The organism is Salarchaeum sp. III (assembly GCF_036418315.1).
In the GTDB taxonomy this organism is placed as follows: Archaea; Halobacteriota; Halobacteria; order Halobacteriales; family Halobacteriaceae; genus Salarchaeum.
The window spans coordinates 1-55611 of sequence record NZ_JAZHPG010000027.1 but is presented as its reverse complement, the minus strand read 5'-3'; the positions used below and the strand labels follow the sequence as shown (position 1 = coordinate 55611).

At 67.8% G+C, this 55611-nt stretch carries 58 protein-coding genes, 1 tRNA gene and 2 pseudogenes (1 of these 61 only partly in view); 19 read left to right on the top strand and 42 right to left on the bottom strand.

From position 1 onward, the window contains the following. The 10 genes from U3A55_RS10920 to U3A55_RS10875 form a co-directional block, all read right to left on the bottom strand. Positions 1 to 362, bottom strand: partial view of a dolichol kinase gene (locus tag U3A55_RS10920; protein WP_330991537.1) — the 5' portion only. 199 nt of this gene lie to the left of the window's left edge; the window shows 362 of its 561 coding nt (coding positions 1–362); its start codon is at positions 360 to 362; the stop codon falls past the left edge of the window. Then, positions 359 to 2083, bottom strand: coding sequence for a glycine--tRNA ligase (glyS, locus tag U3A55_RS10915; RefSeq protein ID WP_330991536.1), 1725 nt, complete (start codon positions 2081 to 2083; stop codon positions 359 to 361). Before glyS ends, U3A55_RS10920 begins: the two co-directional genes overlap by 4 nt. Then, complete coding sequence (locus tag U3A55_RS10910; RefSeq protein WP_330991535.1) at positions 2080 to 2931, bottom strand: CBS domain-containing protein; 852 nt, start codon at positions 2929 to 2931, stop codon at positions 2080 to 2082. The genes glyS and U3A55_RS10910 overlap by 4 nt, the downstream gene beginning before the upstream one ends. Positions 2932 to 2972: 41 nt before the next feature. Beyond that, positions 2973 to 3542 (bottom strand): DUF7529 family protein, encoded by a 570-nt coding sequence (locus U3A55_RS10905; protein WP_330991534.1) that lies wholly within the window; start codon positions 3540 to 3542, stop codon positions 2973 to 2975. Between the two features lie 44 nt (positions 3543 to 3586). Then, a complete protein-coding gene (locus U3A55_RS10900) occupies positions 3587 to 4150 on the bottom strand; it encodes a DUF7555 family protein (protein ID WP_330991533.1) in 564 nt (187 codons plus the stop codon). Between the two features lies 1 nt (position 4151). Continuing rightward, complete coding sequence (locus U3A55_RS10895) at positions 4152 to 5705, bottom strand: ABC transporter ATP-binding protein (protein WP_330991532.1); 1554 nt, start codon at positions 5703 to 5705, stop codon at positions 4152 to 4154. Then, positions 5702 to 6898 (bottom strand): ABC transporter ATP-binding protein, encoded by a 1197-nt coding sequence (locus tag U3A55_RS10890; RefSeq protein WP_330991531.1) that lies wholly within the window; start codon positions 6896 to 6898, stop codon positions 5702 to 5704. The genes U3A55_RS10895 and U3A55_RS10890 overlap by 4 nt, the downstream gene beginning before the upstream one ends. After that, positions 6898 to 8376, bottom strand: coding sequence for an ABC transporter permease (locus U3A55_RS10885; protein ID WP_330991530.1), 1479 nt, complete (start codon positions 8374 to 8376; stop codon positions 6898 to 6900). The genes U3A55_RS10890 and U3A55_RS10885 overlap by 1 nt, the downstream gene beginning before the upstream one ends. A gap of 1 nt (position 8377) precedes the next feature. Further along, positions 8378 to 9475, bottom strand: coding sequence for an ABC transporter permease (locus tag U3A55_RS10880; protein WP_330991529.1), 1098 nt, complete (start codon positions 9473 to 9475; stop codon positions 8378 to 8380). Between the two features lie 154 nt (positions 9476 to 9629). Then, positions 9630 to 11465, bottom strand: a complete 1836-nt coding sequence (locus U3A55_RS10875) for an ABC transporter substrate-binding protein (RefSeq protein WP_330991528.1) — start codon at positions 11463 to 11465, stop codon at positions 9630 to 9632. A gap of 172 nt (positions 11466 to 11637) precedes the next feature. On the opposite strand from U3A55_RS10875, the gene U3A55_RS10870 reads away from it, so the two are divergent. The 3 genes from U3A55_RS10870 (at position 11638) to serA (ending at position 13974) form a co-directional block, all read left to right on the top strand. Next, on the top strand, positions 11638 to 11802 hold the full coding sequence (locus tag U3A55_RS10870) for a DUF7556 family protein (protein ID WP_330991527.1): 165 nt from the start codon (positions 11638 to 11640) through the stop codon (positions 11800 to 11802). A 36-nt stretch (positions 11803 to 11838) separates the two neighbouring features. Beyond that, entirely contained in the window at positions 11839 to 12258 is a 420-nt protein-coding gene (locus tag U3A55_RS10865) for a PPC domain-containing DNA-binding protein (RefSeq protein ID WP_330991526.1), read from the top strand. 132 nt (positions 12259 to 12390) lie between these two features. Continuing rightward, a complete protein-coding gene (gene serA / locus U3A55_RS10860) occupies positions 12391 to 13974 on the top strand; it encodes a phosphoglycerate dehydrogenase (protein ID WP_330991525.1) in 1584 nt (527 codons plus the stop codon). Here serA and U3A55_RS10855 read toward each other — a convergent pair. The 11 genes from U3A55_RS10855 to U3A55_RS10805 all read right to left on the bottom strand — a co-directional run bounded on the left by U3A55_RS10855 (position 13971) and on the right by U3A55_RS10805 (position 25682). After that, on the bottom strand, positions 13971 to 15620 hold the full coding sequence (locus U3A55_RS10855) for a histidine kinase N-terminal 7TM domain-containing protein (protein WP_330991524.1): 1650 nt from the start codon (positions 15618 to 15620) through the stop codon (positions 13971 to 13973). The two genes, serA and U3A55_RS10855, sit on opposite strands and share 4 nt — an antisense overlap. A 49-nt stretch (positions 15621 to 15669) precedes the next feature. After that, entirely contained in the window at positions 15670 to 16917 is a 1248-nt protein-coding gene (thrC, locus tag U3A55_RS10850; protein ID WP_330991523.1) for a threonine synthase, read from the bottom strand. A 47-nt stretch (positions 16918 to 16964) separates the two neighbouring features. Continuing rightward, positions 16965 to 17840, bottom strand: a complete 876-nt coding sequence (gene argF, locus U3A55_RS10845) for an ornithine carbamoyltransferase (RefSeq protein ID WP_330991522.1) — start codon at positions 17838 to 17840, stop codon at positions 16965 to 16967. Continuing rightward, a complete protein-coding gene (locus tag U3A55_RS10840) occupies positions 17828 to 18838 on the bottom strand; it encodes a [LysW]-lysine hydrolase (protein ID WP_330991521.1) in 1011 nt (336 codons plus the stop codon). Before U3A55_RS10840 ends, argF begins: the two co-directional genes overlap by 13 nt. Then, entirely contained in the window at positions 18835 to 19962 is a 1128-nt protein-coding gene (locus tag U3A55_RS10835; protein WP_330991520.1) for an aspartate aminotransferase family protein, read from the bottom strand. The genes U3A55_RS10840 and U3A55_RS10835 overlap by 4 nt, the downstream gene beginning before the upstream one ends. Next, a complete protein-coding gene (locus U3A55_RS10830; RefSeq protein ID WP_330991519.1) occupies positions 19955 to 20785 on the bottom strand; it encodes an acetylglutamate/acetylaminoadipate kinase in 831 nt (276 codons plus the stop codon). Before U3A55_RS10830 ends, U3A55_RS10835 begins: the two co-directional genes overlap by 8 nt. Then, positions 20786 to 21814: an N-acetyl-gamma-glutamyl-phosphate reductase gene (gene argC, locus U3A55_RS10825; protein ID WP_330991518.1), complete on the bottom strand. Its 1029-nt coding sequence runs from the start codon at positions 21812 to 21814 to the stop codon at positions 20786 to 20788. Further along, positions 21811 to 22671 carry a lysine biosynthesis protein LysX gene (lysX, locus tag U3A55_RS10820; protein ID WP_330991517.1) on the bottom strand — a complete coding sequence of 287 codons (861 nt, stop codon included), beginning with the start codon at positions 22669 to 22671 and terminating at the stop codon, positions 21811 to 21813. Before lysX ends, argC begins: the two co-directional genes overlap by 4 nt. 1 nt (position 22672) lies before the next feature. Next, entirely contained in the window at positions 22673 to 22837 is a 165-nt protein-coding gene (gene lysW / locus U3A55_RS10815) for a lysine biosynthesis protein LysW (protein WP_227261249.1), read from the bottom strand. 194 nt (positions 22838 to 23031) lie between these two features. Beyond that, on the bottom strand, positions 23032 to 24477 hold the full coding sequence (gene argH / locus U3A55_RS10810; protein ID WP_330991516.1) for an argininosuccinate lyase: 1446 nt from the start codon (positions 24475 to 24477) through the stop codon (positions 23032 to 23034). After that, positions 24474 to 25682, bottom strand: a complete 1209-nt coding sequence (locus U3A55_RS10805; protein ID WP_330991515.1) for an argininosuccinate synthase — start codon at positions 25680 to 25682, stop codon at positions 24474 to 24476. The genes argH and U3A55_RS10805 overlap by 4 nt, the downstream gene beginning before the upstream one ends. Positions 25683 to 25936: 254 nt before the next feature. On the opposite strand from U3A55_RS10805, the gene U3A55_RS10800 reads away from it, so the two are divergent. After that, a complete protein-coding gene (locus tag U3A55_RS10800; RefSeq protein WP_330991514.1) occupies positions 25937 to 26119 on the top strand; it encodes a DUF7554 family protein in 183 nt (60 codons plus the stop codon). Positions 26120 to 26158: 39 nt separating this feature from the next. Then, complete coding sequence (locus U3A55_RS10795; RefSeq protein ID WP_442978303.1) at positions 26159 to 26683, top strand: 2'-5' RNA ligase family protein; 525 nt, start codon at positions 26159 to 26161, stop codon at positions 26681 to 26683. Here the strand turns inward: U3A55_RS10795 and U3A55_RS10790 are convergent. Then, entirely contained in the window at positions 26680 to 28872 is a 2193-nt protein-coding gene (locus U3A55_RS10790; RefSeq protein ID WP_330991512.1) for an ATP-dependent DNA helicase, read from the bottom strand. The two genes, U3A55_RS10795 and U3A55_RS10790, sit on opposite strands and share 4 nt — an antisense overlap. Before the next feature lies 1 nt (position 28873). Between U3A55_RS10790 and U3A55_RS10785 the strand changes: the two genes are divergently transcribed. Beyond that, on the top strand, positions 28874 to 29251 hold the full coding sequence (locus tag U3A55_RS10785) for a hypothetical protein (RefSeq protein ID WP_330991511.1): 378 nt from the start codon (positions 28874 to 28876) through the stop codon (positions 29249 to 29251). A 4-nt stretch (positions 29252 to 29255) separates the two neighbouring features. Here U3A55_RS10785 and U3A55_RS10780 read toward each other — a convergent pair whose 3' ends face one another. Then, complete coding sequence (locus tag U3A55_RS10780; RefSeq protein WP_330991510.1) at positions 29256 to 30200, bottom strand: cation diffusion facilitator family transporter; 945 nt, start codon at positions 30198 to 30200, stop codon at positions 29256 to 29258. 75 nt (positions 30201 to 30275) lie between these two features. On the opposite strand from U3A55_RS10780, the gene U3A55_RS10775 reads away from it, so the two are divergent. Next, on the top strand, positions 30276 to 30671 hold the full coding sequence (locus tag U3A55_RS10775; RefSeq protein ID WP_330991509.1) for a hypothetical protein: 396 nt from the start codon (positions 30276 to 30278) through the stop codon (positions 30669 to 30671). Continuing rightward, a complete protein-coding gene (locus U3A55_RS10770) occupies positions 30668 to 31183 on the top strand; it encodes a metallophosphoesterase (RefSeq protein ID WP_330991508.1) in 516 nt (171 codons plus the stop codon). The genes U3A55_RS10775 and U3A55_RS10770 overlap by 4 nt, the downstream gene beginning before the upstream one ends. A 113-nt stretch (positions 31184 to 31296) precedes the next feature. Here the strand turns inward: U3A55_RS10770 and U3A55_RS10765 are convergent, their stop codons facing one another. Beyond that, complete coding sequence (locus U3A55_RS10765) at positions 31297 to 31884, bottom strand: ArsR/SmtB family transcription factor (RefSeq protein WP_330991507.1); 588 nt, start codon at positions 31882 to 31884, stop codon at positions 31297 to 31299. Between the two features lie 77 nt (positions 31885 to 31961). Between U3A55_RS10765 and U3A55_RS10760 the strand changes: the two genes are divergently transcribed. After that, the gene (locus tag U3A55_RS10760) at positions 31962 to 32090 is read left to right on the top strand and encodes a DUF7859 family protein (protein ID WP_330991506.1); all 129 of its coding nucleotides are present in this window, start codon (positions 31962 to 31964) and stop codon (positions 32088 to 32090) included. Here the strand turns inward: U3A55_RS10760 and U3A55_RS10755 are convergent. Beyond that, the gene (locus U3A55_RS10755) at positions 32087 to 33103 is read right to left on the bottom strand and encodes a threonine aldolase family protein (protein ID WP_330991505.1); all 1017 of its coding nucleotides are present in this window, start codon (positions 33101 to 33103) and stop codon (positions 32087 to 32089) included. The two genes, U3A55_RS10760 and U3A55_RS10755, sit on opposite strands and share 4 nt — an antisense overlap. Before the next feature lie 84 nt (positions 33104 to 33187). Between U3A55_RS10755 and U3A55_RS10750 the strand changes: the two genes are divergently transcribed. Both U3A55_RS10750 and U3A55_RS10745 read left to right on the top strand, forming a co-directional pair. Then, the gene (locus U3A55_RS10750; protein WP_330991504.1) at positions 33188 to 34285 is read left to right on the top strand and encodes an aminopeptidase; all 1098 of its coding nucleotides are present in this window, start codon (positions 33188 to 33190) and stop codon (positions 34283 to 34285) included. A 227-nt stretch (positions 34286 to 34512) separates the two neighbouring features. Continuing rightward, on the top strand, positions 34513 to 34665 hold the full coding sequence (locus tag U3A55_RS10745) for a hypothetical protein (RefSeq protein ID WP_227261261.1): 153 nt from the start codon (positions 34513 to 34515) through the stop codon (positions 34663 to 34665). A 220-nt stretch (positions 34666 to 34885) separates the two neighbouring features. On the opposite strand, the gene U3A55_RS10740 is transcribed toward U3A55_RS10745, so the two are convergent. Further along, positions 34886 to 34960, bottom strand: a tRNA-Arg gene (locus U3A55_RS10740). A gap of 38 nt (positions 34961 to 34998) precedes the next feature. After that, positions 34999 to 35898: an amino acid kinase family protein gene (locus U3A55_RS10735; RefSeq protein ID WP_330991503.1), complete on the bottom strand. Its 900-nt coding sequence runs from the start codon at positions 35896 to 35898 to the stop codon at positions 34999 to 35001. 81 nt (positions 35899 to 35979) lie between these two features. On the opposite strand from U3A55_RS10735, the gene U3A55_RS10730 reads away from it, so the two are divergent. Further along, positions 35980 to 36510 (top strand): AAA family ATPase, encoded by a 531-nt coding sequence (locus tag U3A55_RS10730; protein WP_330991502.1) that lies wholly within the window; start codon positions 35980 to 35982, stop codon positions 36508 to 36510. Then, positions 36510 to 36914 carry an RNA-binding domain-containing protein gene (locus U3A55_RS10725; protein WP_330991501.1) on the top strand — a complete coding sequence of 135 codons (405 nt, stop codon included), beginning with the start codon at positions 36510 to 36512 and terminating at the stop codon, positions 36912 to 36914. The genes U3A55_RS10730 and U3A55_RS10725 overlap by 1 nt, the downstream gene beginning before the upstream one ends. On the opposite strand, the gene U3A55_RS10720 is transcribed toward U3A55_RS10725, so the two are convergent. From U3A55_RS10720 to U3A55_RS10695, 6 genes are read right to left on the bottom strand one after another with little or no spacing between them, the layout of a single operon-like run. Beyond that, positions 36911 to 37897 carry a hypothetical protein gene (locus tag U3A55_RS10720; protein ID WP_330991500.1) on the bottom strand — a complete coding sequence of 329 codons (987 nt, stop codon included), beginning with the start codon at positions 37895 to 37897 and terminating at the stop codon, positions 36911 to 36913. The genes U3A55_RS10725 and U3A55_RS10720 overlap by 4 nt on opposite strands. A 50-nt stretch (positions 37898 to 37947) precedes the next feature. Continuing rightward, the gene (locus U3A55_RS10715) at positions 37948 to 39018 is read right to left on the bottom strand and encodes a PAS domain-containing sensor histidine kinase (RefSeq protein ID WP_330991499.1); all 1071 of its coding nucleotides are present in this window, start codon (positions 39016 to 39018) and stop codon (positions 37948 to 37950) included. 45 nt (positions 39019 to 39063) lie between these two features. Further along, positions 39064 to 39624: a magnesium transporter gene (locus U3A55_RS10710; RefSeq protein WP_330991498.1), complete on the bottom strand. Its 561-nt coding sequence runs from the start codon at positions 39622 to 39624 to the stop codon at positions 39064 to 39066. Then, positions 39625 to 40203: a magnesium transporter gene (locus U3A55_RS10705; RefSeq protein WP_330991497.1), complete on the bottom strand. Its 579-nt coding sequence runs from the start codon at positions 40201 to 40203 to the stop codon at positions 39625 to 39627. A gap of 42 nt (positions 40204 to 40245) precedes the next feature. Next, positions 40246 to 41418: an MFS transporter gene (locus tag U3A55_RS10700; protein WP_330991496.1), complete on the bottom strand. Its 1173-nt coding sequence runs from the start codon at positions 41416 to 41418 to the stop codon at positions 40246 to 40248. After that, positions 41419 to 42804, bottom strand: coding sequence for a signal recognition particle protein Srp54 (locus U3A55_RS10695; protein WP_330991495.1), 1386 nt, complete (start codon positions 42802 to 42804; stop codon positions 41419 to 41421). Positions 42805 to 42895: 91 nt separating this feature from the next. Between U3A55_RS10695 and U3A55_RS10690 the strand changes: the two genes are divergently transcribed. Then, the gene (locus tag U3A55_RS10690) at positions 42896 to 43345 is read left to right on the top strand and encodes a hypothetical protein (RefSeq protein WP_330991494.1); all 450 of its coding nucleotides are present in this window, start codon (positions 42896 to 42898) and stop codon (positions 43343 to 43345) included. Here U3A55_RS10690 and ftsY read toward each other — a convergent pair. The 6 genes from ftsY to ligA all read right to left on the bottom strand — a co-directional run bounded on the left by ftsY (position 43331) and on the right by ligA (position 48874). Continuing rightward, positions 43331 to 44428, bottom strand: a complete 1098-nt coding sequence (gene ftsY, locus U3A55_RS10685; RefSeq protein WP_330991493.1) for a signal recognition particle-docking protein FtsY — start codon at positions 44426 to 44428, stop codon at positions 43331 to 43333. The genes U3A55_RS10690 and ftsY overlap by 15 nt on opposite strands. Before the next feature lie 3 nt (positions 44429 to 44431). Next, entirely contained in the window at positions 44432 to 44899 is a 468-nt protein-coding gene (gene pfdA, locus U3A55_RS10680) for a prefoldin subunit alpha (RefSeq protein WP_330991492.1), read from the bottom strand. Between the two features lie 428 nt (positions 44900 to 45327). Further along, complete coding sequence (locus U3A55_RS10675) at positions 45328 to 45990, bottom strand: translation initiation factor IF-6 (protein WP_330991491.1); 663 nt, start codon at positions 45988 to 45990, stop codon at positions 45328 to 45330. A gap of 3 nt (positions 45991 to 45993) precedes the next feature. After that, positions 45994 to 46275, bottom strand: a complete 282-nt coding sequence (locus U3A55_RS10670; protein WP_330991490.1) for a 50S ribosomal protein L31e — start codon at positions 46273 to 46275, stop codon at positions 45994 to 45996. Continuing rightward, positions 46275 to 46427 (bottom strand): 50S ribosomal protein L39e, encoded by a 153-nt coding sequence (locus U3A55_RS10665; RefSeq protein ID WP_145845054.1) that lies wholly within the window; start codon positions 46425 to 46427, stop codon positions 46275 to 46277. Before U3A55_RS10665 ends, U3A55_RS10670 begins: the two co-directional genes overlap by 1 nt. Positions 46428 to 46720: 293 nt before the next feature. Beyond that, positions 46721 to 48874 carry an NAD-dependent DNA ligase LigA gene (gene ligA, locus U3A55_RS10660; protein WP_330991489.1) on the bottom strand — a complete coding sequence of 718 codons (2154 nt, stop codon included), beginning with the start codon at positions 48872 to 48874 and terminating at the stop codon, positions 46721 to 46723. Positions 48875 to 48980: 106 nt separating this feature from the next. On the opposite strand from ligA, the gene U3A55_RS10655 reads away from it, so the two are divergent. After that, positions 48981 to 50153, top strand: coding sequence for a pyridoxal-phosphate-dependent aminotransferase family protein (locus U3A55_RS10655; protein ID WP_330991488.1), 1173 nt, complete (start codon positions 48981 to 48983; stop codon positions 50151 to 50153). A gap of 21 nt (positions 50154 to 50174) precedes the next feature. Here U3A55_RS10655 and U3A55_RS10650 read toward each other — a convergent pair whose 3' ends face one another. Next, positions 50175 to 51332, bottom strand: coding sequence for an MFS transporter (locus U3A55_RS10650; RefSeq protein ID WP_330991487.1), 1158 nt, complete (start codon positions 51330 to 51332; stop codon positions 50175 to 50177). Between the two features lie 63 nt (positions 51333 to 51395). Then, entirely contained in the window at positions 51396 to 51944 is a 549-nt protein-coding gene (locus tag U3A55_RS10645) for a DUF7344 domain-containing protein (RefSeq protein ID WP_330991486.1), read from the bottom strand. A 167-nt stretch (positions 51945 to 52111) separates the two neighbouring features. On the opposite strand from U3A55_RS10645, the gene U3A55_RS10640 reads away from it, so the two are divergent. From U3A55_RS10640 to U3A55_RS15275, 4 genes and pseudogenes are all read left to right on the top strand, one after another. After that, entirely contained in the window at positions 52112 to 53389 is a 1278-nt protein-coding gene (locus U3A55_RS10640) for an O-acetylhomoserine aminocarboxypropyltransferase/cysteine synthase family protein (protein WP_330991485.1), read from the top strand. After that, positions 53386 to 54543 (top strand): homoserine O-acetyltransferase MetX, encoded by a 1158-nt coding sequence (gene metX / locus U3A55_RS10635; protein WP_330991484.1) that lies wholly within the window; start codon positions 53386 to 53388, stop codon positions 54541 to 54543. The genes U3A55_RS10640 and metX overlap by 4 nt, the downstream gene beginning before the upstream one ends. A gap of 306 nt (positions 54544 to 54849) precedes the next feature. Continuing rightward, on the top strand, positions 54850 to 55209 hold the full coding sequence (locus U3A55_RS10630) for a MarR family transcriptional regulator (protein ID WP_330991483.1): 360 nt from the start codon (positions 54850 to 54852) through the stop codon (positions 55207 to 55209). After that, a pseudogene (locus U3A55_RS15275) lies at positions 55206 to 55340 on the top strand (PemK-like protein); the annotation flags it as partial. The gene U3A55_RS10630 and the pseudogene U3A55_RS15275, both read left to right, overlap by 4 nt. 134 nt (positions 55341 to 55474) lie before the next feature. On the opposite strand, the pseudogene U3A55_RS15270 reads toward U3A55_RS15275, so the two are convergent. Beyond that, a pseudogene (locus tag U3A55_RS15270) lies at positions 55475 to 55611 on the bottom strand (RNA-guided endonuclease TnpB family protein); the annotation flags it as partial.

The window sequence follows — 55611 nt, the reverse complement described above, 5'->3', positions numbered from 1 at the left end:
ACCCACGACTGCTTCATCCCGAGGTCGCCGCTCGACAGGATTCCAGAGACGGGGTCGCCGAGCGTCAGCATGAACATCGCGGGCACCGCGACGAACGGGTCGAACGCGAGCGCGACGAGCGCCATCGCCACCGCGCCGAGCGCGTACCCCGCGGGGTTCTCCTGCTCGTACTCCCGCGTGAGTTTCGAGAAGACCCGCCAGTGGTCGATGACGCCCGCGAGCCGAAGCGCCTCCGCCGCGGCGACGACGACGCACGCGAGAACGAGGAATCCTTGAATATAGGCCCACGGCGCGCCGAGCAGCCAGGCGAGGGGGACGACTGACGTGCTCGCGTGGACGGCGCGCCGCGGGAGTTCGCTCACAGGTCGGAGAAGTCGACGCGGCCCGCGCGGAGGTCGGCGAGCACGCCGGGGAGGTCGTCGATGTCGACGCGCGCCTGGTCGGTCGAGTCACGGTCTCGCAGCGTCGCGTCGCCGTCCTCGAGGCTTTCGTAGTCGACGGTGACGCAGAACGGCGTGCCGACCTCGTCCTGCCGGCGGTACCGGCGGCCGATGTTCCCGGAGTCGTCGTACGTCACGGAAAAGCCGGCTTCGCGGAGGTCTCGCGCGAGGTCGCGCGCCTCCTCGCCGAGGCCGTCCTTGTCCATCAGGGGGAAGACACCGACGAACGTCGGCGCCACCTCGGGGTCGAGTCGGAGCACGTCGCGCTCCTCGCCGTCGACTTCGTCGGTGTCGAGGGCGTGCGCAAGGACGGTGTAGACGACGCGTCCGACGCCGAACGCCGGTTCGACGACGTGCGGCGTGATGTGCCGACCGGCCTCCGTCACTTCCTCCACCGCAAAGCCGGTCTTCTCGACGGGGACCTCGTACGTCTCGCCGTCCACTTCAACCGCAACGATGTCGTCGTCGAACGCCGCGCGGTCGCGTTCTGCTTTCGCTTCGAGCGCGTCCGCCACGTCGCCCGCCGCGCCGCCGAACTCGGGGCCGAGGTAGGACATGTCGGGGTCGACGGTCGCGCGCTCGACGGTCTTCGGCTCGTCGAACTGCTTGAACACCGTGAAGTTCTCTCCGGAGTGCTTCGCGTGCTTCGAGAGGTCGTAGTCCGTCCGGGACGCGAGCCCCTCGATTTCGATCCAGTCGCCGTCCACCTCGGACTCGGCGTCCCAGCAGTCGCTCGCGTAGTGCGAGAGTTCGCCCGGGAGGTGCTGGCGGAACCGGAACCGGTCCATGTCCACGCCGACGCGGTCGAACCATCGCTGACTCACGCCGAGCCAGTACGCTGTCCACTCGTCGCCCACGATATCCTCCTCGACGGCCTCACGCGGCGTCTTCTGGACGTACTCGCCGTCCTCTGCCTGCTGCTCCGAGACGGGGTAGAGGGTGAGCGAGATGTCGCTCACGGAATCGAGGTCGGGACTGTCGGACTCGGGGTCGAAGAAGTACTCCAACTCCGCCATCGTGAACTCACGCGTCCGGAGAAGGGCGTTCCGCGGGCTGATTTCGTTCCGGTAGCCCGTCCCGACCTGCGCCGCGCCGAACGGCAACTGTTCGCGCGCGTACTCCTTCAGCCGCGGGAACTCCACGAACATCCCCTGCGCGGTCTCCGGGCGCATGTAGCCCGTCTGGCCGTCACCCGGCCCGATCTGGGTCTTGAACATGAGGTTGAAGTTCTCCACGTCCTCGCCCGCGAGCGGCGTGCTGCAGTTCGGACAGACGAGGTCGTGGTCGCGGATGAGGCCCTCGACCTCGGGAATCGGGAGGCTTTCGGCGTCCTCGATGCCCGTGTTGTCCTCGATGAGGTGGTCGGCGCGATGGCTCTCCCCGCACTCGGGGCACTCGACGAGCATGTCGTCGAACGTCTCGATGTGGCCGGACGCCTCGAACACGGGTTTGGGCGTGACGGTCGGCGCGTCTATCTCCATGTTCCCCTCGCGGGTGACGAAGCGGTCGCGCCACGCGTCCTCGACGTTCCGCTTCAGGCTCGCGCCCTCCGGGCCGTACGTGTAGAAGCCGGCGACGCCGCCGTACGCCTCGTTCGCCTGGAAGAAGAACCCACGGCGGCGGGCGAGCTCGTCCAGATTCATAGCGCGGAGAGCAGGTCGATGTCGCGGACGATGCCGGTGAGGTCGTCGCCGCTCACGAGCGGGAGCTGTTCCACGTCGTGCGTGAGCAGCAACTGCGCGACCTCCCGCGCGGTCTTCGTGCTCGACACCGTCACGGGGTCGGCCGTCATGAACTCCCGAACGGGTTCACCGGGAATCTCGACGTTCCGCGTCGGGAAGTAGCGGTTCCCGACCGCCTTGATGCCCTCCCACATCCAGTCGTCGTCCTGTCCGGCGATGGAGTCCCCGATGTCGTCCTCGCCCTCGACGACGCGCGCCACGTCGATGACGTCGACCTCGGTGATGATACCCGCCATCTCCGCGTCGTCACCGAGCACGACCGCGTACGGCACGTTCGCGTACGCGATTTCGCGCTCGGCCACGGGGAGCGGCGTCCCCGCGTACACGGTGTTCACGTCGCGGCGCGCGAGCCCGCCGACCTCGCTGTCGCCGTCCACGTCGCCGTCCGCGATGGCGCGCACCACGTCCGTGATGGTGACAATCCCCTCGAGTTCGCCGTCCTCGCTGACGACAGGAACGCGGCGCGCGCCCTCCGCGACCATCAGGCGCGCGGCCTCCACGAGCGACGCGTCCGCTGCCGTCGTCGGCACGTCCTGCATCAGCAGCGCGAGCTGGTCCTCGTCCGGCTGCTCGATGAGGTCCTCCCGCGAGACGAGTCCGCGGTAGCGTTCGCCCGCGTCAGTCTCCTTGACGACAGGGACAGAAGAGAACTCGCGCTCCTGCAGATACGTGAGCACGTCCTCGCGAGTACCCGGAAGCTCGACCGTCACGAGCTCCGAGCGTGGTGTCATCGCGTCAGCGACGTTCATGTGGACGGCCTACGATGCCCGCCCATTTGTAGGCTACGCCCTCAGTTCTCGGCGACGACGCGGTCCGCCTCCGGGAAGAACTTCTCGTAGCCGTCGTGCTCGAACGACCCGAGGTGGGTCGTATCGAGGCGCTGGACGTGCGTGTACAGCCCGCCCTGTTCGACCGCGGCCTCGACGAGCGGCTGCGCGTAGTGCCGGAGGAAGTTCCCCGCGATGAAGATAGCCGTCTCGGTTTCGGGGTCGCGGAGTTCCGTCACGAGGAACACGCGACCGTCGACCTCGGCGCGGTACACGTCGTAGACGGGGAAGCCGTCCTCCCGGAACGCGTCCTCGAACGCCGCCGCGTCGTTGTCCGGAACGACGTGGAAGATGCCGTACTGCACGTCCTCGTCGTCGGGGTCGTCGTTCGAGTCGAGGCCCTTCGTCGCGGTGTCGCCCGCGCGCAGCGTCACCGTCGTCCACCCCTCCGCTTCGAGGTCGTCCGCGAGCGCCTCCATGTCCGCGAGGGTCTGCGCCCACGCGTCCCGCTTCGCGTCCGGGTTATCCGTTATCTGCTCGCGTCGCTCCGCGAGCTCGTCTTTATCCGGCGTATCTGCTCCCTGATTGACCATACCGTGAAGTCGGCGATTCGGACGGAAGAACGTTCCGCTGGCCGTTAGACGCCGAACGAAACCTCGAGAACGAACGATACGGCGAGCAGACAGAGCGCGGTCGCGCCGGCGGTCACGCCGACCCCCGGCCGGTCAGCCGGCTGAAGCGGGACGAGCGAGGCGGGCGGCAGCCGCGCCGCCAGTCGGGCGACTGTCCCGCCGCGCTCTTCCTCGCCGAAGTCGTCCGGCCCGCGCCCGTTCGCGTCGACGCGGCTGCGGCGACCGCCGCCCGTGAACGGGTTCAGCACGTTCGCCGCGTCCGTCGCCTTCTCACGGTCGCTGCGCTCGTCGTCCTCGTCGACTGGGTCGGCGGTCTGCTGGACGCGGGCGCTCGTCGCCTCGTCGCTCTCCGTCTCCCGCTTCCACGCCGCCGTCGGCCGGAGTTTGATGGCGGCGTACCCGAGGAGGAGCCAGCCGGCGACGAACTGGCCGAACTTCACGCCGGACGCGCCCGCCTCGTACAGCGCGCTCACGGCCGCCAACGCGACTGACACGCCGATTGTACCGATGGCTGCGTACGTCACGATGTACGCCGCTTTGCCGACCCAGTGCCGGCGTGCCCCAGTCATGCTAGTCGAGTACGTGCGTTTCGAGGTATTCCGCCGGGTCCTCGTAGTCGTTCTGGTGTCGGTGACACCGGCTCTGCCGGCCGGTCTCCGACACCTCGTGGTTCCCCGGGCGTTCGCGCTCGCAGACGCTCCCGAACTCCTCGCGGAGCGCCGCGCGCGCCGCCTCGCTCTCGCCCGCCCGAATCTGCTCGACCGCCGCCCCGATGTGGGTCTCGACCTCGCTCGGGATGTCGAGGGCGCCGAACACCTCGTCGACGAGGTCGTCGATGTCCTCGTAGGGGTCGGAGAGGCCCGCGAGTTCGAACACCTGCTGGGTCACGGACGTATCCCGGCTCTCGCGCTGCCGGAGGACGTCGCGGAACGTCTCGATAGCCTCCCACACGTCGTTGTCGATGTCTTCGTACTTCTCCGGGCGAATCTTCATCGGGCACCGCGTGCTGAACGCACACCCGCTCGGCGGGTCGCGCGGACTCGGCGGCGTCCCCCGCAGCGTGATGCGTTGCTTGTCCGCGGTCGGGTCCGGCTCGGGAATCGCCGATAGCAGCGAGTGCGTGTACGGGTTCGCCGGGTCGTCGAACACCTCGTTGGCGGGCCCGAGTTCCATCACGTTCCCGAGGTACATCACGGCGACGCGGTCACAGATGTGCTCGACGACCGCGAGGTCGTGCGCGATGAACAGGTACGTGAGGTCGAACTCGTCCTGGAGGTCGTCGAGGAGGTTCAGGATTTTCGCCTGTACGGACGCGTCGAGCGCCGACACCGGCTCGTCGAGGATGATGAAGTCGGGTTCGAGTGCGAGGGCGCGGGCGATGCCGATGCGTTGTTTCTGGCCGCCCGAGAACTGGTGGGGGTAGCGGTAGTAGTGCTCCGGCTGCAGTCCCACCGTATCGAGTAGTTCGCGGACGCGCGCCCGCCGAAGCCGGCGCTTCGTCGTGTTCACGCGAGCCCGCACCCGGTCGCTCTCGACGGTGACGTCGACGCGCTCGGGTTCGAGCGGAATCTCCTCCCGGATGTCGACCGCGGTTGCGCCGTCCTCGACGGTGACCGTGATGTCGGGGCGGTCGTGCGCGTCGCGGTCGAACGCCGTCACGGTGTCGCCCGCGACCTCCCGGCCGTCGGCGCCCGTGAGCGCGACGGAGAGGTACGGCCAGTCGTGCACGTCCAGCGGCTCCTGAACGATTTCGCCGACGGTCATCCGCTCGTTCAGGCTGCTGTCCGGGTCCTGGAACACCATCTGGACGTTCCGCCGCCACTGCTTCAGGGCCTTCCCGGAGAGCGCGGTGGCGTCCGTCCCGTTGTACGACACCTCGCCCGCGGTCGCCTGCTCTAGACGGATGAGCGTGCGGCCGAGCGTCGTCTTCCCGCACCCGGACTCGCCCACGAGGCCGAGGGTCTCCCCGCGCTTGATGTCGAAGGAGACGCCGTCCACGGCCTTCACGGGCTTGTTATCGAACACGCCGTCGCCGCCGTAGTACGTCTTCAGGTCGCGGACGCGGACGAGCGTGTCCTCTTCGGGGGTCGATTCCGTCGTCGGGTTCGAATCTATCGTGCTCATCGTTCGACCTCCGCGCCGGTAGCGTGCGACCGGTGGCGCTCGACGGCCGCCTCCCGTGTCTCGTCCTCCGGATAGAGCAGGCAGGCGGCCTCGTGGTCCTCGTTCTCGTCGTTTACGTCCACGAGGACGGGGTGGACGTGGTCGCACTCGTCGAACGCCTTCGGACACCGGGGCGCGAACCGGCAGTACGTCGCGGGTTCGTTCGGCGTCTCGACGTCGCCTTCGATGATGCTGAGGCGGTCGCCGCCCGTGTTCCGCGAGGGAATGCTGTCCAGCAATCCCTGCGTGTAGGGATGCTTCGGGTTCCCGAACAGTTCCTCGGCGCTCGCGCGCTCCACGAGTTCGCCCGCGTACATCACGTTCACGCGGTCGCAGATTTCGGCGACGACGCCCATGTCGTGCGTGATGAACATGATGGAGAGGTCGCGCTCCTCCTGCAACTCCTTCAGGAGTTCCAGAATCTGCGCCTGAATCGTCACGTCGAGCGCCGTGGTCGGTTCGTCGCAGATGAGGAGTTCGGGGTCGCAGGCGAGCGCCGTCGCGATGACCGCGCGCTGGCGCATCCCCCCGCTGAACTGGTGGGGGTACTCGTCCACGCGCCGGGGCGCGTCCGGAATCCCGACGGCTTCGAGGAGTTCGATGGCCTCCCGGGTCGCCTCCCGGCCGCGCAGGCCCTGATGGAGTCGAAGCGCCTCCTTGATCTGGTTTCCGACCGTGTAGACGGGGTTCAGGCTCGTGAGCGGGTCCTGGAACACCATCGAGATGGCGCTCCCGCGGAGCCGCTGCCGGGCGTTCTCGGGCGTGTTCGCGATGTTCACGTAGCCCGCGGTGATCGTGCCGTCGGCGTCGCGGTCCTCCACGACGACGAAGTCGCCGTCGCTGACGGTGTCGCCCTCGGTGCGGTCCGCAGTGGCGCGGCTGTAGCGGTCCGCGAACTGCCGGACGGTGTCGATACCGCGGTACTTGATGTGGCCGTCCGTTATCTTCCCGGGACTCTCGACGAGGCCCATGATGGAGCGCGCGGTGACCGACTTCCCGCTCCCGGACTCGCCGACGATACCGACGGTCTCGCCGTACCCGATGTCGAAGGAGACGCCGTCCGCCGCGCGAATCGTCTCCTTCTCCGTGAAGAACGCCGTGTGGAGGTCCTCGACGGACAGAATCGCGTCCGTGCCGGGACGTGCGCGCGGCATCACGCACCACCTCCGGTCGCGCCGACCTCGTCGGCGCCTGCGCCTTCACTCTGCGGGTCGATGGCGTCACGGATGCCGTCGCCGAGCGCGTTGAACCCGACGACGACGGTCGTGATAGCCAGTCCCGGCAGCACGGAGATGTGCCAGGAGTCCGAGATGATGTAGTTCTGGCCGACCGAGACCGCGCGCCCCCACTCGGGCGTCGGCGGCTGCACGCCGATACCGATGTAGGAGAGGCCGGCGGTCGCGATCATGTACCCGCCCATGCTCATCGACGCGTAGATGAGGAGGTAGCCGACGATGTAGGGCGCGACGTGCTTGCGCATCAGCACGTCCGCGCGCTCGCCGAACGACTCGGCGGCGTCGACCCACTCGTTCTCCACGGTCTGGAAGGCGGGGCCGCGCACCGCACGCCAGAGTCCCGTCCACCCCCACGCGCCGAAGATGAGCGCGAGCACGAACGCGCCGCTATAGATTTCAGCTATCCACGTGTCGCCGAGCGCGACGCTGAGCATGATGAGCACCAGGAGTTGCGGCATCGACTGGAACGAGTCGCTCACGAGCACGGTCGCGAGGTCGAACACGCCCTTGTAGTACGCGGACATCAGCGCGAGCGACACCGCGATGCTGCCCGCGATACCGATGGCGACCAGGCCGATGAACAGGCTCACCCTGGCGCCGTACGCCATGAACGTGAACAAGTCCTTCCCGGATATCAGTGTCCCGAACGGATGGAACCGGTCGTACTTGTCGTAGGAGCCGATACCGAAGTTCTGGCTGTCACCCGAGGACTTCGAGGCGATGTTTGCGGTTCCCGCGGTAACCGTTTGCACGCTGCTGGACGCTTCGTCGTAGTACTGTATCTCGTGGCCGTACGGGTTCTCGATGTTCGCGTTCGCCGTCGTCGGGCTGATAGTCGGCGCGAAGATGGCCATCACGATGAACGCGAACACGATGACGAGCCCGAACGTTCCCCACGAGTGCCCGCGGAGTCGGTCGATCATGTCGTCGGTCGGCGTCCAGCTCGCGTACCGGTAGTGCTCGCGGAACACGAGGTAGCCGCGCCACACCCAGTAGAGCACGAGGAACGCGTACGCGTACACGAGGGTGAGGCGGAGAGCCCACGCGAACGCCGGCGACAATCCGAGGAACGTGCTCTCCCAGGAGCCGTCGGGCATCTGGTAGCCCTGGTTCGGGACGAGGCCGCGGTCGAGCAGCGTCGGCAGGCCGTTCACGGCTGTGCCGATGTCCGCGACGACCCCGAGCACGCCGCCGAGCGGCCCCGAAACGACGCTCGGGAGCGCGCCGAGGAGCGGTTCCGTGACGACGTCGTACGGAATCGCCATGGCGAACCCCGCGATAGCGCCGAGTTCGACGGCGATGAGCGCCACGAACACGGCCGCCCAGAGGACGGCGGGCCGCGGGTTCGCCGTGATGCGGTCTGCCAGCGGTTGGTCCGAGTAGTCCGTTGCAGCCATGCTATTGTCCCTCGAAGCCGACTCGTGGGTCGATTATGGTGTAGAGGATGTCTTGAACGATGTTCATGATGACGAGCAGCAGGATGAAGACGTACATGAGCGCGCTCGCGAGCGGAATGTCGCCGTTCATCATCGATTGCAGGAACACGTAGCCGATGCCGTTGATGGCGAACACGTACTCGATGAGCACGCTTCCGCCGACGAGCACGAACGCCTCGGCCGTGATGACGGGCACCAGGGGGATGAGGGCGTTCCGGAAGATGTGCTTCCAGACGATGGTGCGCGGCGGCAGGCCCTTCGCCTTCGCCATCTCGACGTAGTTCGAGTTCTTCGATTCGAGCATCGCGGTGCGGCCGATCCGCATCTCGTTACCCATGCTCGCGGACCCGAGCACGATGGACGCCGGGAGGATTTTCTTCGTCGCGGCGAGCAGGTTCTCCCAGTTCGGCATCGGCAGGCCGAGCGTCGTGTTCGGGCCGAGGAGCTGGCTGAGGTCGGGCGGGCCGATGACTTTCGTCTGGACGATCCAGCTCTCCCAGTTGAACGGCTGGATGCCGCTCACGGCGGGGAGGCTGTTGAGGAGGTTGGCGATGCCGACGGTCGCGCCCTGCGAACTGGACAGGAACTGCATAATGATGACCGCGAGCCAGAAGTTCGGCATCGCGCGCCAGACGATTCCGCTGAACGAGGCGGTGTAGTCGCCGAGCGTGTTCGGGTTGAGTCCCGCGTAGAACCCGAGCGGTATCCCGATGAACAGCGGGATGAGCACCGCCCACGCGCCCATCCAGATCGTCCGGGGGAGGAACTGGACGACGATATCGAAGGCGGGTGTTGCGGGTGAGAACACGTACGATTGCCCGAGGTTGAACGTCAGGAGGTCAGCCATGAAGTCGAGGTACCGACTCCAGAGCGGTTCGTTCAGGTTCAAGTTCCGTCGAATATCCGCGGCGGCGGGACCATTCGCGTTCCCGCGGCCGAGAATCGCCGAAACCGGGTCGATCGGCCCTGCGTACAGGATGATGAACGTCAGGGACGTCCCGAAGATGACGACGGGAATCGAGAGGAGGATTCGTTTGAGGAGGTAGGCCAGCCTGTTCATGACTGTACCCACCGCCCCGTGCCAACCACTTCCATGTTGCGTGCGGTATTGTAGCCCGTGAGCCGTAATTAGGCCTGTCGCTTTTGACTTCTATTCGTCCAGATACATGCGAAGCTACCCGCGGAAAATAAATAAACCGGTCGTGTTTCTTTTGTTACTCGTACTGCCCGCGGTCGCCGATGGTGACCTGATTGAACTTCGTCGACGCCGTTCCCATCGGGCCGACGCGAGGCTTGTCGAGCCACGAGTACGACATGTGTTCGGCGTTGGGGTGGAAGCAATTGACGAACACGACGTCCTCCCAGTTCGCCTTCTCCATCTCGAGGTAGGCCTCGGCACGCGTCTGCTTCGCTTCCTCGGTCAGGCCGTAGTTGTTCGTGATGGTGTTCCAGGCTTCGCGGGCCGTCTCGGCCGCGTCAGTGCCTTCCCAGTTCGTGTACGCGACAACGTCGTCCTGGTCGACCTGCGAGTACTGCGGTGCGAGCAACTGAAGGAAGTTGTCGCCGCCGGGGTAGTCCGCGCTCCAGCCGAGCGTGTATCCCTCGAGGTTGCCGTTACGGCCGCGCTCGGTGAGCGTGTTGAACGGCACCGACTCGTAGTTCATCTTGATGTGGCAGGACGCGAGCTTGTCCCGCATGAGCTTCGTCTCCTCAGACCACGTGTCGGACTGGTAGGTGGTCATGGTGAACTCGTACTTGTTGTCCTGACTGTACCCGGCTTTCTCCATGACGTTTCGGGCTTCCTGAAGCAGCGACTCCTCCGCCTGACTCTCACCGTAGCCGTACGGGAAGTCCTGCGCCGCCTCGTCGTAGGCGGACGCGCCGCCGGGGTAGAGACCCGGGGGCAAGAAGAAGTACGCCGGCTTGTACGGCCGACCGAACACCGTGTTCACCATCTGTTTCGCGCTGAACGCGTACGCGAACGCCTTCCGCGCAGGCTTGATGACCTTGTCCGTGTTGAACGCGTAGTAGTACGTGCCGAGCTCGGCCGTCCGGTAGTAGTCCGCGGTCAGGCCGTTGGCGAGCGGTCCGTACGTTCCGTACTTGTGCCCCTTCTCGTCCGTGCCCTCGATGGTGACCTTCTCGGGGACGTACTTCGACGAGGGCACGGACGGGTGGTCCGCGTTGACGTTCTTCGTCGCGTACGTGTAGAGCGCGTTCGTCTTCTCGACGATCTGGAAGTGGACGCCACCGACCTTCGCGGTCTCACCGTGGAAGTCGTCGTAGCGCTCGAGGGTCGCTTCGGTCCCCTTCGTCCACTTACCGAGCGTGAACGGACCGGTCCCCATCGGGCTCTCGGTCGCGTACTCGGACTGGCTGACTTCGCCGTCGTAGCCTTCGATGTCGCCGACGTACCCCTCCTTCTGGGCCGAGAAGGGATCGTACGCCATCATTTCGAGCGCCGCGTAGAACGGCTGGCTGAGCTCGACCTTGAACGTGGTCTCGTCGACGGCGTCGACGCCGAGCGACCCGGGGACGTAGGACCCGTCGTCGTTCTCCTCGTGCGTGACGCCGAGCACGTCGAGCAGGAACGAGGCACGGCGGCTGCTGTCGGAGCCCGCGAGGCGCTCCCACGAGTACACCATGTCGGACGCGGTGAACGACGAACCGTCGTGGAACGTGACACCCTCCTTGAGTTCGAACGTCAGAACGGTGCTGTCGTCGTTGAGTTCGTAGCCCGTCGCGAGGAACGTCTCCGCCGTCGTGTCCGCGTTCGGATAGACGGTCAGCGCATCGTACATCTGGTGAATGAGATACGCGGACGCCTCGTCGGTGGACTCGACGGGGTCGAGCGTCGTGATGGTGGAGTTCGTCATCCGGTACGTCTTGTCCGAACTCCCGGTGTCGCCGTCGTCGGTCGTCGTACCCGAAGTCGTGGTGTCCTCCGTCGTGTCCGAGCTGCCGGAACAGCCCGCGAGCGCAGCTGCTGTCGCCGCGCCGCCGGTCGCTTGCAGGAAGCGACGCCGGCTGACGTTGTCATTGTCTGTCATCCGGGCAGGTATTGCCACCCGATTGTGATAAACTTACTGATTTGAAGGGTGCGGGTCGGTATGGTTGGAATCCGACGATAAACCCTCCCAGTTCTCGGCTATTGTTAACCGTTAACGCGGGGGCTGTCGGAACGACGGGGTTAAATAGGGCTGTTACTATGTACCACACGTCATGGCAACCTCTGCCACTGCCGTCCCGGCGTCCGGCGCTGATGTGATGGCCTCAATCGACGACGAGGGCCCGGAAGAGCGCCTCGTCATCGCGGATGTCTCCCGCGACGACGCGTGGGTAACCATCGATGCACGGGACGCAGCGCCGCTCGCGGAGTGGCGATAACGCACCTTTTTCCCGACTCCCCGATTCGACTCCCGTATGGACTACCGCGAAGTCACCACGAACCGCGAGTTCCTCGCGCGCATGGAACACGGCGCGGATTGGCGCGAGGAGATAGAGGGCCTCGCCCGCGACGAGGGCGTCGAGGCGGGCTGGTTCGTCGCGATGGGCGCCGTGCAGGACGCCGAACTCTGGTACTACGATCAGGACGAGTTCGAATACACCTCCGCGCGGTTCGACGAACCGCTGGAAGTCGCGGCGTGCGTCGGGAACGTCTCACTGCTCGACGGCGACGTGTTCGCGCACACCCACGCGGTGCTCTCCCGGAAGTCCGGGCAAGCGCTCGCCGGCCACCTCGACCGCGCGACGGTGTTCGCGGGCGAGGTCTCCCTCCGCGAGTTCGAAACGCCGCTCGAACGCGAGCACGACGACGTGACTGACCTCGACCTCTGGCTGTAGCGCGGGCGTGGGTATCCCCGCCCACCGAACGCCCGAAAAACCCACAAACGTGTATATTATAGGTGGTGTTCGGCGTCGACAATTCATGCACGTGCAGAAACCTTTACGCGGATGGGACGACTCCACCACGACATGAAGGTACTCGTTACGGACCCTATCGCGGACGCCGGCCTCCAACGACTGCGCGACGCCGGCCTCGATGTCGTCGAAGCGTACGAGGTCGAGGGCGACGCGCTCCTCAACGCCGTCGCCGACGCGAACGGACTCATCGTTCGCTCCGGCACCGAGGTCACCCGCGAGGTGTTCGAACACGCGCCCGACCTCCGCATCGTCGGCCGCGCCGGCATCGGCGTGGACAACATCGACATCGACGCCGCCACCGACCACGGCGTCATCGTCGCGAACGCCCCCGAGGGCAACGTCCGCGCCGCCGCCGAACACACCGTCGCGATGATGTTCGCCACCGCGCGCTCCATCCCGCAGGCCCACGCCCGCCTCACCGACGGCGAGTGGGCGAAAGGCGACTTCCTCGGCACGGAACTCAACGGCAAAACCCTCGGCATCGTCGGCCTCGGCCGAGTCGGCCAGGAGGTCGCGAAACGCCTCGGCGGCGTCGGCATGGATCTCGTCGCGTACGACCCCTACATCGGCGAGGACCGCGCGAACCAGCTCGGCGCCGAACTCGTCGACCTCGACGACTGCCTCGACGCCGCGGACTTCGTCACCGTCCACGTCCCGCTCACGGACGAAACCCACCACCTCCTCGGCGAGGACGAACTCGCGCAAATCGAGGGCGGCTATCTCGTGAACGTCGCGCGCGGCGGCGTCGTCGACGAGGACGCGCTCGCCGACGCCGTCGAGGACGGCGTGCTCAAGGGCGCGGCGCTCGACGTCTTCGAGGACGAACCGCTCCCCGACGACTCCCCCCTGCTCGACGCCGAGGACATCATCACCACGCCCCACCTCGGCGCCTCCACCGAAGCCGCCCAGGAGCACGTCGCCACCACGACCGCGGACCAGGTCGTCGCCGCGCTCGCCGACCAGCCCGTCCTGAACGCGCTGAACGCGCCGAGCGTCGACGAGACCGCGTACGAGCGCATCGAACCCTACATCGACCTCGCCGAGACCGCCGGCAAGGTCGCCGCCCAGCTGTTCGGCGAGCGCATCGACCGCATCGAGGTGACGTACGCGGGCGACATCGCGGACGAGGACCTCGACCTCGTGACGGCGAGCGCGCAGAAGGGCGTCTTCGAACCCCTGGAGTGGAACGTGAACGCCGTCAACGCCCCCCGGGTCGCCGAGGAGCGCGGCATCGACGTGACCGAATCGAAGACCCACACGACCGAGGACTTCCAGAGCCTCCTCACCGTCACCGTCGGCGTCGACGACCGCGAACTCTCCGTCTCCGGCACGCTCTTCACGGGCAACGAACCCCGCCTCGTCTCCATCGACGGCTACCGCGTCGACGCCATCCCCCACGGCACCATGCTCGTCGCACGTAACCGCGACGAACCCGGTGTCATCGGCCTCATCGGCACCGTGCTCGGCGAGAGCGACATCAACATCGCGGGGATGTTCAACGCCCGTGAAACCATCGGCGGCGAAGCCCTCACCGTCTACAACCTCGACAACCCCGTTCCCGACGACGTGCGCGAGGAACTCGTCGCCGACGACCGCATCATCACCGTTCAGGAAATCGACCTGAACAGCGACTAACCCGCGCGCTCCGTCCGCGTCCCGGCCGCTCGCACGTCTTCTCCGTCCGCGGTCGTTTCGAACGCGAAGCGCGCGCCACCGGTCTCTGCGCTGTCGAGTGACACGGTCCAGTCGTGCGCGTCCGCGATAGCCCGCACGATAGCGAGGCCGAGGCCGGTTCCGGCGTCGCTCGTGGTGTACCCGTCGTCGAACACGCGTTGGCGCTCGCTCTCCGGGATACCCGTCCCGTCGTCCGCGACCACGAATCCGGTATCGGTCGCGCGCACCGTAACCGTCTCGGCGTCCCCGTGCGCGACCGCGTTCCGGAAGAGGTTCTCCAGTAGACTCCGCAGCTGCGCGCGGTCAGCGAGCACGCTCCCCGCGGATTCGATGGCGAGCGACGCGCTCCCGGTCTCGCTCGTCTCCCACGCGTCCCGCGCCACCGACCCGATATCCACTCGCTCGCGCTCGGGCACGCCGAGGTCGGTGCGGGCGGCGCGCACGGTGCTGTCCACCACGCGCTCCACGCGGTCGAGCGCTCGCTCCGCTCGCTCGAAGTCGTCCGGGTCCCCGGTCTCCTGCGCGAGTGCAAGCGACCCGGCCGCGACCGTGAGCGGACTCCGCACGTCGTGACTGATGGTGTCAGCCACCCGGTTCAGCCGGCCGTTCTCGCGTTCGAGCTCCCTGCGCTTGCGTTCGAGCTCCGTGACATCCTGCAGCCGAACGAGCGCGCCGCCGTCCGGAAGGTCGCTCCGAGTGACGGCCACCCAGCGCTCCCGGCCGTTCGCGTCCACCACCGCGACCGGGGTGTCCGCGTCGGCGTCGCGGAGGCGGTCCGGGAGCACGCGCTCGACCGGGTCGCCGACCACGTCCGCGGCGTCGAGCAGTCGCGTCGCCGCGCGGTTCACGTCGACGACGCGCCCGCGAGCGTCCACGACGACAACGCCGTCGTCGAGTTCGTCCACGAGCGTGTCCCGCGCGACCGGCACCACGTCGAGGAGGGCGTGCCGGGAGAGCGCGTACCCGAACGCGACCGCCGTCACGCCGACGAACGCCTCCGGCTCGAACGGACTGCTTCCCGCGAAGTACGCGGCCTGCGCGACCGCGGGCACGCTCACGCCGACGAGTACGGCGACGAGCTGTCCGCGGAACGCGGACGGCGACTGGACGAGCGACTGCAGGAGGAACAGGGTTCCGAGCGTGTTCGTCACGCCGAAGTACGCCCACGCGAGCCAGAACCAGACGCCGAACTCGCGGGTGAGGGTGACGACACCCCCGACCGTTTCGAGCGCGGCGTCCGTGCGTACGAGTCCCCGAAACCCGGTCCACGCGAGCAGGAGCGTCACCGCCGGCACGACGCAGAGCAGCGCGAGCGTCCGCGGGGTGAGCCAGTCGTCGCGGTCGGCGTACTGCGCGGCGAACACCACCCACGCGACCGGCGCGACGGCGATGCCGACGTACTGGACGTCCACCGCGAGCAGTTTCTGGGGGAGCGTCGTCGCCGCGACCTGCAGCGCGTTCCCGGCCGCCCACACCGCGGACGCTACGAGGAACGCGGTGAGCGCACGCGCGCCCGGTGCCGACCGCAACTGCCACGAGTACCCGGCGACGAGCAGCGCTGCAGCTGCGGACACCAGCGACACCCAGACCTCGGGCGTGACCTGCATCCCCCTCTCTAGGGAGAGTCCACCGCGTCCACCCGAATAAGAATACCGCCTAGATGGCGTCGAGCACGCCGTCCGCGTCCGCGGGCACGGGCACCGGTTCGCTTCCGGCGGCGGCCGCGGCGTCCGGGTCCTTGAGGAGGTGGCCGGTGGTGAGACACACCACCTGTTCGTCCGCGTCGATTTCGCCGGCCTCCCGGAGTTTCCGCACGCCCGCAATCGAGGCCGCGGACGCCGGTTCGACGCCGACGCCCTCGCCGGCGAGCGCGCGCTGCGCGGCCGTGATTTCGTCGTCCTCGACGGCGACCGCGGTGCCGCCGGTCGCGCGAATCCCCGGGAGCGCTTTCGGCGCGTTCACGGGGTTGCCGATGCGGATGGCGGTCGCGCGCGTCTCCACCTCGCCCCACGGCTGAACCTCCGCCCAGTCGTTCTCGACGGCTTCGACCATCGGCGCCGCGCCCGCGGCCTGCACGCCCGTCAGCTTCGGCATCTCGTCCTCGTCCATCGCGCCCGCGGCGACGAGTTCGCGGAAGCACTTGTAGAGCGCCGCCGTGTTCCCCGCGTTCCCGACCGGGAGCGCGATGCGGTCCGGGTACTCGCCCGTCGCGGCCTTCGACTGTTCGAGGATTTCGAGGCCGATGGTCTTCTGGCCCTCCAGGCGGAACGGATTCAGGCTGTTCAGGAGGTACGCCTCGCCCCTGTCCGCGAGCTCCGCGACCACGTCGAGGCAGTCGTCGAAGTTCCCGTCGACTTCGCAGATTTTCGCGCCGTGCAGGCTCGCCTGCGCGACCTTCCCTGCCGCGACCTTCCCTGCGGGCAGCAGAACGAGCACTTGTTTGCCGGCGCGGGTGCCGTAGCACGCGAGCGCCGCGGACGTGTTCCCCGTCGACGCGCACGCGAGCCGGTCGACGCCGAGTTCGTCCGCGACCTTCACACCGAGTGTCATCCCGCGGTCCTTGAACGACCCCGTCGGGTTCAATCCCTCGTGCTTCACGCGGAGGTCGGCGAGCCCGAGGTCGTCCTCGATTCCCGGTACCGTGTAGAGCGGCGTGTCGCCCTCCTCGATGCTCACGCCCGACTCGAACGGGAGCGCCGCGCTGTACCGCCAGACGCCGCGTCCCTCGAACTCGCTCCAGTCCGGGTACTCGTCGTACCTGGCTTCGAGAAGGCTGTCGCAGTCGGGACACCGGTACACCACGTCGTCGAACGGCGCGACCGCGTTCCCGCACTCGATGCACGCGAGCCAGACGCCGTCGTCCGCCTCGGGCGGCGTCGGCACGTCGAGACTGAGGTCTGTCATTGTCGGACGTGCGCGGCCGAGCCACAAATAGGGGGCGCTTCGGGCAACTACACGAGGTGGACGAGCAGGCCGTTCTGGCCGTGCATCCGGTTCTCCGCCTGCCGCCACACGACCGAGCGCTCGCCCTCCAGCACGTCCTCCGTGATTTCCTCGCCGCGGTGGGCGGGCAGGCAGTGCATCACCTTCGCGTCCGTTCCCGCGAGCAGGTCTTCGTTCACCTGGTAGGGCTGGAGGGCGTCGAGGCGTTCCTCGCGTTCGTCCTCGTCGCCCATGCTCACCCACACGTCCGTGTACACCACGTCCGCGTCCGCGACTGCTTCCGTGGGGTCGGTTGTCGTGGTGACGGTGCCGGGGTAGTCGCTCGCGCGGTCGAGCACGCCGTCGTCAAGCGCGTACGCGTCGGGGGTGGCGACGGTCACGTCGTGGCCGCGCATCGCCGCGCCGACGACGAACGACGCGGCGACGTTGTTCCCGTCCCCGACCCAGGTGACCGAGGCGTCCTCGCCCACGACCTCCTCGACGGTGAGGAGGTCTGCGAGCGTCTGCACCGGATGCGCCTCGTCGGACAGCCCGTTCACGACCGGAATCGAGGAGTACGCGGCGAGCGTCTCCAGTGTCTCGTGGTCGTCCACGCGCGCCATTACGGCGTCGGCGTAGCACGCCAGGGCGCGAGCGGTGTCCTGCACTGGTTCGCCGCGGCCGAGCTGGATGTCCTCTTTCCCGAGGAAGACGGCGTGTCCGCCGAGCTTCGTCATCCCGACCTCGAAGCTCACGCGGGTTCGCGTGCTCGCCTTCTCGAACAGCATCGCGAGGCTCCGGTCGGCGAGCGGCGTTCCGGCGTAGTCGCCCTTCAGGTCGCGGGCGGTAGTGAGCACGCTGTCCAACTCCGTCGGTGTGAGGTCGTCTACGGTCAGGAAGTGCATAGGCGGTCTGCGGTCGCCGAGAGCACCCGGACGCTCCGGTCGTACTCGGCGAGACTGATGTGTTCGTTCGGCGTGTGGTCCAACTCGGAGTCGCCGGGGCCGTAGGTCGCCATTGGGCAGTCCCAGGCCGCGGCGTACACGTTCATGTCGCTCGTCCCGGTCTTCCGGACGTGCCCCGGACTCCCGCCCGCCTCGCGGATGGCGGCGCGGAGCGCGCCCGCGACCGGCGTCCGCGGCGACACCATCACCGGCTGGTAGTGCTGGTCGTAGGAGACGCTCCCGTGCTCGGTGAGGTCGGCGAGCGTTTCCTTCACGTCCTCCGCGCCGGTCTCGGGCGGCAGGCGGAACGACGCGGTGAGCGTCGCATCGACGCTCAGGCCGTCCCCGCTCGTTCCGCCGTTCAGGTCGAGCGGCGTCGGCGTCACGGTCTCGAACACGTACTCCGACTCGTCGTCGAACGCCTCCCGCACCGACTCCCACCACGCGGTCGCGTGGTCGATGGCGTTCGCCTCCGGGAGCGACCCGTGCGCGGTCGGCGTCTCCACCTCGTAGCGCGCCGGCAGCAGTCCCCGATAGCCGAGCGTCACGGCGTCCCAGCCCGAGGGTTCGCCGTTCACCACGGCGTCCGGTTCCTCGCGGTTGGCGACGAGGTGGCGCGCGCCACGGGAGTCGCGTTCCTCGCCGACGACGCCGACGAACGAGGCGCCCGTTTCGACGGCGGCGGTCGCCATCGCCGCGAGCGGTCCCTTCGCGTCCACGCTCCCCCGGCCGTAGAGCACCTCGTCCTCCACGCGAACCTCGATGTCGCCGGGGACGGTGTCCACGTGCGACGTGAGGAGCACGGAGTCGTCGGCGGGCGCGCGGACGTTCCCGACCGCGTCGGTCCACGCCTCCCGACCGTGTTCCTCGAAGAACGCCACGAGCACGTCGGCCGCCGCCGCCTCGTCGCCTGACACGGACGGCGTCGCGACGAGGTCGTGGAGCAGGCTCCGAGTCATCCGACCACCGATTCGAGCGCGTCCGCGACCGTCGTGCAGTCCTCCTCGGTCGCGACGAGCGGCGGGAGGAACCGCACGACGGTACGGCCGGTCGGGAGCGCGAGCACGCCGTGGTTCAGCGCGAGATTCCGAAGCGCGCGGTTCGCCCCCCGTTTCACCTCGACACCCACCAGAAGGCCTTCGCCGCGCACGTCCCGGAGGTCGTCGATTTCCCCGAGACGGTTCTTGAACGTCTCGCCCAGGCTGGCGGCGTGCGCGGGCAAGTCCTCTTCAACGATGGCGTCGAGCGTGGCGTTCGCGGCCGCGCAGACGACGGGGCCGCCGGAGAACGTCGAGCCGTGCGAGCCGGCGTCCTCCGCTATCCAGTCCGCGCAGAGCGTGGCGGCGACGGGCAGGCCGTTCCCCAGTCCCTTCGCTGTCGTGAGGATATCGGGGCTGACGCCCGCGTCCTCGCACGCCCAGAGCGTCCCCGTGCGGCCGAGGCCAGTCTGGATTTCGTCGAACACGAGCGCCGCGCCCGCCGCGTCGGTCGCGTCGCGCGCCGCCTGGAGGTAGCCGTCGGGCGCGGGGTTGATGCCGCCCTCGCCCTGTATCGGTTCGAGGATGACCGCCGCGGTGTCCTCCGTGACGGCCTCTGCGAGCGCGTCTGCGTCGCCGTAGGGAACGTGCGTGAACCCCTCGGGGAGCGGGCCGAACCCCTCCTTGTACTCGTCCTTCCACGTCGCCGCGAGCGACCCCATCGTCCGTCCGTGGAATGCCCGGGTCGCCGCGACGACCTCCGAGTTCCCGGTGGCGTGCCGCGCGAACTTCAACGCGGCCTCGTTCGCCTCCGTCCCGGAGTTGCAGAGCCAGACGTTCGAGCAGCCGCCCGGCCCGAGGTCGCCGAGGCGCTCGTAGAGACCGTCGCGGGCGTCCACGGGGTACGACCCCTGGACGAACGTCAACTCCGCGACCTGCTCCTGGACGGCGTCGACGACGGCGGGATGGCTGTGCCCTAGCGGCGTGCACGCGTAGCTCGCGCCGAAGTCGAGGTACGCGTTCCCGTCGTCGTCGTAGAGGTGGACGCCGTCCCCGGACTCGATGCGGATGGGTTTCTCGCCGAAGACGAACGACGCCTCAGGCATCGCTCTCACCTCCGAGCGCGCCGCGCGTGAAGCGCGTGCCGTGGCCGGAGAGCGCGGAGACGATGGGGTCGTTCGCGTTCGCGTCCGCGATGGTCACCGATTCGGCGCCGCCGTCGAGGGCTTCCGTCGCCGCGAGCACCTTCTTCGACATGAACCCCTCCGCGTACTCCTCGACGGATTCGAGGTCGGCAGGGGCGTCCACGTTCTCGACGAGCGTGTCGGGGTCGTCGGGGTCGGCGTACACGCCCGCCACGTCCGTGAGCACGACGAGGTCAGCGGCGAGCGCGCCGGCGACCGCTGCGGCCGCGCGGTCCGCGTCCGCGTTCACCGCCACGCCGTCGTCTGCGAGCATCGGCAGTGAGATGACTGGAACGTAGTCGTCGAGCAACGTATCGAGCAAGTCCGTGTTCACGCTCGTTATCGTCCCGGAGTGGTCGCCGCGGCGAATCTTCTTCCTCCCGTCCTCCACGACCTTCACCATCGACTTCCGGGGGCCGGTGAGGAGCGCGCCGTCGACGCCGGAGAGGCCGACAGCGGGCACGCCGGTGTCCTGGAGGGCGGCGACCAAATCGGTGTTCACGCCGGCCATCGCCATCGTGAACGCGTCCATCGTCTCCGCGTCCGTGAACCGTCCCGTCATCCCGGACGGGGACTCCACGTAGTCGGGTTCGATGTCGAGGCGGGAGAGGAGGTCGTCCACCGCGGTCGACCCGCCGTGCACGACCACCACGTCCTCGTCGTTCAACACGAGGTGCGCGATGTCCGTCAGCGCACCCTCCGGATTCACCGCGCGTGCACCGCCGATTTTCACCACTAACGTCATCTATGGAGCCCCCACTGGGTGGAGTCCGTCGAACGCCAGGCCCGCTTGCTCGTCGATGCCGAGCGCGACGTTCGCCGCGTGGACGGCCTGGCCCGCGGAGCCTTTCATCATGTTGTCGATGGCGGAGAACACCACGACGCGGCCGTTGCGCTCGTCGAGTTCGAACCCCACGTCGGCGTAGTTCGTGCCCGCCACCGCCTTCGGTTCGGGGTAGCGGTAGACGCCGCCGCTCCCGGCGACGAGCCGGACGAACGGCTCGTCCTCGTACGCGCCCCGGAACGCCTGCCAGAGGTCGCCCGTCGAGGGGGCCTCGTCGGGGTAGACGTGGCAGGTCGCGGCCGCGCCGCGCGTCATGTCCACCGCGTGCGCCGTGAACCCGACCTGGACGCCGAGCTCCTGTTCGATTTCGGCCTCGTGGCGGTGGCCGGTCGGCGCGTACGGCCGCACGACGCCCGAGCGTTCGGGGTGCGAGGACGCCGCGCCGCCGCCCGCGCCGCCCTCCGACGACCCGACCTTCACGTCCACGGTCACGTCCGCGCCGTCGAGGATGCCGGCGTCCGCGAGCGGTTTCAGTCCGAGAATCGTCGCGGTCGCGTTACAGCCGCCGGACGCGATCAGCTCCGCGCCCGCCAGCTCCTCGCGGTGGAGTTCCGGGAGCGCGTACACGCCGTCGGGGATGTGTTCGGGTGCGCTGTGGCCGTCGTACCACTCGTCGTACTGCTCCTCGGAATCGAGCCGGAAGTCCGCGGAGAGGTCGACTACGAGGTCCGCGAGGTCGCGGTACTCCTCGACGTGCTCCATCGTCACGCCGTGCGGCGCGGCGACGAACAGCACGTCCAGGTCGTCGAGGTCGTCCGGGTGCGAGAACCGCAGGTCGAGCCCGCGCAAGTTCGGGTGGACGCTCCCCACCGTTTTGTTCGCGTACTCGCGGCTCGTCGCGGTCACGAGGTCGAACTCGGGATGCGCGCTGACGAGCCGGCAGAGCTCGCCGCCCGTGAACCCGGACGCGCCGACGACGCCGACCTTCATGCCGGCACCCCCGTCTCGGCTTTTGCTTCGAGCCAGTCCACCACGGCCGCGGGCACGTCGACGTCCACGCAGTCGTTCAGCGCCTTGAACTCGACCGTGTGATTCACCTCGTGCACCGTGTACGAGTCGCCCGCTTCCATCAAGTCAACGCCGAGTAGGCCGCCGCCGACGGCGTCGCTCGCCGTCTCGACGAGGTCCTTGACTTCGGGCGTGACCTCGAACTCCGCGGTCTGTGCGCCCTTCGCGGCGTTGGTGAGCCAGTGGTCGGCGGAGCGCGTCATCGCGGCGACGGGTTCGCCGTCCAGCGCGACGACGCGGATGTCGCGGCCGGGTTTCTCCACGAACTCCTGAATGTAGAACACCTTGTGCTCGTAGTGGCCGAGCGTCGCCTTGTGTTCGAGCACGGCCTCCGCGGCGCTCCGCGATTCGAGCTTCGCCATCAGGCGGCCCCACGACCCGATAACGGGCTTGACGACGCAGGGATACCCATAGGATTCGATGGCGGAGAGCGCGCTGTCCGTGTCGAACGCCACCGTCGTCTCCGGTGTCGGCACGCCCGCGGCGTCGAGCGCGACGCTGGTTTTCGCCTTGTCCGCGCAGAGGTCGGCGGTGTCCGGCGTGTTCACGACCGGGACGCCGTAGCTGTCGACGAACTGGGTGGCGTACCGGCTGCGGCTGGTGGCGAGACACCGGTCGAGCACGATGTCGAGGTCCGCGACGCCCTCCGGCGGGTTTCCGACGCCGAATTCGAGTTTCCGCACGTCGAGCTTCTCGACGTCGTGGCCGCGCTCGCGGAGTTCGGAGAGGAGGAGTTTCTCGTCCTTCCGTATCCGCGAGTAGAGGATGCCGATTTGCACGTTACTCCCCCCAGTCCTCGTCGAGCTCGGGTGCCCGGTCGAGGACGGGAGGCTCGGTGTCGACGACTTCGAGTTCCTGACCGCAGGTGTCACAGTCGACGATCTCTCCGACTTCGAGGTCCTCGTGCAGGGAGACCTCCGCCCCGCACTCGACACATTCTGTCATACACTCACGAGTACCGACCACACCCACTTAAACACGTCGAACCTATCAATTAGATTAAATGAAGGCGGTGCCGTCGCTACCCGGACGAAACGCCCGAAAAACCCGAACGAAGCCGCGAACCGAAACCAGTACTGTAGTTATAAAGTCCCCCGAACGGGGGTCGCGGTCGTCGCAGCGGTCCCGCGAACGCGTCGCTACTCATACGACGCCACCTCCGCCGTCAACGCCTCCTCGGCCGCCGCGAGCGCGTCCTGGCGCGCCTCGACGGCGTCCACGTCCGCGGCCACCGAGTCCGCCGCGCGGTCGAGCGCACCCGCCACCGCGTCCGGAGCGGGACCGCCGTACGAGTCCCGCATCGCCACGCTCGCCGCCGGGTCGAGCGCCGCCTCCACGGCATCGACGTCCGCGAGGTCCGCGAGCGACTCTCCGGTCACCGCGCGCGCCGCGTCGTCGAGCGCCGCGATGTCGCCCGTTCCCGCTTCGGCGACGATTTCGTGCGCGGTGCGGAACGGGAGGCCGGCCATCGCGAGCGTGTCCGCGACGCCCGTCGCCGTCGAGAACCCCTCGCCGGCGGCGTCCGCGAGCGCGTCCGCCGGCCACTCCGCCGTGGCGACCGCGCCCGCCGCAACCTCGACTGCCTCGACAACCTCGTCCACGGCCGTCCAACCGTACCCCGTCGCGGACTGAAGGTCGCGGTTGTACGCCCGCGGCAGCCCCTTCAGCGTGGTGAGGAGGCCCTGAAGCGCGCCCGTCGCGTCGCCCGCGGTCGCGCGGACGAGTTCGAGCGTGTCCGGGTTCTTCTTCTGCGGCATAATCGAGGACGTAGAGGAGTAGTCGTCCGAGAGCGAGAGCAGGCCCTTGTTCGAGAACACCACCAAGTCCTCCGCCAGCCCCGAGGTTGTGGTCGCGAGGGTCGCGAGCGCCGACACGCCCTCGACGAGGAAGTCCCGGGTCGAGGACGCGTCCATGCTGTTCTCGACGACCTCGTCGAACCCGAGCAGGTCGGCGGTGCGCTCGCGGTCGATGTCGAACGGCGTCCCGCCGAACGCCGCCGCGCCCAGCGGACTCCGGTTCGTCCGCGCGTAGGCGTCAAGAAGGCGTTCGGTGTCGCGGGCGACCGCGGACTCGTAGGAGAGCAGGAAGTGCGCGACCGTCACCGGCTGCGCCGGCTGGAGGTGCGTGTACCCCGGCATCACCGTGTCCGCGTGCTCCGCGGCCGTTTCCAGGAGCGCCTCCCGGAACGCGACGGTCGTCTCCGCGGCGTCCAGCAGGTCCTCGCGGAACCGGTAGCGAATGCAGGTCGCGACCTCGTCGTTCCGCGAGCGCGCCGTGTGCATCTTCCCGCCGACGGGACCGACACGCTCGATGACCGCGGTCTCGATGGCTTCGTGCACGTCCTCGCCGTCCGGGAGCGCGTCGAACCCAGCTGACTCCACGTCGTCGAGCGCGTCGAGAATCGTCGCGGCCGCCGACGCCTCGATGACGCCCTGTTCGGCGAGCATCACGACGTGCGCGCGGTCCACCGCGAGGTCGGCGTCGAAAATCCTGCTGTCGGCGTCCATCGAGGAGAGGAACTCGCGGGCGGGGCCGCCGCTGAAACGCTCCCGACGAACCGCCGTCGAGTCCTCTCCCTCGCTCATTCGTCGTCGCCCCCGTCCGTCGTGAGCGTCGGCTTCGACTTGTTCGCGAGCCGCGACTGGAAGCCGTGGTACTTCGCCACGCCCGTCGCGTCCTCCTGCTTGATACCGTCCACCGTCTCGGTGTTGAACGACGCCGCGGACTCAGAGTACACCGCGTACTCGCTGTCACGCGCCACCGGACGCGCCTGTCCGCCCTCGAACTTGATGGTCACCGTACCGGTGACGCGCTCCTGTGTCGTCGAGATAAAGCCCTCCAGGGCGTCGACGAGCGGGGCGTCCACCAGTCCCTCGTACGCCTTCTGCGACCACTGCGCGTCCACTTCCTGCTTGAAGTCGCGCTCCTCCTTCGTCAGCACGAGTCCTTCGAGCGCCTCGTGCGCGTTCAGCAGCGTCGTCGCCGCCGGATGCTCGTAGTTCTCGCGCACCTTCAGCCCGAGCATACGGTCCTCCATCATGTCCGTCCGACCGACTCCGTAGCTTCCCGCGAGGTCGTTCAGGTACTGGATGAGCTGGACCTGCGGGAGTTCCTCGCCGTTCACCGCGACCGGCACGCCCGCCTCGAACTCGATTTCGACCAGCTCGGTCTCCTCACCGGGGTCGTCCGTCCACTCGTAGATGTCCGTCGGCGGGACGTACCCTGGGTCCTCCAGCTGTCCGCCCTCGATGCTGCGGCTCCAGAGGTTCGAGTCGATACTCCACACGCCCGCGTTCCCGCCCTCCACGGGCAGGTTCTTCTCCGCCGCGTAGTCGACCTCCCACTCGCGGGTGAGGCCGAGTTCGCGAACCGGCGCGACGACTTCGAGGTCGGAGCTCCGCCACACCGCCTCGAACCGCAGCTGGTCGTTCCCCTTCCCGGTGCAGCCGTGCGCGACCGCCGCACAGCCCTCGTCCTCCGCGACTTCGAGGATGGCTTTCGCGATGACCGGCCGCGCCAGCGCCGTGCCGAGCGGGTAGCCCTGGTAGTCCGCGTTCGCCTGCACGGCGTCCATGCAGAGCGACGCGAACTCGTCCTTCGCGTCCACGACGAAGTGCTCCAAGTCGAGCGCCTCTGCCGTCTCCTCGGCCTCAGCGAACTCCGATTCGGGTTGTCCGACGTCCACCGTGACGCCGATAACCTCGTCGTAGCCGTACTCTTCTTCTAGCAGCGGTACACAGACCGTCGTATCGAGCCCGCCCGAGAAGGCGAGCGCCGCTTTTCCTGACATTCTCGTTGGATTCCGTGATTAGTGAGCGCGCGAACGACCGACCGACGTGGGGTAGTAACTAGTTGGGGTCAGAGGACCCCGGTCGTCGTCGTCGCGCGAGGAAAGCGGCGGACGACTCGCTCACCGAACGCGAACGCGCGGCGGCGGGAGTCGTCATCATCGTACGCCACTCTACACTCGCCCTCGTATTAATGGGTTTCGTCATCGCCCGACTCGCCCCATACGTTATGGTGGCCGCCCGCGAACGCTGGGGTATGCTCGACCGCGCCGAACTGGAGGTGGAGTCCCTCCTCAAGATTGTGCTCGTGCTCGTCGTCGTCTGGCTCGTCCTCCAGATACTCGGGGAGTTCGTCAGTACGCTCGCCGCACTCGTCGGTCCGGTCATCGGTCTGCTCATCGCCGTCCTCATCGTCCTCTGGCTGCTCGACCGCATCTGAGCCGACAACAGCAAACCCCCGCAGTCCCTCTCCGTTCGCGTGTACAGCGTGAACGTCCCCGTCCCCGACCCGGTTCACGACGTCGTGGACGACCTCCGCCCCCTTCTCACGCCGTTCGACCGCGTTCGCGAGCGCCGCACGCGCTCGCTCGTCGCGAAACGCCTCCCCGCCGAGGACCGCCGCGAGTACCGGGAGAACGAGCGTCGCGCCCGCGACGCCCTCCGCGGCGCCCCGAGTTTCGAGTGCCGAATCAGCGATGTCGGCGTCTTCGAGAACCCGCCGAGCGGCACGAGCCCCGTCGTCTACCTCGCCGTCGAGAGTCCCGGCCTTCGGGAGATTCACCGACGGCTCTGTGACGCGTTCGACCCCGTGCCGGGGATGGAAGGCGAGGACTACACGCCGCACGTCACGCTCGCCCGCGACCTCTCCGGCTTCCGCGCCCAGTCCGCGCTCGAGGACGTGCTCGCCGCCGACATCGACCCCGTGACGTGGACGGTGGAGGAACTCGAATTCCGGGACGCCACCCACCACGAACGCATCAGCACCCTCGCGCTCCCCGCCTAGGGTCGCGGGGGACTGCCGTCCCAGGCGTCCATGTCGCCGTAGAAGTTCAGGGTCGCGAACTTCAGCTTCTCGGGCGCGATGTCGATGAGTTCCGAGCGTTCCTCCGGCGGGAACGCGTTGTTCACGCTGTACTTCCGCATCTCCGTCCGCGACTGCTTCGTGTACCGGCGGTCGAAGAGCGCGCGCACCCCATAGTCGTCGGGCGACCGAATCACGCGCCCGAGTGCCTGCCGGGTCTTTCGCACCGTCGGAATCTCCACGGCGTACCGCCAGCCGGGGTCTTCGCCGCGGCGCTGGCGGCCCGTGTCCTTGAACGCCTCGCCGTACGCGTCCTGCACGGCCTCCGCGCGCTCGTCCAGATGCGGGTAGGGCACGCCGACCACGCCCACGGAGCGGGCGTCGTCGCCGTCGAACGACACGCCCTCCGCGAGTGTCCCCCAGAGGCTCGTGAACAGCACAGCGTTCGCGTCCGCCGCGAACTCCTCGCGGAGGTCGTCCGCGCTCACGCCCGGTTCGTCGAGGTAGCGCGCGGCGTCCGCGTCCGCGAGCAGGCCGTGGTAGCGCTCCGCCTCCGAATAGCTCGGGAAGAACAACAGGGTGTTCCCCGCCGAGAACTCCACGAAATCCCGGAGCGCGTCCGCGTACTCCTGCTGGACCGCGGGGTCGTCGCGGTTACTCGAGAACAGCGGCTCCGTGTCCACGGCGAACGTCCGCCGGCGCTCCTCGGGGAACTGGAGGCCGTACGCCATCGTCTCCGGGTCCTCAAGCCCCAGCACGTCCGCGGTCACGTCGAACGGCCGGAGCGTCGCGCTCATCAGGACGCTCGCGTGCACGTCCTCGAACAGCTCCGTTGTCACGTCCCGGGGGATGCACGTGTAGAGTTCCGCGCGCCCGTAGACGGTCCCCGTCCCCGAATCCCGCCGCACTGACACCGTGGGGTACTGGCCGAGTTCCGTGCTCTTCGTCAGATAGGCGTCCACGAACCGCGCGCACTGGAGGGTCTGGCAGTCCTCGCGTGTCGTCGCGTCCCCGTTCCGGTACGCGTCCTCGTACGTCTCATCGAGGTGTTCGCCGAGCGCGAACGCGTCGTCCACGTCCTGACTGATGCCGCGCCCCTCGTAGTGCTCCAGGAACGCGAGCGTGAGGTCGTCCCGCTTGGTCTCGTTCGCGACCGGCACGTCCTCCCAGTTCTCCCCGAGGCGCTCCGCGTCCCCGTACCCGAAGGAATCCTCGTACGTCTCGACGAGCGCGTCCCGGAACGCTTCGACGACGTTCAGCGCCGCGTCCGTCCGCGCGTCGTCCGACTCCTCCAGTTCGGAGACGGCTTCGTCGAGCGTGTTCTCCGTCAGCGTCTCGGAGGCGTGGTCGCGCGCCGCGTCCTCGACGTTGTGCGCTTCGTCGAACACCACCACCACGTCCTCGGGGTCGCGGCCGAGCCAGCGGAAGAACTGCGCGCGGATTCCGGGGTCGAGCAGGTGGTGGTAGTTACACACCGCGAGGTCGACGCCCTCGATGCCGTCCTTCAGGAGTTCGTAGCCACAGAGCCCCTCCATCGCCGCGTACTCGTAGATGTCCTCGGGTGTCCGCACGTCGTCGTACAGCCACGCGTAGAAGTCGTCCGTGTCCGCCGTGAGGTTCTCGTAGTAGTGCTCGCACGTGTTCTTCTCCCGCAGGTCTTCGAGTTCCGCCTCGACGGATTCGAGTTCGTCCATCACGGCCTGCCGGGCGTCCGCCGCCCCCGACTCCCCGTCGTTCGCCGCGTCCAGCAACTCCTGCTGGCGTTCCGCGAGCTGCTCCCGGTCGCGTTCGAGGTCCACGACCTCGTGGGTGTTGTCCCGGAGCACCTGACACTCCTCGTACCCCACGTCGATGTGGCACATCTCGCCCTTCCCCTTGAACACGATACCCCGGATGGGTTCCTCCGCGTGAATCTCGCGGGCCTCCCGGACGAACTGCCGCATCTGCTGGTGGACGTTCGTCGTAATCACGACCGTCTTGTCCGTCTCCCGCGCGTACGACAGCGCCGGCGCGAGCGCCGCCAGCGTCTTCCCCGTCCCGCACGCCCCCTCGAACAGGACGTTCCGGCCGTCCTCCAGGGTCTCCCGAATCCGCTCCATCGCCTCCGACTGATTGTCGTACGGCGACGGTTTCGGGAAGAACCGGAGGTAGTCCGCGTTACTCGAAGCCACGTTGGGAACGTATTCGCCGTCAAACGGCTTAAACTCGGGGTTCGACCGAACGATCGTCGATTCGCCGCACCACGATTTTTGTGGGATGCCGGTCGATCAGAACCAGATTCACATGTTCGAACGCGACTTCCACGACGCGGCGAGAGACGTGATAGCCGGCGCGATTGGTGGCTTGTTATCCTACTGGTCGTTACAGAATCAGGGCGTTCCTGAAGCGCTCATTCTCGCTGTTTTCGGCTTTCTTCTGATTCTCGGTGTTGCGGCGTTCTACTACGGCATTCGATGGGCACGCGCACTCGGTGTGAAACACTACGAACGACTGAACGACGGCCAGCCGGAACGAACGCAACACGACTGGCCCGAGAACCGCGCCTCGTAGAGCGTCAGACTTCGGGTTCGATGTAGACCTTCTTCACGTCGCTGTTCGCGGCCTGGAGGTCGTCCTCGATGGCGGTGATGGCGTCGTCGATGCGTTCCGTGTTCCACGAGGAGTCGAACGACACGTCAGCCGTCACCAGCACCTGGTTCGGGCCGAAGAAGACGGTCCGGAAGTCCACGATCTCCGTGACGCCCTCCCAGTCCGCGACAATGGCGCGGAGTTCGTTCTCTTCTTCCTTCTGGAGGCTTTCGCCGAGCAGGAGGCGCTTGTTCTCCCACGCGAGCGCGACCGCGAACCCCATCAGGAGCACGCCGATGAGGAGCGCGGCGGCGGCATCATACATCGGGTTGCCCGTGAAGTCGCTGAGGAACACGCCGACGAGCGCGAGCGCCAGCCCGGAGATGGCGATGAGATCCTCGGTGAACGCGGTGAGCGTCGTGACGTTCGAGGTCTTCCGGAACGCCTCGCGGAACCCGCTCCAGTCGTGCCGGCGGATATCCGCGCGCATCCCGAGCGTGGCCTGATAGAGCGCGTACGACTCGAAGACGATACCGCCGAGGAGGACGCCGTAGTTCACCCAGACCGAGGGGAACGTCTGCGAGAGCAGGGTGACTTCGCCGGTGGGTGCGGCGGACGAGTGGCTGGTGAGCGCGTGATACCCGTGATTGAAGCTCTCCCAGCCCGCGATGCCGAACAAGAGGACGCTCACGAGGAACGCGTAGAAGAACTGCGCCTTCCCGTACCCGAACGGGTGAGCGCGGGTGCGTTCGCGGCCGCCGTACCGCAGGCCGATGAGGAGGAACACCTGATTGCCCGTATCGGAGATGGAGTGGTACGTCTCCGAAAGCATCGCCGGACTCCCGGTCAGGGTGAACCCGATGAACTTCAGGACGGCGATGGCGGCGTTCGCGAACAACGCCGCGAGAACCACAGACTTGCTTGACGCCATTACCAGCGGTTCGTCCCGCGGCGTGAAAAAAGCCCGCCGGAACCGTTTCGGTGGCCGCCCCCAATCACCTCGTGTATGACCGAGTACCAGCCAGGGGTGTGTAACATCGGCGGCGTCGAGCGGCGGAAGCGGTACGCGTTCGGCGTCGCGGGGGTCGTGGTCGCCGCCGCGGCAGTTGTCGCGGTGTACGCGCTCTCGCTCCCCGCCGTCTGGATGCTCGCCGTAGTGGCCCCACTGCTCGCGGGCTTCGAGGGCGTGCTACAGGGCGCACACCGGTTCTGCGCGGGGTTCGCGACCGCCGGACTCTACGACGTGAGCGACGACGGGAACGACCGCCGCGAGGTCACGGACGACGCCGCGCGGCGCGCCGACCGCCGGAAAGCCGTCCGGATTCACGTTCAGTCGTTCGTCGCCGCGGTCGTCACCGGCGCCGTCCTCTACCTGCTCGCGACCGCGGTGACCCCGACATGATTGTCGTCGTTTCGGACACGCACAGCGAGACGGACCACGAACTCGCCGGCAGAACCCGCGACGCCGCCGAATCCGCTGCAGTCGTCCTGCACGCGGGTGACTTCACCACGGAATCGGCGCTCGACGCGTTCCACGACATCGCGAACCGCCTCCACGCGGTGCACGGGAACGCGGACACACAGGCGGTCCGAGACCGCCTCCCGGCCGCCCGCACGGTCGAACTCGCCGGGGTTCGGGTCGCGATGACGCACACGGAACGCGGCGGCGAAACCGGACTCGCGATGTTCGGCCGGCAGCGCGGCGCTGACCTCGTGATTTCCGGGCACACGCACCGCCCCAGCGTCACCGACATGGGCGACCTCGTGCTGCTGAACCCCGGGACGCACGCCGAACCCCGCGGTCATCCGGTGACCCACGTGGAACTCGAGCGAACGGACGACGGGCTCCGCGGAGAAATCAGGCAACGGGACGGAACAGTTATCGAGGCGTTCGGGGTGGAGGGCCGAACGTAGCGGGGCGCGCCACGAGGACGCGACCAGGCCACGGGGGAGGCGGCCTGTACCTGCTGCTACTACCGGGTACACCAAGTAGTTCGTGAAGACTCAAACGGCCGTTTGAGTCTCCGCTACCGCGACCAGAACCGATAGCCGGCGGCGAGACAGAGCACCAGCAGGCCGCCGAGGAAGAACAGGACGCCCGGCGGCAGCCCCACCACCGCGTTCGACGCCGTGTCGGCGCTCGCGGTCGAGAACCCGCCGCTCCCGTCCCCACTTGGCGCGAGAACGGCCTCAGCGAGGTACTGGACGAACAGCGAGGCGACGCCGAGCACGGCGACCGCCCCGAGGAGCGCGCCGAGCATCGACCGTACCGTACTCCCCGTGTTCTCGTCGCCCGCGAACAACACGAGCGGCGCGTCCGTCGGCGCGTACACCGTCATCTCGCGCCCCTTCTCGGAGTACGAGGTGCCCGCGACCTCCACGAGGTCGGCGTCCCGGAGTTTCCCGAGGTGGTACTGGGTGTTCTGGAGGGTCGTGTCCACCTCGTCAGCGAGTTCGGACGCCGTCGCGGGTTCCTCGTGCAGGGTGGTGAGCATCGTGCGAGCGGTACCGGCGGAGAGCGCGGACAGCACACGGTCCGCGTCCTCCGAGTCCACGCCGATGACGCGCGGGTCGCCGTCCGGCGCGTCCGGCTTCTGGGAGGGCAGAAGGGACATACCCGCCTCTTGAGCGTCCGAGGGCTTTAGCGTTACTCGGCGAAAACCCTATACGGGACTACGGGCACCTCTCACGTGTGCTCCCCGACGACCCGGTGTTCTACGCGATTGCAGGGATATTCGTCGCGTTCGTCCTCTACGTCTACCGCTTTCTCACCCGGACGGTCTCCGGGTTCCGCGACGGCTTCCACGACGGGAAGAACTAGACCGCGTCCGCGACGGTTTCGACCGCGGTCGACACGTCCGATTCGTCCACGTCCTGATGGGTGCAAAAGCGCACGGTGTGCTCGCCGAACTCCGACGCCAGCACGTCCTCGCGCTCGCAGCGCTCGATGAGTTCGCTCGCGGTGAGACCCGCGTCCTCCGTGTGGACGAGCACGATATTCGTGTCCGGCGCGGGTGCTCGGAGCCCGTCGATGTCGTCGAGGCCGGCCGCGAGCGCCGCGGCGTTCTCGTGGTCAACGGAGAGCCGGGAGACGTTCTCGAGCGCGACCAGTCCGGGCGCGGCGACCATCCCCGCTTGCCGCATCCCGCCGCCGAACAGCTTGCGGACGCGGCGCGCGTTCTCGATGAACGCCGCGTCGCCCGCGAGAATCGACCCGACGGGCGCGCCGAGCCCCTTCGAGAGACAGAACATCACGGAGTCGACGTGCTCGGTGATCTCGCTCGCGGACACGTCGAGGGAGACGGCGGCGTTGAACAGCCGCGCGCCGTCGAGGTGAACGGGGACGCCGTGGTCGCGCGCCGCCTCCGCCGCCGCGCCGACAGTGTCCGGGTCGACGGCGACACCGCCCTTCACGTTGTGCGTGTTCTCGAGGCAGAGCAGGCCCGTTCCCGGCCGATGCAGCTCCTCCTCCACGTACCCGGCTTCCACCTGTTCCGGCGTGGGTGCGCCGTTCTCACCGCCGTCGAACGTCCGCACCTGCAGTTCCGAGTGCTGGGCGAACCCGCCGAGTTCGTACTTGTAGACGTGACTCGTCTCCTCCACGAGCGCCTCCTGGCCGCGCTCCGTGTGGACGCGCGCCGCGATCTGGTTCCCCATCGTCCCCGACGGCACGAACATCGCGGCCTCCATCCCCACGCGGGCCACGGCCTCGGCTTCGAGTTCGTTCACGGTCGGGTCCTCGCGGTAGACGTCGTCGCCAACGTCCGCCGTCCGCGCGGCCTCCCGCATCTCTTCGGTCGGCCGCGTGACGGTGTCGCTCCGGAAGTCAAGCATACCCGCACTCGCCCGCCGAGGAGGAAAACGCTCGCGGTTCCGGCACTCCGAAAGCGGTTTTCGCGTCCCCCGTCAGTCTCCGGTATGGACCCCCGCGTCCGCGACCACGCAGACGTCATCGTCTCGCACTCCACCAGCATCGAGGAGGGCGACAATGTCGCCGTCACCGCGCCGCCGGTGGCGGAAGACCTCGCTGTCGCCGTCTATGAGCGCCTCGCCGAGGAAGGCGCGACGCCCGTCATGCTGTACGGCGGCGACACCAGTCTCGGCGCGGACCGCGCCGCGCGCGCCTACCTCCGGGAGGCTGGGGAGTTCGAGAACCCCGACCACCTCCAGGCGCTCTTCGCCGAGACGGACGCGACCATCCGTATCCGCGGACACGATAACGTCGCCGCGCGCGCAGACGTGCCGGACGACCAGAACGCCGCCTACCAGCGCGCCATTCAGCCCGCGCGCACCGAACTGCTCTCCACGCAGTGGTGTCTCACGCAGTACCCGACGCCCGCGGACGCGCAGCTCGCGGGCATGAGCACGGAGGCGTACGAGGAGTTCGTGTGGAACGCCGTCAACAAGGACTGGGACGCCCAGCGCCGCCACCAGGAACAGATGGTCGAAATCCTCGATCCCGCGGACGAGGTGCGCATCCGCTCGGGCGAGGAGACGGACCTCACGATGAGCGTCTCGGGGATGAAGACGCTGAACGACCACGGCGAGCACAACCTCCCCGGCGGCGAGGTGTTCACCGCGCCCGTCCCCGACAGCGTCGAGGGAACCGTGCGGTTCGACCTGCCGCTCTACCACCAGAGCCAGGAGATAGAGGACGCCTACCTCGAATTCGAGGATGGCCGCGTCGTCCAGCACGACGCCGCGAAGAACCGGGACGTGCTCACGAGCGTTCTCGACACGGACGAGGGCGCGCGCTACCTCGGCGAACTGGGCATTGGGATGAACCGAGACATCGACCAGTTCACGTACAACATGCTGTTCGACGAGAAGATGGGTGACACCGTCCACCTCGCCGTCGGCATGGCGTACGATGAGTGTGTGCCGGACGACCGCGAACCTAACGAGTCCGCGACGCACGTGGACATGATTGTCGACATGAGCGAGGACTCGGTCATCGAAGTCGACGGCGAGGTCGTCCAACGAAACGGTACTTTCCGCTTCGAGGACGGCTTCTAGGGGCTGACAGGCGGCGAATCAGTTCGACCGGAGTGTGCCGCGCTCTCGCTTCGTCCCCCGGCCGACGGTCGTCAGGTCACGCCGCTCGCTGGCCGCGCCTTCCTACTTGAACGTTCGTAGGGCCGAGTATGGATTTTTGGCCGTGCGGTGTCGAACTCCCCCACGCCGCGGGCGTGGTACGGACTTCCATACCACGTTTTAAGTGTTTGGCAGGTGTGTGATATCGTATGCCCCAGCTCGACTGCCCGGAGTGCGAACGCGGCATCGCCATGCACGAACTCGAAACGCGCACCGTCGCACAAACCACGGGGTTCGAGACGAACTATCGCTGTCCGTTCTGCCGCAGCGACTTCGACGAAGTCGCCGAACTGATGACGTAACGCCCCGTACCTCCCTCCGCGCACACGCCTGGGCACCTGTGGGTCGCACCCGCGAATCCCGTCCCCTCCGGGACGACACGAGCTGGCATCGCCGCTCATTTTTCAAAAACGGAGAGACACGGGCACGGAGGGATTTGAACCGACGCGAGACGTGGTCCGCTGTCTCGCTGGGTTCAGAATCCTCCGCGCCGGTTCGCTCGGCACGCCGCTCCTCGCTGTACGGGCACGGAGGGATTTGAACCCCCGGCCGTTCGGTTAGAAGCCGAACGCTCTATCCGAGCTGAGCTACGTGCCCTCGGGCTTCGTACGCGCTGGCGGACAAAAGCCGTTGGGTTACGACATACGAGTGCCCGCGTCGCCGTCGACGGCGGCCGCGGCGTCGTCGATGGTGGTGATTATCGCGCGCTCGCCGCCAGCGTCGAGGAAGTCGAGGCAGGCGTCGACCTTCGGCCGCATGCTCCCGGCTTCGAACTCGCCAGCGTCGAGGTACTCGCGCATCGGTTCCGCACCTACGTCCCGGAGCGGTTCCTCGTCCGGCGTGTTGTAGTTCCGGTAGGCGTAGGGCACGTCCGTCACCATCAGGAGGGTGTCGGCGTCCGTCCCCCGCGCGAGCAGTTCGGCCGTGTAGTCCTTGTCCACGACGGCCTCGACGCCCTCGGTGGATTCGCTGCGTGTCACGGGAACTCCGCCGCCGCCGCCGCAGACGACGGGCGTGCCGTCGTCCACCAGCGCAGCGACCTGGGCCGATTCGAGCAGTTCACGGGGTTTCGGGCTGGCGACGACGCGGCGGTGGACGGTTCCGTGCTCGGTCTCCACTTCCCGAGTCGGGTAGTCGGCCGCGGCCGCCGTCTCCGCGTCGAGGTAGGGGCCGACGGGCTTGCTGGGGTCGGCGAAGGCCTCGTCGTCCGGGTGGACGACCGCGTGCGTCACCACCGAGACGGCCCGAGCGTCGAGTTCGTCGTTCAGCGCGCGAACGACGAGCGTCCCAATCTGCGCCTGCGTCTCCGCGACTAGCACGTCCAGCGGCCGACTCGCGGTGTCCGCTGCCTCCTGTTCTGCGAGGAGGCTCCCGACCTGCGGGCCGTTCCCGTGCGTCACGACGAGGTCGTGCCCGCGCGCCGCGAGCGTCCCGAGCTCCGGCGCGACGCGCGCGAGGTGGTCTCGCATCTCCGCGACGCTGCCTTCCCCGCCCGACACGAGCGCGTTCCCGCCGAGTGCCACCACGGTCCGCATACCCCCGGCTTTCTGCGCGGGTCACTAAGCCGTACTCCCCGAAGGGGTGTGCTTTTAGGGTGGACGCGGCTACCTCGTACTATGACTGTCATCGGTATCGTCGGCCTCCCCGGGAGCGGGAAGAGCGAGGCCGCGGCCGTCGCGGAAACGCTCGGCGTGCCCGTGGTGACGATGGGAGACGTCATCCGGCAGGCGTGCCGCGACCGCGGCCTCGACCCCGCCACCCACCACGGCGAGATCGCACAAGCCCTCCGCGAGGAGGGCGGTCCCGCCGCCATCGCCGACCGCTCGCTCCCCCTGATTCGCGACGCGCTCGACGGGAACGACACCGTGCTCGTGGACGGCCTCCGGTCCGGAACCGAGGTCGAAGTGTTCGAGGAGGCGTTCGGCGACGACTTCCTGCTCGTGAACGTGTACGCGCCCTTCGAGTTGCGGAACGAACGCATCACGACGCGCGGCCGCGACAACGCCGAGGCGGAGAGCCTGCGGGAGCGCGACGAGCGCGAACGCGGGTTCGGGATGGACGAAGCCATCGAGCGCGCGGACGTGACCGTCGAGAACACGGGCAGCCTCGAATCGTTCCAGGAGGAAATCGAGGAGCTGCTCGCGTAATGTACGCCGTCACCGCCACCATCGACGCGCCCGTACAGCCGACTGAGGTCCCGGAGCGCGTCGCCGACGCCGTCCGCGAACTCTTCCCGAACGCCGACCTCACCGTCACCGACGACGCGGTCCGAGGGACGACCCACGACCTCAACAGGTTCCGTGAGCGCCTCTACGAACAGGAGATTCTCGACACCGCCCGCGCGGAGTTCCAGCGCAACCGCGTCGACGGCGGGTTCTCGTTCGACCTGAAGAAGCAGGCGGCGTTCCAGGGCGTCGTGAACTTCTCCGTGGGGAGTCCGGCCGAACTCGGCGATATCCACGTCGAGGTTGAAGTCGACGAGCCGAGCGTGGACGAGTTCGTCGCGCACCTCGCCCCGGAGACCCGCGAGGGCAAGCCCATCGAGGACTAGACGAGCAGAACGGCGAGCGTCGCGCCGATGAACACGACTTTTAGTGCGGTGTTGAGCGCGACGACCTTCGACCCGAACTCCGGCCCCCAGACGCCGTACTGGAAGGGAATCGAGCGCTTGAACGTGGAGAACGCGAAGGAGACGATACCGCCGATGAGCATCGTCGCGACCGCCTGCCGCGGCGTGAACGTTCCGTCGAGCAGTGGGGCGATGGTCGCCGCGCCGCTCGTCGTGTCCACCGCGAACACCGCGACGACGGGCACCGCGGCCGCCGGCAGACCCACGGCGTCCAGCAGCGAGCGCGCGGGGACGTCCGGGAGTCCGACACCGGCCGCAGTCGTCACGGATTCCGCGAGCAGGCGGGCGTTCGCGAAGTCGTTCGTCGTGAGCCACGCGACGACGAGGTAGACGACCGCCAGCCGGGGAACGATGGTCGTCAGTTTCGAGAGCGTTCGCTCGCCGGCGTCCCGGAGTTTCTCGCGACGTGTCGCGTCCGCGGTTTCGGGTCCGTTCGGCGTCGTAGAGAGTTGTTCCGGGGGCGACAACAGGAGCATTCCCGCGAGAATCCCCGTGAGCGTGATCGCGAGGCTGATGGCGGCGCGCGCGCCGACGTACATGACGCCGACTTCGAGCCCGAGAATCGGAATCAGCACCGGGAGGTAGAACGTGAAGATGTGCTGGACGAACCCGAAGAACGTGTTTATCGTCACCGCGATGAGGGTCGCGGCGTCGCTCAATCCCTCCTCGCGGAACTCCGCGAGCATCCCGTAGCCCGCGGTCGGACTCGCCGCCGTGGCGAGAATCGCCGTCCCGACCTCGTCCGGGAGGTTCGCCGGCCCCGTGAGGTAGCGCGCGAGGCCCGCCACCGCTTCGACGAGGCCGAACGCGACGAGGAGGTTCGCCGCGAACAACCCCAGCGAGATGAAGACCGCGATGGACGCGACCCGGGGGAGCACGTCGCCGAGGAGGCCCGCGAGTGACACACGCTGGAATAGGGACTCGGGGGAGAAAGAAGGACCGAATCACCCGATACTCAGAGCGGAACGCGCTCGGTCGTCTCGACTTCGAATCGCGCGCCGCCGTCGTCGCTCTCCGTCGCCTCGACCGTCCAGCCGTGTGCGTCCGCGATGGTTTCCACGATGTTCAGTCCGAGACCGGTGCCGTCGGCGGCGGTCGTGTAGCCCCGGTCGAAGACGGCGTCGCGCTCGTCCGCGGGGATGCCGGGGCCGTTGTCCGCGACGTAAAACCCCCGACCCCCACCGAGCGCGCCGACCCGAACCGTGAGCAGGTCGTCGCCGCACTCCGTTCGCGGGGCGGTCGAACCGTGTTCAACCGCGTTCCGGAAGAGGTTCTCCAGGAGCTGGCGGAGGCGAGCGCGGTCCGCTTCGATGCGCGGAAGTGCGTTGGTGACGTCGAGGGTGGCCGCACCGGTTTCGACTGACGACCAGGCGTCGCGCGCCAGGTCGTCGATGTCGACGTCGGTCGTGTCCGTGACGCGTTCGCCACTCTTCGCGAGCGAGAGGAGGTCGTCGATGAGGGTTTCCATCCGCTCGTGGGCGCGTTCGACTCGCTCGAACGCCTCGTCGTCGCCGTTCTCCCGGCCGACCTCTAGGTAGCCCTGTGCGACCGTCAAGGGGTTGCGGAGGTCGTGGCTGACGACACTCGCGAACTCGTCGAGCCGGTCGTTCTGCCGCTTCAGCTCGCGCTCGTACGTCATCTGCGTGGTCACGTCCCGGAACGCGTGCAGCGTTCCCGCGAACTCCTCGTCGTCGAGCGGGAGGAGGGTCGTGGAGACGCGGTGGACGAGCGTCTCGTCTGCTCGGTGCGTGTGGACGAGGTACGTCGTGCGTTCTATATCGTTTGACGACGAGAGGAGATCTCGCACCGCCTCTATGTACCTCTCAACTACCTCGTGATCGTAGTATCCGTCGTCGACGAGGTCGACGAACGGCGTGCCGATGAGGGACTTCCGAGGAACGTCGAGCACGTCGGCGTACCCCTCGTTCGTCCACTCGATGGTCCCGTCTTCGTCGAGGACGAGCAATCCGAGGGGCGCTCCTTCGGCGATAACCTCGTACGAGACGCCGTCCTCGCCGGTTTTCATACCTACTCCTGCAGCGACGACCGACATAATAGTTCGTCCGTAATTCTACACGACGAACAGTTCGACGGCGGCGAGCAGAACGACGACGCCGAGCACGTCGCAGACGTTCGTGACGACGGGAATCACCACGTCGTCGGGGTCGAGGCGGAAGCGGTAGGCGGCGTAGGTCGCAGCTGCGGCCACGAGAACGGCGACGACGGCGAGGACGACGCCGCTCGCGGTGGCGACGAGCAGGACGGTCGCGAGCGGGAGGACGAGGCCGCCGAGCGCGAACTGGACGGCCCACGCGCCCGCGCCGACGAGCGGGAAGAGCGTGAGCGCGAGCGCGACGGTGGCGACGGCGTTCCCGGCGAGTTCGTCGTCCCGCGATTCGAAGGAGAGCGTGCCGAGGTGGAGTGCGGTGGAGAGCCGGCTTGCGAGCACGCTCCCGAGGTTTCCCGCCATCCCGATGGTTACGGGAACCAAGGTGAGGAGGCTCGGGTACGTCGTCAACACTTCTTGGCCCGTGTCGAGGACGAGGCCGCTCGCGAGTTCGACGAGCGTCAACCCGACGAGGAGGGGGAATGTCGCGCGAATAATCCCCCGGATTGTCCAGTCCTCGGGCACCTATGTCACCCCGAGCGCGATCGCGAGGCGCGCGCCAGCGAGCATGGTGGCGATGCCGATGACGTCGCCGGTGGTCGTGACGACGGGGCCGGCGAGCGTGTCCGGGTTCATCCCGCGACGATACCCGAGGAAGACCGCGGCGACGACGACCACGGTGAGGCCGATGCCGGACAGCACGCCGGCGACGAGCGCGACGACGAGCAAGCCGGGGAGCGGTGCGGCGGGACGGCCGAGGCCGAGCAGGACGGCGTAGCCGAGGACGGCGGCGACCGCGGAGACGGCGACGCCGTTCGCCATCGCCGCGGCCACGGCGGCACGGACGCGGTCGTCGGCGAGCGAGAGGTCGGGTTCGACGAGCCCCTGATGGAGGCCGGTGGCGAGGCGCGCGCCGAGCGACCCGTAGACGTTCCCCCTGGTGGCGAGCAGCGCGGGAACGAGCACGAGGAGGCCGGGGACGGCGGTGAGTTCGCGCTCCATCCCGCCGAGCACGACGCCGGAGAACAGGCCGCCGAGCGCGGAGAGCGCGAGCACGCCGAGCGCTTCCTCGTACGCCTCGCGCGCGACCGCCCGGATGCTCATGTACCAGTGAGATGTGCGGGAACGGTTAAAAAACCGGGCCGGCTAGTCCGAGCGTGCGAGCCAGAGCGCGACGACCGCGGCGGCAGCGAGCGAGAGGAGGAGGAGCGAGAACGCGGCGACGTACGACACTCCTTCGGAGACGACGCCGACGACTGCGGGGGCGAGCGCGCCCGCTCCCATCAGGATGGTGCGGACGACGCCGAGACCGCCGCCCGCCATCGACTCCGGGACGAGGTCGACGAGGTACGCGCCCCGAACCGGCCGGAAGCCGTGGCTTCCGAGGCCGAACGCGACGACGCCCAAGGTGAGCACGAGCGGGGACGCACCGGCGACGAGCAGCGCCCCGAGGCCGACGGACGCGAGCGCGAGTGTGCCCGCGACGACCCGAATCCGACTGAAGCGGTCCGCGAGTTCGCCCGTCACCGGCTGCACGAGGCTCACGACGAACAATCCGGCGTAGAGCGCGTTCGCCACGCCGTCGCTCACGCCCGCGGCGTCCGTGAGGTAGAGCGGGAGGAACGCGACGACGCCGTTGTACGCGAACGAGAATCCCACAGTGACGAGGACGAACGCGCTGAACCGCGCGTCGCGGAACAGCCCGAGGTACGCGCGGGCGGGCGTTCCGCCGCTCGTGGTCTGCTCGTCTCGGTCGGGGTCGTCGACGCGCGCGACGAACAGGCCGGCGAGCGCGAGGCCGAGCAGTCCCGCGGGGAGGAAGACGGCGTGCCAGCCGGCCGCGTCCGCCAGTAGAACCACCGCCGCGGGCGCGACGACGCCGCCGAACGCGCCGAACGTGTCCAGCACGCCGAGCGACCGCCCCGTCCGCGAGGGATAGGTCGCCGAAAGCAACCCCACCGCGACGGTCTTGTGAACGCCCGTCCCCGCGCCCACCAGAACCATCGCGGCGACGAGCACGAGGTAGGGCACGTCGACGGAGAGCGCGAGCGCGCCCGCCGCCGCGACGACAGCACCCGCCGCGATGACGGGAACGCGGCCGAGGCGGTCCGCGAGCGCGCCCGACGGGAACTGCAGGAGCGCGTACACCAGCATCATCGCCGTGAACGCCACGCCGAGCGCCGCGTTGCTCACCCCGTACTCCGTGCTGAACGCCGGGAACAGCGGCGGGAACGCGTACCGGAGGAACTTCGCGAGGAACCAGATGCCGGCCGCGAGAACGAGCGCGTCGAGGTCGGCGAGCGTCTCCCGGACCGTCACTTACCCGAACGGCCCCATGCCGCCCATGCCACCGCCGCCGCCACCGCCCCCCATTTTCTTCATCATGCGCTGCATGTCGCCGTCCCCCATCCCCTGGAACTGCTTCATCGTGCGCGCCATCATCTTGTGCTGCTCCAGGAGTTCGCGAACGGTCTCCTCGTCCGCGCCCGACCCCTTCGCGACGCGGCGAATCTGGCTCGCGCCGATGCTGCGCGGGTTCTCCAGTTCCTCCTCCGTCATTGAGTCCATCACGACCTCGAACTGCCGCATCCGGTCCTGCGTCACGTCCATCGCGTCGTCCGGCAGCTGATCCATCATCCCGCCGCCCATCCCGGGAATCATGTCCATCACCTGCGACAGCGGCCCCATGTTGTCCAGGGCGCTCATCTGCTGGCGCATGTCCTTCAGTGTGAACTCGCCCTTCAGCATGTCCTCGGGGTCCCAGTCCTCCTCGTCCTCGCCGGTCTCCTCCATCGCGCGCTCGACGCGCTCGGTGAGCTGCTTCAGGTCGCCCATCCCGAGGAGGCGGGAAATGAATCCGTCAGGCTCGAAGCGCTCGATGTCCTGCACGGTCTCCCCGGTTCCGAGGAACGCGATGGTGGACCCGGTCTCGTTCACGGCGGTGAGCGCGCCACCACCCTTCGCCGTTCCGTCGAGCTTCGAGATGACGACGCCGTCGATACCCACGGAGTCGTCGAACTGTCGCGCCTGGTCCTTCGCGCCCTGCCCGATGGCCGCGTCGAGCACCAGGAGCGAGCGGTCCGGCTGGACTTCGGCCTCGATCTCCTCGATTTCGTCGATGAGGTCGTCCTCCAGCGCGTGCCGGCCCGCCGTGTCCACGATTTGCACGTCCGCGTCAGACGTGGCCTCCAGCCCCTCACGAGCGATTTTAACGGGGTCGTCCTCGTCCGGGTCGCCGTAGAAATCCACTTCCGCGCGCTCCGTCATCTGCTTCGCCTGATCGTACGCGCCCGGCCGGAACGTGTCCGTCTGAATCACGGCGGGACGCAGCCCCTTCTTCGAGAACCACCACGCCATCTTCGCCGCCGAGGTCGTCTTCCCCGACCCCTGCAGGCCCGCGAGCATGATAGTCTGCTCCTCAAGCGGGAGGTTCGTCGAGTCACCGACGAGCGCGACGAGTTCCTCGTAGACGATGCGCAACACGTGGTCGCGCGCCGTCGTCCCGCCCGGCGGTTCCTCCTCCAGCGCCCGCTCCTTGATGGAGTCGGAGAGGTCCATCACGAGACTGACGTCCACGTCCGCCTGCAGCAAGGAGCGCTGAATCTCCTTGACGACCTCGTCAACGTCCTCCTCGGAGATGCGGGACTGCCCGCGCAGTTTGTCGAGGGTGCCCCGCAGGGAACTCCCCAGGTCGTCGAGTACCATTTGACTACGAGTAGTCGCCGCGTCCGTTAAAGGCTTTTTCTGCCGAGAGCGCGTGCGACGCGCTTTCCCCGCCAGCGCGCCTACCGTGGGCGTGCCCCAGACACTGTACGCCACCCGCGCGCTCCTCTCCGTCCTCTGCGACCTCGCCGAGGACGCCGACCCGCGCCCGATTGACGTGTCGCTCGCCGCCACGCCCGCCCGCGACCTCCGGCCGACCGACGACGACGCGGGCGTCGCGCTCACCAGCATCCCCGAAGGAACCAGCGTCCTCAGCGACTTCTACTTCCCCAACGCCGGGGACTCCATCAACCGCGTGTTCGGCATGGACCTCACCACGCCCTCCGGGGAGACGGACGCACGCTTCCTCTCCCACCCGAAGGGCGACCCCTCGATATCGACGACGGACGACCTCCACGCTCGACTCCTCGTCGCCGTGCCACCCTGGAATCCCGACGACGTGCGCGCGTACGACCGGAACGGCCGCCGGCTCTCGCTCACAATCGTCGCTGCGGAAACGGAAGACGACTCAGTTCTCGACTAAGTCCGCGACCAGCTCCTCGGGGTCGAAGCGCTCGATATCGTCGTACCCCTGGCCCGTCCCGAGGAAGAGAATGGGCTTCCCGGTGACGTGCGAGACCGAGATGGCTGCGCCGCCCTGCGAATCGGCGTCCGCTTTCGTCAGAATCGCGCCGTCGATTTCGGCGGCGTTGTCGAACTCGCGCGCACGATTCACCGCGTCCTGCCCCGCGACCGCCTCGTCCACGAAAACAGTCATGTCGGGGTCCACGACGCGCTCGATTTTCTCCAACTGGCTCATCAGATCGTCGGACGTGTGCAGTCGACCCGCCGTATCCCCGAGCACCACGTCCACGTCGTTCGCCTCCGCGTACTCGACCCCGTCGTAGATGACGGCCGCGGGGTCGCCGCCCTGCTCGTGCGCGATGAGCTTCCGGTCGAGATTCCGCGCGTGCTCTCGAATCTGCTCGTTCGCGCCCGCCCGGTACGTGTCGCCGTTCGCCAGCACGGACGAGAATCCGTGGTCGGCGAGGTACTCCGAGAGCTTCGCGATGCTCGTCGTCTTCCCCACGCCGTTCACGCCCGTGAAGATGATGACGACGGGCTTCTCCGACTCCTCGATGCGCTCGAGGAAGTCGAACTGCCCCACCGAAATCACGGAGAGCAGCGCGTCCTCCAGCGCGTCCTCGACGATGGAGCCCGTGGACTCCGTGAGTTTCCGCTCCTCGCCCACGAGGTCGTCCCGAATCGTCTCCAGAATTTCGTCGACGACGCTCATCTCCACGTCGCTCGACAGGAGCGCGAGTTCGAGCTCCCGGAGGGGTTCCTCCAGATCGTCCTCGTCAATGACGACCCGTCCGCGCGCGAACGACTTCGCGCGCGACGCCAACCCCGCCGAGGCCTCCGCTTCCGCTTCGGGCTCGGAATCAGCTGGTTCGGTCTCCTCGGCCGCTTCCTCCGCGGATTGCTCCGCGGCGGCTTCCTCGACGGTCTCAGCCTCAGCGTCCGCCTCGCCAGCCTCAGCTTCGGCTTCCTCCGCCGCGTCCTCCACGGACTCCTCAGCGTCCGACTTGAACCGCCCCAGCTTCTCCTTCAGCCCGTCGAACATTCCCTATTCGTCCTCGCCTTCCTGCATGCCCTGCATCTGCTGCTGCATCATCTGCTGCTGGGCTTGCTGGGCCTGCTGTTCGAGCTGCTGGCTCTCCGACTCCAGCTCGGCAACCTCGGACTCGACCTCGTCGATGCGGTCGTCCACCGTCTCCTTCTTCGACTCGAGCGTGTCGACCGCCTCGTCCTCGTCCTGCTCGGCCGCGTACCCGCCGCCCAGACCGACGACGACCTCGTCGATATCCTGGACTTCCGCACGCACGTACGCGTCACCGCCGAGCGGAACCTGCACCGTCGACCCCGTCTCGATGAGGTCGAGCGCCTCGATAGCCTCGTCTATCTCCGTCTTCTCCGTCTGCAAGGCCTCGATGTCCGCGCGAAGCTCCTCGATCTCCTCCTCGATAGCTTCGATTTCCTGTGAGAGCGCCTGAAGCTGCTGCCGACCGCCACCGCCGCCGCCTCCTAGACTCATGATATGGAGAAAGCGGGCCGCGAGCGGGAAGTATCTTTCCGAAAGCCCTCAGCACGTACGAGCGCGCTCATAGACCGTTCGGTTTCCACGTCCAAAGTAGTGGAAGCTAGGCTCTGTTGAAATCCTCAGCGGCTAACAAATTCTGGCGTGATATGGGACTGGTGCGATCCGTAGGAGGGTGTGTCCAGATAGTTGTCCGCGGCGTCAGGTATCGTATCTTAGTTGGCTAGAATCGAGATTCCATCTGGACGGTTGTGCCGTCTGGTGGTTCTATCTGGACAGCTGTCTAGACAGTACGCCAACAAATGTCCAGATAGTACAGTACTATGACGCGGTACGCACCCGCGTTCGCGGGTGCGACTGCGTCCGCCGCCGGCAGTGGTGGGAAATGAAAAGGGGTCAGCCCGCCGGAGGCGGGCTGAGGGCTTTCAGATGTAGCCGAGCGCGTCCTCGATACGGCCGAGTTCCGGGCCCGTCGTATCCTCGCCGACGACGTAGCCGTTCGAGTTCGCCACGAGGCCGGAGCCGACGAGCGGCGCGCCGTAGTTGATGGTGCCGATATCCGCGGGAACGCCGAGTGCGTCCTCGACGGCGTCGAGTTCCTCGTCGGTCGATTTCGGGTGGCAGAGCACGCCGCGGTCGTTCGCGACACCCGCGGTGCCGACGGTGTCCACGCCGCCGAGCGTCCCGCGCTCCACGGGAACGGAGAGTGTGTCCCTAACGATATCGACCGCGCGGTCGGTGAGGTCTCGGTGGACGTATGCGCCCTCGTCGTTCGCGAGCACGACGTTCCCCGCGGCGTTCACGCGCCCCGGAAGCACGCCGACCGCGAGGTCGGTCTCCGCTTCCAGACGCTCGCGCTCGCGGTCGCGAGTGCGGCCGCTCAGAACGAGGCCGTTGCTGTTCCCGGCGACCAGCGACCCGACGGTCGACGACCCGCCGACGGTCGTCCGAACCACTGGTGCCTCCAACTCGTCTTCGAGCGACGCGGCCACGTCGTCCTCGACGTCAGGCCGCGCTACGACACAGTCATCGGTCGCCCGCGCGAACACGCCGACGTACGGGGACCCCGCGAACGACGTACGGAACACGACTTACTCTTCCGCGTACTCCGCTTCCACGACAGGCTCGCCCTCCTCCGTGAAGCGAGCAGCGCGAACACGAATCTTGCTCGGCGGCTTCTTCTGTCCGCGCGCCCACGCCGCCTCGTTGATGGAGGGGTCGAGACGCACCGCGTCCTCGTCCACGCTGAAGTGCTTCGCGAGGTGCTCGCGGATGAGCGTCATCGCCTTCCCGGCGCGCTCGTGCTTCGGCTCCGCGAACACGTCACGGAGGGGAACGGTCACGATCCGCTCCTCGAAATCACTCGCGCTCATTATTCGTCGGTGTCGCTACGCCGCCAGTTCCGGCGCTTCGGATTTCGCTGCACGTCACGATCCGTCTTCATGATAACCCATGCCGGAACACGGCTGTTCTGGCGCTCCAGCTTCGCCAGCCGCTTCTTCTTGGACTTCGACTTCTTACCCATAGTGCCCGACGCTACACCTGCCGCGCATAAAGAATTGTCCTTTCCCACCCACCTTTTTTCGCCTCGGGTGCGCGCTGCGCACCGCTTGGCCAAAAAATCTGGACCAAAAAAGCGTGACTGCGAAGTAGTCGCGTTCGGTACGACCGTGCCGCACAACAAACCGCGACCACTCCACATGTTGACGTAGGATGACGGGGCCAGCGGGCGGTGTGCTCTGAGAGGAGCGCGGGCGAGAGCGCGAAACCCCGGCGGTTCGCTCGCCCGTGAACGCCGCCGCACCGCCGTGAACGCCCCTACGTGTCGACTCCGCGGTCGTCGAGCAACGCGAAGAACTCCTCGGGCGCGAGCTCGGGAACGCCCGCCGCGTCCGCGTCCTCGCGCTTCGTCGTTCCGGGATTGTCGCCGACGACGAGGTAGTCCGTGTTCGAGGAGACGCTTCCCGTCGCGGTGCCGCCGTGTTCTTCGACGAGCGCTTCGAGTTCGTCCCGCGTCCACCCGTCGACCGACCCGGTGAACACGACCGTGAGGCCCTTCAGCTCGCTCCCGACCGCCTCCGCCTCGACGTGCGGCGTGACGCCGCGTTCGCGCAGACGCTCGATGACCTCGCGGTTCCGCTCGTTCTCGAAGAACTCCCGAATCTCGCCGGCAACCGTCTCCCCGATGCCGTCGACCTCGCGTAGCTCCTCCTCGTCCGCGTCGAGCACCGCGTCGAGGCCGCCGAAGTGCCGCGCGAGGTCGCGCGCGACCGTCGGCCCGACTTCCGGAATGCCGATGGCGGCGAGGAACTCGGCGAGCGACGGGTTCTGGGAGTCCTCCAGTTCCGCGACGAGGTTTTCCGCGCTCGTCTCCCCCCAGCCGTCGAGTTCGGCGATGTCCTCGACAGTGAGGTCGTAGAGGTCGGCGACGCTGTGCTCCACGAGGCCTTCCTCGACGAACTGCTCGGCCGCCTCGGCACCCAGCCCCTCGATGTCGAGGCCGTCGTCGCTCGCGAAGTACTCGACGGAGCGCTTCAGTTGCGCGGGACACGCGAGGCCGCCCGTGCAGTAGTGTAGCGGCCCCCGTCGCTCGGTCTCGCTCCCGCAGACCGGGCACGTCTCGGGCATTTCGAAGTGCCCCGCCGCGTGCTTCTCGACGACTTCATCGACGTACGGGATGACCTCGCCCGCGCGCTCGACGCGCACCTCGTCCGCGACGTTCACGTCCATCTCCTCGATTTCGTCCTGGTTGTGGAGGCTCGCACGCGACACCGTCACCCCGGCCACGTCCACGGGTTCGAGCAACGCTACGGGCGTCAGGCGTCCCGTCCGCCCCACCTGTACGACGATGTCCGTGATGCGGGTCGTCTCGGAGCGCGCGGGGAACTTGTACGCGTACGCCCACCGGTAGTGTCGGCTCGTCGTCCCTAACTTCGCGCACTGCGCGCGCGAGTTCACCTTGTAGACGACGCCGTCTATCTCGTAATCCAGGTCCTCGCGCGCGTCCTGGAGCTCGTTCCGGTACGCGATTGCGTCCTCGATACCGTCGACGAGGCGAGTGCGGTCGTTCACCTTGAGCCCCCAATCGGGGAACTGCTCGTACTCGCCCCAGTGCGTGTCGAGGCTGCCCGCGCCCAGCGCGCCCCGCGACGCGTTCGCGTCCGCCACGTCCTCCGCGCTCTCCCCGGCCGCGAGGATGTCGTAGAAGAAGCAGTCGAGCGGGCGGTCCGCCGTCACGGACGGGTCGAGCTGGCGGAGCGTTCCGGCGGCGGCGTTCCGCGGGTTCGCGAACGGCTCCTCGCCCGCTTGGACGCGCTCCTTGTTGTGCTCCTGGAACGCGTCTCGCGGCATGTACACCTCGCCGCGGACGGCGAGAAAGCCGGGGTGGTCGCCCCGCAACCGGGAGGGAACGCTCTCGATGGTGCGGACGTTCTCCGTCACGTCCTCCCCCGTCTGGCCGTCGCCCCGGGTCGCGGCGCGAACGTACCGGCCGTCCTCGTAGACGATTTCGATGGACAGGCCGTCGAACTTCGGCTCGCAGACGTACTGCACGTCGTCGTCGACGTTCCGCCGGACGCGCTCGTCGAAGTCCCGCACGTCCTCGACATCACCGCTCGAATCGATGGACAGCATCGGCGCGACGTGCTCGACCGTTCCGAGTTCGTCGAGGGGTTCGCCGCCGACGCGCTGCGTGGGCGAGTCCTCGGTCTGGAGGTCGAACGCGTCCTCGAGTTCCTGCAGGCGCTCGAACAACCGGTCGTACGCGCGGTCGGAGATGACGGGGTCGTTCAGCACGTAGTACCGGTAGTCGTGGAACCGCACGGCCTCCCGGAGGTATGCGACCTGTTCTTCGGCCTCGCTCTCGGTGAGGTCGGCAACGTCCGCGAACTCCGTTTTCGGGTCCGTGATGTAGGGGTTCTCGGGGTCGAGGTCCGCGGCTCCCTCCAGGTCCTCGAACGCCGCGTCTGACATGGTTCGGGGTACGACGGGGGGCGGCGTAAATGGCGGGGCCGCCCGCTCGCCGGCACTAGTTGCACGGACCCACGACGCTTAACCCGCGTCCGCCCAATCCACGGGTATGCGAGAGGACTTTCTCCTCCTGAACCCGGGGCCGGTACCGCTGTCGGACGACGTCCGTGCGGCGATGTCGGATCCGATGGTGTCGCATCGCTCCAGCGAGTTCGAGGCCGTCTACGAGCGCGCGCAGGACGGACTCGACTACGTGTTCGAGCGCTCCACGCTGGACGAAGCCGAGACGTCGGCTGGTGGGACGAGCCTTGTCCTGAACGGCACGGCGACGATGGGGATGGAGGCCGCGGTCGCGAACCTCGCGGACGAGGACGACGAGGTCGTCGCGATAGTGAACGGGAAGTTCGGTCGGCGGTTCGCCCGCATCGCGGACCGCCACGCGGACGTGACGCGCGTCGAGTTCGACTGGGGGAGTCCCGTCGATGTCGACGCTGTCGCGGACGCCGTCTCCGACGACACCGCGGTGGTGACGATGGTGCACAACGAGACGAGCACGGGCCTCCTCAACCCCGTCGAGGCGGTCGGCGAACTCGCGGCGGAGCACGACGCGCGGTACGTCGTGGACGGCGTCACGTCCATCGGCGGCGACGAGTTCCGGATGGACGACTGGTACGTCGACATCGCCATCACGGACGGGCAGAAGGCGCTCGCCGGCCCGCCAGGCGTGAGCGCGCTCTACGTCTCGAAGCGCGCCGAATCCCACCTCGCGGGCGAGGACGCGCCGTTCTACGAGGACCTCGACTGGCACCTCCGGAAGGCGGATAGCCATCAGACGCCGTTCACGAGCGCCGTCCCGCTCTTCCGCGGGCTCGCGGTCGCCGTGGAGGAGATCCGCCACGAGGGGATGGGCGAGCGTATCGCCCGCCACCGCCGGCAGTCCGCGGCGTTCCGGAGCGCGTTCGAGGCGATGGGCCTCGACCTCTTCCCCGACCTGAACGAGCACTCGACGTACTCGAACACGCTCACCGCCGTCAGCCTCCCCGACGAAGTGTACGGGAGCCCCGAGGGGTTCATGAACGAAATCGGCGAGCGCGGCGTCTCCATCAGCGGCGGACAGGCCCACCTGGGCGGCCAGATATTCCGCGTGAGCAATATGGGGAACCTGACGAGCGAGCACGTCCTCCGCGGGATTCGCACCATCGGCGAGTCCTTCGACGCGGTCGGCGTCGACGTGGACACCACCGCGGCATTGGACGCGGCGCGCGACCACCTCCGCCAGTAGCGAGAGGAGTCGGCAGACCGGTCAGCGGCCGAGCCGAATGAGGGCGGGTAGCGCGATGGCGGCGAGGACGAGTTCGGCGCCGCCCGCTGCGAGGAATGCTTCTTGATAGCCGTACTCGTCGGCGACGTAGCTTCCGCCGACGATGCCGACGAGGAACCCGAGGCTGCCGGCGGCGTTGAACCCCGCCATCCCGACGCCGCGTTCGTTCCCCCGTGTGAGGTCGGCGACCAGCGCCATCGTCGCGGGCGCCATCAGCGCGCCGAGCACGCCGACCGCGACCATGCCCGCACGGGCGGAGAGCAGGGTGGGTGCGAGGCCGACGGCGGCGACGACGATTCCGTAGAGCGCGGACCCGCCGGCGATCGGGAGGGTGCGGCCGATTCTGTCCGATAGTCGGCCGAACGGATACTGGAGGAGGGCGAACGGCGCGAAGAACATCGCGAGCGTGAGGCCGGTGGCGGCGCCGTCCAGTCCGAACGCGTCCCGGAAGTAGTAGGTGCCGACGAGCGCGAAGAACCCCGCGGTGAATCGGTCGACGAACCCGAACGTGTAGGGAACGGCGAGCGCGGGACGCCGCCTGAGCGTGCGGAGCGCGTCGAGCGCGGACGCAGCGCGGTCGGGCGCGCGGTCGGTGACGAGGGATGCGAGCACGCCGGCCAGGCCGAGGGAGAGCGCGCCCGCCCAGAGCGGGAGCACGGGATTCATGTCGGTGAGCTGGCCGCCGACGGGCGCGCCGAGCGCGGTGCCGAGGCCGATTGCGAGACCGGCGGCGCCCATGTTCTTCCCGCGCTCGCTGGAGAGGTCGGCGAGCATCGTGATGGCGAGGCTGAACGCGCCGACGGTGAGCGCGCCCTGGAGGACGCGGAGCGCGACGAGCGCCGGGAAGGAGAGCGTTCCGGCGGTCGCGGCGAGCACGGCGTAACAGACGGCGCCGCCGACCGCGCCCGCGGTGATGTAGGGAACGCGGCGGCCGGTTCGGTCGCTCACCGCACCCCAGACGCCGGCGAACGCGACGAACGCCGCGAACTCGGCGCCGAGGAACCACGTGCTCGCGTCGATGCTCGTGCTCGCGCCGAGCGCGTCCACGAGGTCGGGGATTCCCGGGTAGAGGAGGACTTGTGCGAACAGTGTCGCGAAGACGACCGCGGCGAGCGCGACTCGTTCACGTCGTTCCGTCACGTGCGAACTCTGGGACGCAAGTCGTATAGCCCGTACGGTTACACCGGGGAAGACTAGGAGGGGTTACTCGCGGACGCGGTGGAACACGGAACTCTCCTGTGCGTACGTCTGGTAGACCGCGCACGCGATGATGAGGCAGAATGTGAAAATCGCCCAGTAAGCGGGGGAGACGTAGTTGAGGAAGGGAACGCCGACTTCGGTGGCGAGCACGAGCAGGATACCGAGCACGCTCAGCCCCGCGTAGAACTCGCTCCAGGAGAGACCGTATTTCGGGACGACTTCGAGGTAGATGCTGACGTCCGCCGCGTGGTCGGAGAGGACGACGGTTTTCTCGTTCTCGTCGTACTCGACGATGTCGAGCTCCGCGAGCTTCGGGAGGTGCGTCTGCTGGAGCGTGACGTAGACGGATTGGCGGACGTTCCGCGGCGGCGGGGACTCCCCGCTCTCCTGTTCGGCGATGTACTCGGAGAGTTCGCGCGCGGTCGTCTCGCCGTCGCGGTCCCGCAGGTATTCGATGACGTGGCGCCGCCGGTCGTTCCGGAGGACGTCGTGTACGTCGGATTTATCGAGACGGCTCGACCGTGGCTGTGAGAGCAGCGTCCGTCCCTTCATTAGGGATATCTACAGTTCACGACATATTGAACGTGTTGTATTCTTTGGCGACATCCGGGGGCACATATTGACACTCCCGTCGCGGGTGTGGGGCTGGTGTCACTCTAACCGGCAAGCGTCGCCGTAACTCTCAGTTATAGAAGTGTGCAGGAGTATGCGTGTAGTGTATGAGTGACGAGGGTGAGTCGGGCTTCCACACCCAAACTGTCCACGCCGGCAGCGACCCCGACCCCGCGACCGGGGCGCGCGCCACCCCCATCTATCAGACTACCTCCTACGAGTTCGAGAGCGCCGACGCCGCCGCGGACCTCTACGCGCTCGAAGGGGAGGGGGACATCTACACGCGCATCAGCAACCCAACGGTCGCCGCGCTCGAGGACCGCATCGCGGACCTCGCCGGCGCCAGTGCGGCCGTCGCGAACGCCAGCGGGATGGCGAGTTTCGACGCCCTGAACTTCGCGCTCGCCTCCGCCGGCGACAACGTCGTCTCCGCGAGCGCCATCTACGGCGGCACCCGCGCCTACCTCAGCCACACTGCCCGCCGCCGCGGCGTCGAAGCCCGGTTCGTCGACACCCTCGACTACGACGGCTACCGCGAGGCCATCGACGACGACACCGCGTACGTCCACGCCGAAACCATCGGCAACCCCGCGCTCGTCACCGTCGACATCGAACGCCTCGCCGACATCGCCCACGACAACGGCGTCCCCCTCGTCGTGGACAACACGTTCGCCACGCCCGCGCTCTGCCGGCCGCTCGAGCACGGCGCGGACATCGTCTGGCACTCCACCACCAAGTGGCTGCACGGCTCCGGCACCACGCTCGGCGGCGTCGTCGTCGAGGACGGAAGCTTCGACTGGAGCCAGCATCCCGAGAAGTACCCCGAAATCGCGGGTGAAAACCCCGCGTTCCACGGGATTCGGTTCACCGAACGCTTCCCGGACGCCCCCTTCGCCGCCGTCGCCCGTCACCGCGCCACCCGCAGCATCGGCCACGCCCAGAAACCGTTCGACGCCTGGCAGACCCTCCAGGGCCTCGAAACGCTCGGCCTCCGGATGGACCGCCACAGCGAGAACGCGCGCATCCTCGCCGAATACCTCCAGGACCACCCCGCCGCGGACTGGGTGTCCTACCCCGGCCTCGAGAGCCACGAAACCCACGAAAACGCCACCAACTACCTCGACGGCGGCTACGGCGGCATGGTGACGTTCGGCCTCGGGAGCTTCGACGCCGCGAAGGACTTCTGTGAGAGCGTGAACCTCGCCTCGTTCCTCGCGAACGTCGGGGACGCGAAGACGCTCGTCATCCACCCCGCGAGCACCACGCACGCCCAGTTGAGCGAGGACGAACAGCGCAGCTCGGGCGTCCTCCCCGACATGGTCCGCGTCTCCGTCGGCATCGAGGACCCCGCCGACATCCTCGCGGACTTCGACGACGCCCTATGACCGTCAGCCTCGGGAGTTTCACCTTCCAGTGCGGCGAGACCGTTCCCGACCTCGAAGTCGCCTACGAGACGTACGGCGAGTTCGACGGAAACAACGCGGTGCTCGTCTGTCACGCGCTCACCGGCAGCCAGCACGTCGCGTCCGGCGCGCGCGAGGCCGAGGGGACCGCGGGACAGGCCCGAGCGTGGTGGGACGACGTGGTCGGCCCCGGGAAGGCCATCGACACGAACGAGTACTTCGTCGTCTGCGCGAACGTCCCCGGGTCCTGCTACGGCACGAGCGGCCCCGCCAGCGAGGGCCCGGACGGCGAACCCTGGGGCACCGACTTCCCGGCCGTCACCGTCGGCGACTGGACGCGCGCCCAGCGCCAACTCTTGGACGAACTCGGCGTCGGCCGCCTCCACGCGGTCGTCGGCGGAAGCGTCGGCGGGATGAACGCGCTCGACTGGGCGAAACGCTACCCCGACGACGTCCACCGGGTCGCCGCCGTCGCCACCGCCGCCCGCCTCGACGCGCAGTGCCTCGGCCTCGACGCGATTGCGCGCCGCGCCATCACCACCGACCCCGACTGGCAGGACGGCGACTACTACGGCGACGAGGGACCGACCGACGGCCTCGCGCTCGCCCGCCAACTCGGCCACCTGATGTACCTCTCGAAGGACTCGATGGAGCGCAAGTTCGGCCGGCGGAGCGCGGGCCGCGAGGGCGGCCGCGACCGCTTCCCCAGCGACCCCGCGAGCGGGTTCTTCCCCTACCGCGAGGTCGAATCCTACCTCGACTACAACGCGAGCCAGTTCACGGAGCGCTTCGACGCGAACAGCTACCTCTACCTCACGCGCGCGATGGACGACTACGACCTCGCGAACGGCTACGAGAGCGACGCGGACGCGCTCGCCGCGTTCACCGGCGAAGCCCTCGTCATGTCCTTCACGGGCGACTGGCACTTCACCGTCGAGCAGTCGGAGGCGCTCGAAACCGCGTTCGAGGACGCCGACATCCCCGTCACGCACCGCGTCGTGGACTCCGACCACGGCCACGACGCCTTCCTGGTCGAACCCGAGAACGTCGGCCCGCCCCTCCGCTCCTTCCTCGACAGCGGCGTCTCCACCGATGGCGGGCACGCCCCCGTCCATAACAGCCTCTTCCCCGGATAGCTCGCGTATCCCCTCTGTGAAGAAAGATAGCGCAGGACGATACGCTCTCGGCTCTAGTCACCTAACAGCTCTGTGCCGACTGTGCCAGCCTGAGGGAACACACTCCTATCGAGTGCGACCCTCCGGCTTGCGATGCGTGTGGGGTGGTCGCACCTGCGCTCGCGACGTACTGGACGCGCAACCGTGAGACGCATCGCGCCGCGACGCCAGTAGCGCACTCCTATTACCCTCTCTGTATGGCGGCATGTCTACGCAAAACAACAAACACTCCAAACAGCTATGTTCCAACAGTCCCAACATTCGTCTATGTCGAGCGGTACCATCGATATCGAAGAATTTGAGAACGCCGACGCCGACGAATTCGAGGAGCGGACTGACACCGAACGAATCGTGCTGTTCCTCGACGAGCACGACGACCGGGCGTGGAAGGCCGCAACGATCGCCGAGCGACTCGACCTGGAGACCGACGCTGTTAGTGCCATCCTCTCACGGCTGAAGGAACGGGGACTCGTGCGGCACAAGCGCCCGTACTGGGCAATCACGGACGACGAGGAACGGCTCCAAGCTGTCTACCGACTCCATCAGCACCACGAGACAGCAGCCGAACAATACGGCGAGGAACAGCTCACCGAACTTCAGACCGACGAAATGGAAGAGGTACAGTGACGGCGTTCGAAGACCTCGAACGAGGCGACATCATTTGGGGGACCGATCCGCTCTCGGAGAAGGGGCGACCGATGCTCGTTCTGGGGGCCCCTGCCCTCCCAAACCACGGTCCTCAACTCATCACAGTCGTAAACTACCCCACCCTACTCCCTCGGCGCATACGCGCCTCGGTCCTTGAGGGTGTCGTCAGAACGCGTCGCGTTCTGACTGCTAACCAGAAATCAGAGAGTTCTGGTGATGGGGCTTTGATGTGGACTCCCAGCAATCAGTCGCCAGCAATCGGCTGGTGACCCTTGCCGTTCACCGTCCCACCAGTTATACGCACGTCTACTGGTGCGTCTCCGCTCCCCGACGTGGGCGAGGACCGGAGGCTGTGTGTTCGCTTCCGGGCGTACCGTAGCC

Bases quoted from the DNA above. Each gene is read 5' to 3' on its own strand.
- argF (WP_330991522.1), bottom strand. From the start codon at position 17,840: ATGCACTTCCTGACCGTAGACGACCTCACACCGACGGAGTTGGACAGC.
- ftsY (WP_330991493.1), bottom strand. From the start codon at position 44,428: ATGTTCGACGGGCTGAAGGAGAAGCTGGGGCGGTTCAAGTCGGACGCT.
- U3A55_RS10715 (WP_330991499.1), bottom strand. From the start codon at position 39,018: ATGAAAACCGGCGAGGACGGCGTCTCGTACGAGGTTATCGCCGAAGGA.
- U3A55_RS10835 (WP_330991520.1), bottom strand. From the start codon at position 19,962: ATGCCTGAGGCGTCGTTCGTCTTCGGCGAGAAACCCATCCGCATCGAG.
- U3A55_RS10655 (WP_330991488.1), top strand. From the start codon at position 48,981: ATGCGAGAGGACTTTCTCCTCCTGAACCCGGGGCCGGTACCGCTGTCG.
- U3A55_RS10735 (WP_330991503.1), bottom strand. From the start codon at position 35,898: ATGCGGACCGTGGTGGCACTCGGCGGGAACGCGCTCGTGTCGGGCGGG.
- U3A55_RS10840 (WP_330991521.1), bottom strand. From the start codon at position 18,838: ATGACTCGGAGCCTGCTCCACGACCTCGTCGCGACGCCGTCCGTGTCA.
- U3A55_RS10880 (WP_330991529.1), bottom strand. From the start codon at position 9,475: ATGAACAGGCTGGCCTACCTCCTCAAACGAATCCTCCTCTCGATTCCC.
- U3A55_RS10780 (WP_330991510.1), bottom strand. From the start codon at position 30,200: ATGGCGTCAAGCAAGTCTGTGGTTCTCGCGGCGTTGTTCGCGAACGCC.
- U3A55_RS10805 (WP_330991515.1), bottom strand. From the start codon at position 25,682: ATGTCAGGAAAAGCGGCGCTCGCCTTCTCGGGCGGGCTCGATACGACG.
- U3A55_RS10755 (WP_330991505.1), bottom strand. From the start codon at position 33,103: ATGCTTGACTTCCGGAGCGACACCGTCACGCGGCCGACCGAAGAGATG.
- lysW (WP_227261249.1), bottom strand. From the start codon at position 22,837: ATGACAGAATGTGTCGAGTGCGGGGCGGAGGTCTCCCTGCACGAGGAC.
- serA (WP_330991525.1), top strand. From the start codon at position 12,391: ATGAAGGTACTCGTTACGGACCCTATCGCGGACGCCGGCCTCCAACGA.
- U3A55_RS10750 (WP_330991504.1), top strand. From the start codon at position 33,188: ATGGACCCCCGCGTCCGCGACCACGCAGACGTCATCGTCTCGCACTCC.
- U3A55_RS10630 (WP_330991483.1), top strand. From the start codon at position 54,850: ATGTCGAGCGGTACCATCGATATCGAAGAATTTGAGAACGCCGACGCC.
- U3A55_RS10870 (WP_330991527.1), top strand. From the start codon at position 11,638: ATGGCAACCTCTGCCACTGCCGTCCCGGCGTCCGGCGCTGATGTGATG.
- U3A55_RS10900 (WP_330991533.1), bottom strand. From the start codon at position 4,150: ATGACTGGGGCACGCCGGCACTGGGTCGGCAAAGCGGCGTACATCGTG.
- U3A55_RS10890 (WP_330991531.1), bottom strand. From the start codon at position 6,898: ATGCCGCGCGCACGTCCCGGCACGGACGCGATTCTGTCCGTCGAGGAC.
- U3A55_RS10670 (WP_330991490.1), bottom strand. From the start codon at position 46,275: ATGAGCGCGAGTGATTTCGAGGAGCGGATCGTGACCGTTCCCCTCCGT.
- thrC (WP_330991523.1), bottom strand. From the start codon at position 16,917: ATGACAGACCTCAGTCTCGACGTGCCGACGCCGCCCGAGGCGGACGAC.
- pfdA (WP_330991492.1), bottom strand. From the start codon at position 44,899: ATGAGTCTAGGAGGCGGCGGCGGTGGCGGTCGGCAGCAGCTTCAGGCG.
- U3A55_RS10800 (WP_330991514.1), top strand. From the start codon at position 25,937: ATGCTCGACCGCGCCGAACTGGAGGTGGAGTCCCTCCTCAAGATTGTG.
- U3A55_RS10725 (WP_330991501.1), top strand. From the start codon at position 36,510: ATGTACGCCGTCACCGCCACCATCGACGCGCCCGTACAGCCGACTGAG.
- U3A55_RS10645 (WP_330991486.1), bottom strand. From the start codon at position 51,944: ATGAAGGGACGGACGCTGCTCTCACAGCCACGGTCGAGCCGTCTCGAT.
- U3A55_RS10775 (WP_330991509.1), top strand. From the start codon at position 30,276: ATGACCGAGTACCAGCCAGGGGTGTGTAACATCGGCGGCGTCGAGCGG.
- glyS (WP_330991536.1), bottom strand. From the start codon at position 2,083: ATGAATCTGGACGAGCTCGCCCGCCGCCGTGGGTTCTTCTTCCAGGCG.
- metX (WP_330991484.1), top strand. From the start codon at position 53,386: ATGACCGTCAGCCTCGGGAGTTTCACCTTCCAGTGCGGCGAGACCGTT.
- U3A55_RS10695 (WP_330991495.1), bottom strand. From the start codon at position 42,804: ATGGTACTCGACGACCTGGGGAGTTCCCTGCGGGGCACCCTCGACAAA.
- ligA (WP_330991489.1), bottom strand. From the start codon at position 48,874: ATGTCAGACGCGGCGTTCGAGGACCTGGAGGGAGCCGCGGACCTCGAC.
- U3A55_RS10910 (WP_330991535.1), bottom strand. From the start codon at position 2,931: ATGAACGTCGCTGACGCGATGACACCACGCTCGGAGCTCGTGACGGTC.
- U3A55_RS10770 (WP_330991508.1), top strand. From the start codon at position 30,668: ATGATTGTCGTCGTTTCGGACACGCACAGCGAGACGGACCACGAACTC.
- U3A55_RS10765 (WP_330991507.1), bottom strand. From the start codon at position 31,884: ATGTCCCTTCTGCCCTCCCAGAAGCCGGACGCGCCGGACGGCGACCCG.
- U3A55_RS10875 (WP_330991528.1), bottom strand. From the start codon at position 11,465: ATGACAGACAATGACAACGTCAGCCGGCGTCGCTTCCTGCAAGCGACC.
- argH (WP_330991516.1), bottom strand. From the start codon at position 24,477: ATGAGCGAGGGAGAGGACTCGACGGCGGTTCGTCGGGAGCGTTTCAGC.
- U3A55_RS10705 (WP_330991497.1), bottom strand. From the start codon at position 40,203: ATGAGCATCCGGGCGGTCGCGCGCGAGGCGTACGAGGAAGCGCTCGGC.
- U3A55_RS10885 (WP_330991530.1), bottom strand. From the start codon at position 8,376: ATGGCTGCAACGGACTACTCGGACCAACCGCTGGCAGACCGCATCACG.
- U3A55_RS10830 (WP_330991519.1), bottom strand. From the start codon at position 20,785: ATGACGTTAGTGGTGAAAATCGGCGGTGCACGCGCGGTGAATCCGGAG.
- U3A55_RS10640 (WP_330991485.1), top strand. From the start codon at position 52,112: ATGAGTGACGAGGGTGAGTCGGGCTTCCACACCCAAACTGTCCACGCC.
- U3A55_RS10905 (WP_330991534.1), bottom strand. From the start codon at position 3,542: ATGGTCAATCAGGGAGCAGATACGCCGGATAAAGACGAGCTCGCGGAG.
- U3A55_RS10895 (WP_330991532.1), bottom strand. From the start codon at position 5,705: ATGAGCACGATAGATTCGAACCCGACGACGGAATCGACCCCCGAAGAG.
- U3A55_RS10730 (WP_330991502.1), top strand. From the start codon at position 35,980: ATGACTGTCATCGGTATCGTCGGCCTCCCCGGGAGCGGGAAGAGCGAG.
- argC (WP_330991518.1), bottom strand. From the start codon at position 21,814: ATGAAGGTCGGCGTCGTCGGCGCGTCCGGGTTCACGGGCGGCGAGCTC.
- U3A55_RS10865 (WP_330991526.1), top strand. From the start codon at position 11,839: ATGGACTACCGCGAAGTCACCACGAACCGCGAGTTCCTCGCGCGCATG.
- U3A55_RS10665 (WP_145845054.1), bottom strand. From the start codon at position 46,427: ATGGGTAAGAAGTCGAAGTCCAAGAAGAAGCGGCTGGCGAAGCTGGAG.
- U3A55_RS10745 (WP_227261261.1), top strand. From the start codon at position 34,513: ATGCCCCAGCTCGACTGCCCGGAGTGCGAACGCGGCATCGCCATGCAC.
- U3A55_RS10855 (WP_330991524.1), bottom strand. From the start codon at position 15,620: ATGCAGGTCACGCCCGAGGTCTGGGTGTCGCTGGTGTCCGCAGCTGCA.